The following is a 56,506-nucleotide window of genomic DNA, read 5'->3' on the forward strand; positions in this document are numbered from 1 at the left end:
GCGATGAAGGACGACAGGCTGTCGTAGCCGCAGGCCAGCGCCACGTCGGTGATGCGCTCGCCGCGCTCCAGCAGCGGCAGGGCGTGGACCAGCCGGGCGCGCTGGCGCCATAGGCGGAAACCCAGTCCGGTCTGCTGCAGGAATAGACGCGTCAATGTCTTTTCCGACAGCCCCACCTGGCGCCCGTAGTCCGCCAGGGTAGGGGCGGAGTCGGGTTCGAGATGCAGCTGGCGGCACAGGGGTTGCAGCCGCTCGTCCGATGGCCAGGGCAGGACCAGGCCGGCCTCCGGGCTGACGGCGATCTGGTCGGCCAGCACCCGTGCCAGCCGGCCGTCGGGCCCGTTCGGGTCGTATTCGACGGGAACCGTGCTGAAGCGGCGTATCAGTTCCTGCAACAAGGGGCTGATGACCAGCACGCGGCAGTCGGCCCAGTCCAGCCCCAGCGCGGGGCCGTCGATGTACAGACTGCGGATCACGGTATGCGGCGATTCGTAGACGCGGTGGCGGACTCCCGCCGGGATCCAGACAGCTCGCTGCGACAGCGCGATGAAGCGGGCCTGGGGCGTCCAGACCTGCAGGTGCCCCTGGATGGCGTACGATAGTTGCGCCCAGGCGTGTTCATGCGGCCCGGGGATGATCATATTGGGCTGGCTGTCGATATGGCCGTATAGGGGACGGGGCAGATCCTGCAGGTAGCCCTGCTGGATGGTCGGGATATGTCCGTTCATGATTGTTTCAAAGCCGTTTGTCGCCAAACATGAATGACGGATCAGTTTACTCTCTTCCTCGAGAGCCCCGGACCGCCGGAGCATCCGTGTCCAGAATACCAATCCTGGGGCGGGTGCTTCGGTTGGTCCTTTTTTCGTTCCGCTTTTTTGTCCTGTTTTTTCGTCCTGCTTTTTTTGCCCCTCTTCTGCGCTGGCAGTCTTTGGAACATTGCAGTTTACGGACATAAAAAAACAGGCCGGATCCAATTGAATCCGGCCTGTCCCTAATTCTGGTTGCGGGAATAGGATTTGAACCTATGACCTTCGGGTTATGAGCCCGACGAGCTACCAGACTGCTCCATCCCGCGTCTGAAGAACATAACTATAACATAGTCTGCGAAAATAATGCAAGCAAACCTTCGGAGTTCACGATAAAATGACGGAAACGGAAATCCTGCGGGTGTTGGAAACCGCTTTGTTGTGCGCGGATGCGCCGCTGCCGGTGGCACAATTGCGCAGCCTCTTCGAAGACACGATTTCCGGGGACGACATCCGGCGCCATCTGGCTTCTTTGCAACTGGATTGGCGTGACCGGGGCCTCGAACTGGTGCAGTTGACCAGCGGCTGGCGGTTCCAGAGCCGTCCCGACATGCAGCATTACCTGGGGCGTCTGAACCCCGAAAAGCCGCCTCGATATTCTCGCGCCGTGCTGGAAACCCTTGCAATCATTGCTTGGCGACAGCCTGTGACGCGTGGCGATATCGAAGACATTCGCGGCGTCACCGTGTCGGCACAGATTGTTCGCACCCTCGAAGACCGGGGCTGGATCGAAGTGCTGGGCTATCGGGATGCGCCCGGGCGCCCCGCCTTGCTGGGCACCACGCGACGCTTTCTCGAAGACCTGGGCTTGCGGGCGCTGGACGAACTGCCGGCGCTGGATGCAGACGATTCCGTGCAGGTACTGGAAACCCTGGCGCTGACCGCGCCGGATGCCGCAGATGCTGACGACCCGACAGAGTCGGCGCCGGAACTTGATTCCGAGCCGGACCGGACACCGCAGGCACCGGCTGCCCCATCATCATGATCAGAATTTTGTGTAGGAGTCACCGAACCCCATGACAGCAGACATCGAAACGACATCGCATGCTTCGGCCCAGGCGCCGACAGAGCCCTCGGCTTCCGGCCAGGAAGGCAAGAGCGCCCCTGGCCGTTCGCGTGGGGGCCGAAAACTGCGCACGCCGTTTCGCCGCCGTCGCGGGGATGCGCAGGCCGGAACGCCTGCGGACCAGGCGCCTGTCGTGGATGCCGGGTCGGCCGAAGAAGCCGATCACGCCTTGTCGTACCTGGAAGACCATCAGACCCGACAGCGCCTGGATCGCTATCTGAACAGCGACGCCCTGATGCCCAAGCTGCACAAGGTCCTGGCCGAAGCCGGCATCGGGTCGCGCCGCGACATGGAAGACCTGATCGTTGCCGGGCGCGTGTCCGTCAATGGCGAGCCCGCCCATGTGGGCCAGCGTGTGGGTCCCAATGATAAGGTCCGCGTCAATGGCCGCCTTGTGTCGCGCCCCAAGGCCGGCAAGCTGCCCAGAGTGGTGCTCTACCATAAGCCGGCCGGCGAGATCGTCAGCCATGACGATCCTGAAGGCCGTGCCACCGTCTTTGCGCGGCTGCCGCGCATCCGCAGCGGGAAATGGCTGTCGATCGGGCGTCTGGATCTGAACACCGAAGGCCTGCTGATCCTGACGACGTCGGGCGAGCTGGCCAATCGCCTGTCCCATCCCCGCTATGAGGCCGAGCGCGAATATGCGGTGCGTGTGCTGGGCGAACTCAGCGATGAAAAGCAAGCCGAACTGACGACTGGCATCCAGCTTGAAGACGGTCAGGCACAGTTCAATTCCCTGGACTACATCGGTGGCGAAGGCAGCAATCGCTGGTATCGGGTCACGCTGTCCGAGGGCCGCAACCGCGAAGTCCGACGCATGTTCCAGGCTGCCGGGGTCACGGTCAGCCGCTTGATCCGTACGCGCTTTGGCGATGTCATCCTGCCCAGCAATTTGCGGCGCGGTCGCTGGGACGAACTGGACGAGCAACTGGTGGGTGCCCTGATGGTGCAGCTCGGGCTGATTCGGGCTGTGGATGACGACGCCGACGGCCAGGTGGAACGCCAGCCGCTGTCACACGCCAGCGCCTTGCCGCCGGGCTTCGGTACGCCGGGCCAGAACGGCCAGCACGGCGCACGCCTGAATCGGCGTGGCCGGGTGTCTGGCGGGCGCAAAGCCACCATCGATCCCTTCACGACGGGCCTGCTGATCAGCGGCGGACTGGCCAACGGTCATCCGGACGGCGGCAAGCAGGCTGCGTCGCCCAAGCCTCATCACAAATCCAGGTCGGCCAAGGCTGGCAGTCCTGCGGCACGACAAGGGCAGGGGAAGGCCGGCAAGCCGTCCAGGCCGCAGCAGCCCGACGGCCAGCAGCGCGCTCGAGAACCCAAGGGCCGTGCGCGGCCCGTCGGCGACGCCGGTCAGCCCAGGCCGCCGAAGTCTGCCAATAAGCCCGCCGCGCAGAAACAAAATCGCCGTTCGGCCAAACCCCGCTCTCGGGATGGGGCAGAGCGCCAGCCCCAGGGCGCGCATGCGCACGAATCCCAGTTGGCACGCGTCGGGCGTGGCCGCTGAGAAACAGGGCCTGAAAAACCTTATATAAACGACGAAATGCTGTTATAATCTAAGGCTTTACAGCGCTTTGGTGCTGTGTCCACCGAATACCTGCCTTGTCTGGATTGTGCATTTTCCAGTGCGCATCCAGTTGCCCGGGCGGGTGTTCGGCGGTTCCTGAATACACCCTGCGGTGCGTTTCGCGGGGCCAACAGAGGGCTGCGGGACAGCCCCTTTTTTTTTGGAATTTATGGCAGATATCTTTGCGGTCACCCAGCAGGCCTTGCTGGGTTTCGATGTGGAACTGGTCGATGTCGAGCGCGCGCCCCTGGGGGTCTTGCGCGTGGTGATCGATCGCCCCGACGGGGTGCGCATCGAAGACTGCGAACAGGTCTCGCGCCAGCTGTCCCACGCGTTCGAAGTCGACAATATCGACTACAAACGCCTGGAAGTCAGCTCTCCCGGGGTGGATCGGCCGTTGCGTCGCCTGGCGGACTATGTCCGCTTTGCCGACCAGCGCATCGAACTGCGCCTGCGCGAGGCCGTCGAGTCCCGCAAGGTCTTTACCGGCGTGCTGCGCGTCGCGGGCGACACGTCGCCCGCCCTCAGCCTGGAATACGAAGACCAGGCGGGCCAGCTGCAGACGCTGCCGTTTTCTTTTGACGATGTGGACCGGGCACACCTGGATCCTGTTCTCGATTTCAAGGGTAAGAAGCGATGAGTCGCGAAATTCTTCTATTGGTCGACGCCCTGGCGCGTGAAAAAAACGTTGAACGCGATGTGGTGTTCGGCGCCCTCGAAAGCGCTCTGGCCTCTGCCATGAAAAAGCGCTTCAAGGAAGACGTGGACATTCGCGTGGCCATCGATCGCCAGACTGGCGAGCACGAGGGGTTCCGTCGCTGGCTGGTCGTGCCCGACGAGGCCGGCTTGCAAGAACCCGATGCCCAGGAACTCTATACGGATGCCCAGGATATCGTGCCGGGCATCGAAGTCGGCGAATACATCGAAGAACCTCTCGAACCCATCGAGTTCGGCCGGATCGGTGCGCAGGCGGCCAAGCAGGCCATTCTGCAGAAGATCCGCGACGCCGAGCGCGAACAGGTGCTCAACGATTTCCTGGATCGCGGTGAAAACATCGTCTCCGGCACGGTGAAACGCCTCGATAAGGGCGATGCCATCATTGAAATCGGCAAGGTCGAGGCCCGCCTGCCGCGTTCCGAGATGATCCCGAAGGAAAACATCCGTTCCGGCGATCGTGTACGGGCCTGGGTCCTCAAGGTCGATCACACGGCGCGTGGTCAACAGGTCATCCTGTCGCGCACCTCGCCCGATTTCATCCGTGAGTTGTTCGACAACGAAGTCCCTGAAATCGAACAGGGTCTGCTCGAAATCAAGGCAGCGGCCCGTGACCCGGGCGTGCGTGCCAAAATCGCAGTCGTGGCGTACGATAAGCGAATCGATCCGATCGGCACCTGCGTCGGCATGCGTGGTTCCCGCGTCACTGCCGTGCGCAATGAACTGGGTGGCGAACAGGTCGACATCGTGTTGTGGGCCGACGATCCAGCCGAATTCGTCATTGGCGCCCTGGCGCCAGCGCACGTCGAATCCATTCTGGTGGACGAAGACAAGCACGCCATGGACGTCGTCGTGGACGAGGAAAATCTGCCCAAGGCCATCGGCGCTCGCGGTCAGAACGTGCGTCTGGCATCCGAGCTGACCGGTTGGCAGATCAACATCATGACGCCGGAAGAAAGCCAGAATCGCCAGGACGAGGAACGCACGACCTTGCGTCATGCCTTCATCACGAAACTGGACGTGGACGAAGAAGTCGCCGACATCCTGATCGACGAAGGCTTCACGGGCCTGGAAGAAGTCGCCTACGTGCCCTTGCAGGAACTGCTGGACATCGAGGCCTTCGACGAGGAAACCGTCAATGAATTGCGCACCCGGGCGCGCAATGCACTGCTGACCGAGGCCATTGCCCAGGAAGAACGCGTGCAGACCGCCCAGGACCTGCTGGAAATTCAAGGTATGGATGCTCCGCTGGTAGCCAAGCTGGCCGAAAACAACATCACCACACTGGATGATCTGGCCGAACTGGCGGCCGACGAACTGGCCGAACTGACCGGCCTGTCGGAAGAAGCCGCCAGCGATATGATCATGCAGGCACGGGCCCACTGGTTCGAGGACGACCAAGCCTGAAGGCTGTCGCATCCCACCGCACCGAGCCCCTTAACGTAGTCAAAGAGAGAGTCGAATGCCGAGTAACACCGTCGCCCAATTCGCCGAAGAACTGAACATGCCCGCCAACGTCCTGCTGGATCATTTCCGCTCGGCTGGCGTCCAGCTCGACTCGGTGAATGCTGACGTGACCGAGGCGGACAAGAGCGCCTTGCTGGAATCACTGCGGCGCTCCCATGGCTCGGACTCGGGCAAAAAGGTCGTGCTGACCCGTCGCAAGACATCCGAGATCCATCAGGCCGACGGTTCGGGGCGTTCGCGCACCATCCAGGTCGAGGTCCGCAAGAAACGCGTGCTGGTGAAGCGTGACCGATCCGAACTCCTGGAAGCCGCCCGCGCAGAATCCGCCGGCGCACAGGCGGCTCCGGAAGCCGATCCGGTTATCGAAGCAGCACCGGCTGCGGCCGAACCTGTAGCGACCCCGGTCGCACCTGTCGTGGAAACGCCGGCAGTTGTGCCGCAGGCGGCCGAGTCCGTCGCGCCGGCTGCGACCCAGGAAGCCCCGGCAGAGCCCGAAACGCCCGCCCCGGCGCCCGATGCCGTGGCAGCAGATACCCCCGAGGCCGCCGCCCCAGAAGCACCTTCTACTGAATCCAAGCAGGAAATCGTGAGCGAAACCCCTGTCGTCGAGCCGCAGGCTGCGCCTGCCGAGACGTCCGTTGACTCTCCCTCCACTCAGTCATCCCATGCGCGCGCCGAAGCCGGCGCAGCGCAGCCGGCGGCCCCCCGCCCGGAGGCCTCCACGGCACCCGTGGCCGCGCCTGCCGCGACGCCGGGCAAGGCTCGCAGAGCTCCGGCCGATTCCGACCGCGAAAGCGCCCGCAAGGCCGCCGAGGCCGAAGCTGCCGCGCTGCGCGAGATGATGCGCCAGCCGCGCAAGGTCCTGCGCGCAGCGGAACCGGACGAAGCCGCCACCAAGACCCTGCACAAGCCTGCTGGCAAGGGCGTGGCAAAGAAAGAAACCGAAGGCAAGAAAGTCATCAAGACCGCCGACGTGTCTTCCACCTGGTCCAACGATGGGCGCAAGAAGCCGTCCAAGGCCGATACGCTGTCCGCCGGTTCCGGCAAGGAAGCCTGGCGCGCCGGCAGCAAGAGCCGTGGCGGGAAGACCGGGCGCGGCAAGGGTCGCCGCCAGGCCGATCATCAGGAACCGCAACAGGCAGAATTCATTGCCCGCGAGGTCCATGTCCCGGAAACCATTTCCGTGGCCGATCTGGCGCACAAGATGTCCGTCAAGGCCGCCGAGGTCATCAAGCAGTTGATGAAGCTGGGCCAGATGGTGACGATCAACCAGATCCTGGATCAGGAAACCGCCATGATCGTGGTCGAGGAACTCGGCCACCAGGCGATTGCGGCGAAACTGGACGACCCGGAAGCCTTCCTGGCCGACACCGAAACCGCCGACGAGGTCGAAGCCCAGCCGCGCGCGCCGGTCGTGACTGTCATGGGTCACGTCGACCACGGCAAGACATCTTTGCTGGACTACATCCGCCGCACCAAGGTCGCCACCGGCGAAGCCGGCGGCATCACCCAGCATATCGGCGCCTACAGCGTCAAGACCGACCGTGGCGTGGTGGCCTTCCTGGACACCCCGGGCCACGAGGCCTTCACGGCCATGCGGGCGCGCGGCGCCCAGGCCACCGACATCGTGATTCTGGTGGTGGCGGCCGATGACGGAGTCATGCCGCAGACGCGCGAAGCCATCCACCACGCCAAGGCGGCCAATGTGCCGCTGGTCGTCGCCATCAACAAGATCGACAAGCCCGAAGCCAACCCCGAACGCGTCAAGCAGGAACTGGTGGCCGAAGAAGTCGTGCCGGAAGAATACGGCGGCGACGTGCCCTTCATCTCCGTATCGGCGAAAACCGGCCAGGGCATCGACGACCTGCTGGAAAACGTCTTGCTGCAGGCCGAGATCCTGGAACTGAAGGCGCCGATCGACGCGCCGGCCAAGGGCATCGTCATCGAGGCCCGTCTCGACAAAGGGCGCGGTCCGGTGGCGACGATTCTGGTGCAAAGCGGTACGCTGCATCGCGGCGACGCCGTGCTGGCCGGCGTGGCCTTCGGCAAGGTTCGCGCCATGCTGAACGACACTGGCAAGCCCACCGCCGAAGCCGGCCCCTCGACGCCGGTCGAAATTCAAGGCCTGGCCGAAGTTCCCGCTGCCGGCGACGAGGTCCTGGTGCTGGCCGACGAGCGCAAGGCGCGTGAAATCGCGCTGTTCCGCCAAGGCAAGTTCCGCGATGTCAAACTCGCCCGTCAGCAGGCCGCAAAGCTGGAATCCATGTTCGACAATCTGGGCGAAGGCGTGCGTACGCTGCCATTGATCGTCAAGACCGATGTGCAGGGGTCCCAGGAAGCCCTGGTCCAGTCGCTGCTGAAACTGTCCACCGACGAAGTCCGCGTGCAGGTTGTGCATGCGGCCGTGGGCGGCATTTCGGAAAGCGACGTCAACCTGGCCATTGCGTCCGGCGCCGTCGTCATCGGCTTCAACGTGCGTGCCGACCAGCCCGCGAAGAAGCTTGCCGAAACCAACGAAATCGATCTGCGCTACTACAACATCATCTATGATGCCATCGATGATGTGAAGAACGCGCTTTCGGGCATGCTGGCGCCGGAAAAGCGCGAAGAAGTCATCGGCATGGTCGAGATCCGCGAAATCTTCACGGTGTCCAAGATCGGCAACATCGCCGGTTGCATGGTGCTCGAAGGCCTGGTCAAGCGCGATTCCCAGGTACGCCTGCTGCGCAATCACGTGGTGCACTGGACCGGCACGCTGGAATCGCTGCGTCGCTTCAAGGACGACGTCAAGGAAGTCAAATCCGGCTTCGATTGCGGGATCACGCTCAAGAACAACAACGACATCCAGGTCGGTGACCAGCTCGAAGTCTTTGAAATCAAGGAAATTGCCCGCTCGCTGTGATGGCGCGGCTTGTGAATCATGGGTCGTCATAAATCCAAACCGAATCCCGGCCGCAACACGCGCCTGGCCGACCAGATCCAGCAGGATCTGGCGGCGCTGGTGCAGCGCGAGATCGATGTGTCGCGGGCCGGACTGATCACCCTGACCGGGGTCGATCTGTCGACGGATTACGCCCATGCGAAAGTCTATTTCACCGTGCTGGGCGCCGAACCCGGCACGGCGGCGCAGGCCCTGAACGACAAGGCCGGCTGGTTGCATTCGCAGCTTTTCAAGCTGCTGCATATTCACACGGTCCCCACGCTGCGTTTCGTGCACGATGTGCAGCTGGCGCGGGGTATCGAACTGACCCAACTGATCGATCGGGCCAATCGTCCCCAGGCGGGCGCATCGGAAATTCCCGAGCTCGAAGACCCGGACGGCCAGCCCTGACAGGGCGGTCGTCACTCATCTGAACGGATTGAACGATGGCTTCCCGACGCGGGCAGATGCTCGACGGTGTCCTTTTGCTGGACAAACCTGAGGGCCTCTCCAGTAATCATGCGCTGCAGCGCGCCAAACGCACGGTCGATGCCCGCAAGGCGGGGCATACCGGCACCCTGGACCCTTTCGCCACAGGCCTGTTGATCTGCTGCTTTGGCCGTGCCACAAAAATTTCCTCCGCCATGCTCGAGGCCGACAAGGTCTACGAAGCCACGGTTGCCTTCGGCGAGGAAACCGACAGCGGGGACCTGACGGGCCACATCGTGGCGCGGGCAGACGAGATTCCCGCCGTCTCGGCAGAGACGCTGGAATCCGTGCTGGCCGGATTCCGGGGCGAGATCGAACAGATCCCCCCCATGGTGTCGGCGCTCAAGCGCGACGGCAAGCCCTTGTACGAATATGCGCGCCAGGGCATCGAGCTGGAACGCCCGCCTCGCCAGATCACGATTCATGCGTTGGACCTGCTGGCCTGCGACGGCGTATCCGCCCGGCTGCGGGTGCATTGCAGCAAAGGCACCTATGTGCGCACCCTGGCCCAGGATATCGGCCGCAGCCTGGGGTGCCTGGGGCATCTGTCGGCCTTGCGGCGCACGGCCGTCGGCCCCTTCAAGATCGAGCAGGCCATCGGGCTGGAAGCCCTGCAGGCCATGGCCGCGCCGCAGTCGGCGCTCATCCCTTTACACGCCTTGCCGGACGGACTGCGCCCGGCGAGTGTATCTACCGAGGAAATCACCTTATGAAGCGAGCTTTGCGCAACGTGGCCATCATTGCCCACGTGGACCATGGCAAGACCACTCTCGTTGACCAGCTGCTGCGGCAGTCCGGCACCTTCCGCGACAACCAGCAGGTGTCCGAACGGGTGATGGATTCCGGCGACATCGAGCGCGAGCGCGGCATCACCATTCTGGCCAAGAACTGCGCCGTCGAATACGAAGGCACGCACATCAACATCATCGACACCCCGGGACACGCCGACTTCGGCGGCGAGGTCGAACGTGTGCTGTCCATGGTCGATGGCGTGTTGCTGCTGGTCGATGCGGTCGAAGGCCCCATGCCGCAGACCCGCTTTGTAACGCGCAAGGCTCTGGCCCTGGGCCTGAAGCCCATCGTCGTGGTCAACAAGGTCGACCGCCCGGGCGCGCGCCCGGACTTCGTGGTCAACGCCACCTTCGATCTGTTCGACAAGCTGGGCGCGACGGAAGAGCAGCTGGATTTTCCGGTGATCTACGCATCGGGCCTGTCCGGTTATGCTGGCCTGACTGACGATGTGCGCTCGGGCACGATGCGCCCGCTGTTCGATGCCATTTTGCAATACGTGCCGCAGCGCGAGGACGATGCCGAAGGGCCGTTGCAGCTGCAGGTCATTTCCCTGGACTACAGCAGCTATGTGGGCAAGATCGGCGTGGGCCGCATCAATCGCGGCCGCCTGCATGCCGGCCAGGACGTGGCTGTGAAGTTCGGCCCCGAAGGCGAAGCCATCAAGGGTCGCGTGAACCAGGTGCTGAAGTTCCAGGGCCTGGACCGCGTGCTGGTGGATTCTGCCGAGGCAGGCGATATCGTGTTGATCAACGGCATCGAGGACATCGGCATCGGCTGCACGCTGATGGATCCGGCGACGCCGGAAGCCCTGCCCATGCTGCGCATCGACGAGCCCACCCTGACCATGAACTTCATGGTGAACACCTCGCCCCTGGCCGGGCGCGAGGGCAAGTTCGTCACCAGCCGCCAGCTGCGCGACCGCCTGGACCGCGAACTGAAGTCCAACGTCGCCCTGCGCGTGAACGACACCGACGACGACACCGTGTTCGAAGTCTGCGGCCGGGGCGAACTGCACCTGACCATCCTGCTGGAAAACATGCGTCGGGAAGGCTACGAGCTGGCCGTATCGCGGCCCCGCGTCATGTTCAAGGAACTGGATGGCGTGAAATGCGAGCCCTACGAACTGCTGACGGTGGACGTGGAAGATTCGCATCAGGGCGGCGTCATGGAAGAGCTGGGCCGCCGCAAGGGCGACCTGCAGGACATGTCCCCTGATGGTCGTGGCCGCACCCGCCTGGAATATCGGATCCCGGCGCGTGGCCTGATCGGCTTCCAGAGCGAGTTCATGACGCTGACGCGCGGCACCGGCCTGATGAGCCATATTTTCGACGACTATGCTCCGGTGCGCGAGGGCGGTGTGGGCGAACGTCGCAATGGCGTGCTGATCAGCCAGGACGACGGTACGGCCGTGGCCTATGCCTTGTGGAAGCTGCAGGAACGCGGCCGCATGTTCGTGTCTCCCCAGGATCCGGTCTATGAAGGCATGATCATCGGCATCCATTCCCGCGACAATGATCTGGTGGTCAACCCGATCAAGGAAAAGAAGCTGACCAACGTGCGTGCCTCGGGCAAGGACGAACACATCGACCTGGTGCCGCCCATCGCGCTGAACCTGGAATACGCAGTGGAATTCATCGCGGATGACGAGCTGGTCGAAGTCACGCCCAAGTCGATCCGCCTGCGCAAGCGCTACCTGCAGGAACACGAGCGTCGCCGCAGCATGCGCGAATCGGCCTGATCCGGGTACCTTGATCCGATGATCCGGACGACCCCGCCCTTCGTGGCGGGGTTTTTCGTTCCGGCATGCGGCGCGGCCCGCTGCTCTTACAATGGGGCGAGGCTCCGTCGCGCGCCCGCAGGCGCCCGGAATGCCATTCTCTGCCTGGACATCATGATTCTCTATCTGCACGGATTCCGCTCCTCTCCCGATTCCTTCAAGGCACGCGTGATGGCGGCGGCGCTGGCCGCACGCGGGCTGGCCGCAGATTGGCGCTGCCCCCAGCTGCCTGCCAGTCCCGCAGAGGCGATGCGGCTGGCCTTGAGCCTGGCCGAGGAGCTTCTGGCCCAAGGCACCGCACCCGGCGGTGAAGGCCGGGATCGGGCGGCAGGCGGCGCGGTCGATCGCCTGACGGTGGTCGGCTCTTCACTGGGCGGTTTCTACGCCACATGGCTGGCCGAACGCCTGGGCTGCCGTGCCGTGCTGCTCAACCCGGTCGTGCATGCGGCCCGGGATCTGGGCACGCAGGTCGGGTCCCACCGCACGTTTCATGGCGACGAGCCATTCGAATTTCTACCCGAGCATGTGGACGAGCTGGCTCGGGCCGAGGCCGACATCCGCGTCCTGACGCGCCCCGAGCGCTATTTCCTGCTGGCCGCCACCGGCGACGAGGTACTGGACTGGCGCGACATGCAGGCGCGTTTTGCCGGCGGCCGCCAACGCATCATCGAAGGCAGCGACCATGGGCTGTCGGATTTCAGGCACTGGCTGCCGGAAGTCCTGGATTTCGCGCTGGCCGCATCTCCGGGCACAGCCACCCATGTCTGCCGCGTCGTGACGGGAGACTGGGATACGTTGGGACCCGAGGCCTCGCGCATCCGGCTGGAAGTCTTCGTCCAGGAACAGCAGGTGCCGCTGGAAGAAGAACTGGACCCCAAGGACGCCCAGTGCCTGCATGCGATCGCCTACGATACGGCAGGGCAGGCAGTGGGCACCGGTCGTCTGCTGCCAGACGGGCATGTCGGCCGGATGGCCGTGCGCCGTTCCTGGCGGGGTTCAGGGGTTGGTTCCTTGCTGCTGAACGCCCTGGTGGACGCCGCGCGCCGGCGCGGCGATGCCGAAGTCGTCCTGGCCGCGCAGATGCAGGCCCGGCCCTTCTATACCCGCCACGGTTTCGTGGAAGAAGGTGATACCTTCATGGACGCCGGGATCGAGCACCGGCTGATGCGGCTGCGCTTCTGACGGCTTATCCTGCATTCAGATGAGAGGGCACCGGTTCGTCCGCCGGGGTCATGGATGTCCGGCGGCCAGGGGCAGGCGCGCAAGACACAGGCGCGTTTCCTGGTTGGCGGCTTCCTGGGGGCTCTGTTCCTCGGTGGCGTCGCTGTTGCAGGCTGCGCGGGCGGAATAGAGCAGTGTTTCGCCGTCGGCCGATAGGGTGATCAGCCGGGCTTTGGAGGGTGTGCCGCGCGTGCCATCCAGGCGTCGTGTTGCGCCCGTGCCGGGATCGGCGACCATGATGCCATTTTCGCTGCTGTAGAACAGACGTTTGCCTTCGGGGTCGAGGAGGAAGTCCGCCAATTCCCAGCCACCGGTGGCGATGATGCGTGGCGCGCCGTCGTCGGGTCGCGCCGTGCGCAGTTCGAATGACCCATGCCCTTTGTCCTGGGCCCAGGCCGTGATGGCGCCCCCTCGCTGCTCGTTGCGGCTGTCGTCGTCCAGGCCGGGCAGGGACTGGTTTCGGGGTGCAGCGCTGTCGCCCGGCATGAGCGCGCTGGCCGAGTCGTCGCCGGCCAATTGCCGGGCAATGTCGGGTGGCGGCGCGCTCTGTTCGGCATAGCCCTCCATGTCGGCGCCAAACAGGCTGTCCTTGCCATATGGGCGGCGGGCCTGGACATAGAGGAGACCGTCCTGCCCCCAGACCCACGGGGCGAAGGCGCCGATGTCCTCGGGCGCCTTGGGCGTGCCAGGGGGGATGAGCGGGGATGCGACGGCCATGCGTTCGTCTGCGATTCGATAGAGCCAGATCTGTATCACGTAGCCCGCATCGTCCTCGACGCCCAGCGCGATCAGGGTCTTGTCCGGGGAGAACCCGGCCTGGTAGCCGAGTTGTCGCCAGGTGTCCGGGTAGGCGGCTTTCAGCGGCGTGATCGGCAGGTTCTGGATCTCCTGCGGCATCAGCGCGGGCGCGGCGAGATTCACGAGCCTGGCGATCTGCGGCGGATACAGGGTCTGCAGGCACAGGCGCTGGCCGAGTTCCTGGGGGCTGAGGGTGCTGCGTTTTTTTGCGGCCAGGGGCTGCACGTTTGCCAGAGAACATCGCTGGTCGCGTTCCGCCAGCCAGGCCCGCTGCTGCGCGCGGGCCGCCATGAGGGCGGCTGCGTTCGGCTGCGAGATCATGGCAGCCTGGTAGGCAGCTGCCATCCGGCCGTCCAGCATGCCCACATCGCCCCAGGCGCAGATCGCCCGGTCGATCTGGCGCGTGGCCTTGTTGCAGTCGAAACTTGGCCCGAAGGCCAGCGCAGGCGTCGGGAGGGCCAGGGCTGCGGCGGATAATGCAGCTGCCAGGATCACGAGGTGCAGCCCCGTGGTTCGTCGCAGGTCTTTCATGGCCGCCGCTCCGGGGCCGGCAGGTGCGCCAGGCAGAACTGTTCGGGTGCATTCTCGTCCTGCGCCGCCAGGTATTCGTCGCCGCAGGCGTTGCGCGTGGACCAGACCAGAAGGCTTTGATCTGTGGAAAGTGCGTACGGGTGGTCGCCACGCGAGGTACCTGCGATGCGCCGTTCGCTGCGGGTGGCCAGGTCCAGCAGGGTGATTCCCGTGTCGGCCGCATACACGATCTGCGAGCGGCGGGTATCGAAGAGGTACGACTCGAGTTCCCACGAACCCCGGGCGGCCCGGTAGACCGGCGCTGCGGCGCCGCGCCTGCGTGTCCTGAGTTCGATGGTGCCGCGCCCCAGATCTGCGGTCCAGACAAGGAAGTCGCGGTTGCCCCGGAGGACGCCGAGGGCGTCACGGTCGCTTTCCAGCGCTTTGTCCGGTTCGACGGTGTCGGATCCGGCCGCCTCGTCGAGCAAGGCCTGGATCGCGTCCGGGACGTGGTCCAGCCGCCGGTGGCTGTCCAGGGTCGCGGCATAGACCGCGTTTGTGCCGTGTTCCGGGTCGTCGCCTGCTCCCCAGAGCGCGACGCGCGCATGCAGCGTGCCGTCCCGCCAGGCCAGTGCCTGGATTGCCATCGGCGCGTCGTCGGAATGGGGCTGATTCTGGTCCGGAGGCGGCGTGGCTTCGGCCAGCTTGCCATCGGCGATCCGGTAAAGCCAGACCTGATCGGGTCTGTCGATTTCCTGGCTGGGCAGCAGGATCGCCAGCAGGGCGCCGTCGGGCGAGGCCTGGATGCCGGCGATGAGCAGGTCGGATCCGTTCCGGGCATCCGGGCGCGCCGCCGCGATCGGCGACAGGTCGATGGGTGCGATGCGCGTGGGCGCCAGTGGCGCAGCGCCCCTGTCCTGCAGAACCTGGCGGCGGCCCAGATAGACGGTGTCCAGGCAGTCATAGGCCAGTGCCTGCAATGGCTTGTCGGTATCCGACAACTCTTTGAATGACCGATCGGCGATGCAGCGGCGGTCGCGTTCGCGTACCCACTCGCGCTGGCTGTGCACGAGTTCGTCGCGGGCCGGGCCCGCAACCGCTGCCTTGGCCGCCGCGTAGCTGCGGGACAGAGCCAGGTCCTGCCAGCGCAGTGCCGCGTGCGCGCAGATGAAGCGGTCGACTGGCCGTTCAGCCCGAGCGCAGTCGAAGCCGGCAGGGATGCTTTGCGCTTGCGGGGGTGGTGGTGCCTTGCATGCGGCCAGCAGTCGGGCTGCGGGTTCGGCCGCGCGGGCCAGGGGGTAGCGTTCGGTATGCTGCCTGATCGTGATGTCCAGGCTGGTGCTGGCGCGCAGCAGACGCTGCAAGGCATCGTCCAGGGGCAGTTCGGCGCTGAAATCCGTGCCCCCCGAGTCCTGGTTTTCCAGGCCCGGAGCAGAGAATTCAAGGCGTTGGCCGGCTGCCTGCAGGCGGATGGCCGTTTGCTCGCCTGCCTTGGCGCCGCTGTGCTCGTCCTGGAGATAGATCTTCATCATGCCGGTACCCGGACTGCATCCGAAATAAAGAGCGACGTCGTCGCTGTCCGGGGTGCCGTAGGCAAGGATCGTCATATCGTCGTAGTGTTCGTTGAACCAGCGGGCCTGATCGTCGTCCTGTGCAGCGGCGGGCCAGGTCGCCGCCAGTGCGATCAGTGGAATTGCCAGCAGGATCCGGAGAAGATTCGCTCGGGCGGGGGCGGTGCGTGTCGATCGTGTCATGGAGATCCTCGCGGATGTCTGGGTGGGTGTCGCGCCTATCCGGTCAGCCACTTCAGGGGGAGAGTCACGCATTTGAACGTCCAGCCGTTCTCGGTGATCAGTTTCAGCAGGGGATCGCGCATTTCCCGGATGTCGAACCTGTAGGTGTAGCTGAGTTTGGCCACGGGTCGGCCGTTCTCGATCTGGATGCCATAGAGGGTTTCCTGACGGGCCTCGTAGAACGTGATGGCGCCCCACTGCTGGTAGAACGACAGGCCCAGGCCGCCCGTGCCAGCCGATGCGTTGAACTGGGATTGGGTCTCGCGCACCCGCGCCGTGTGGTCGGTCTCGTCGAGACGGATCGTGAGCCGGGTGAGTGCCGAGATCTTGTGCACCCGGAGCAGATCCAGCCAGACCGCGTCGGCGTACTTCCAGTCGATGATCACTTCGTCCGGGCGCTTTCCGGAGGTGACGGTGAAGGGGAATTCAGCGCCGTCATTGATGGCCTGCAGGCGCTGCCGCAGGTCCTGCATGCTGATCGCACTGGAGCCCGGGGCGGGCTCGAAAGTCATGGACCAGCTCGTCAGGCGGATGAAGGCCAGGGCCGCCAGGGCGATGTAGGGCAGCAGGAACAGCAGCGGCGAAGGCATGCCCGGTGCGTCGAGGTCGTAGGTGTTGAGGCGGAACCCGGTGTACGCCCGGGCGAACAGAAAGACCGTGCCGGGCAGTGTGAGCAGGATGAAGAAGGTCAGGAAGAAGACGATGGGCCGTCGATTGCCTGGCAGTCCGAAGAACAGGAACACCATGGCCAGCACCGCTGCCAGCAGGACGATGCCCAGCACGGCTCCCAGCATGTGATCGTGGATATCGGTGCGTTTCCAGGCGATGTGGATCAGCATCAGCGCCAGCACGATCGTGATGCCCATGATTCCCAATGCCGGGCCGGTGCCCTTGCCTTCCATGCCGCCCCCTTGTCGTTCTTGGAAGCAGTCTATCAAGCAGCCCGCGAAAGCGATTCATTCAAATGAATGAATCGGGCGGGTTTTGACCGGGAAGCCGGGGTGGCGGCCTTACTTCAGGTTGCCCGACAGGAATTGCCGCAGGCGGGGGCTTTGCGGATTGTCGAAGATGTCGGCGGGTGCGCCGGTTTCTTCTGCCACGCCCTGGTGCAGGAACATGACCTGCGAGGCCAGGTTGCGGGCGAAGCCCATTTCGTGGGTTACGACCAGCATGGTACGGCCTTCCTCGGCCAGTTTCTGCATGACCTTGAGGACTTCACCCACCAGTTCCGGGTCCAGCGCGGATGTCGGTTCGTCGAACAGCATGACCTCCGGTTCCATGGCCAGGGCGCGGGCGATGGCCACGCGCTGTTGCTGGCCGCCCGACAGGGACGACGGGTACTGGGTTTCGACCTTGGGGTCCAGGCCGACCTTGGCCAGGTAGTGCCGGGCGCGTTCCGTGGCTTCGGCGCGGCTGAGCTTCAGGACCTGGATGGGGGCTTCGATCACGTTGCCCAGGACGTTCATGTGCGCCCACAGGTTGAAGTGCTGGAACACCATGGCCAGCTTGGAGCGCAGGCGGCGCAGCTGATCCAGATCGACGGCATGCGGTTCGCCGTGCTTGTCGTGGGTGATCTTCAACAGTTCGCCGTTCAGCGACACGGATCCCTGGTTGGGTTTTTCCAGGAAGTTGATGCAGCGCAAGAACGTGGATTTGCCCGAGCCGCTGGAGCCCAGGATGCAGATCACGTCGCCGGCGTTGGCCTGCAGGGAGACGCCCTTGAGGACCTCGTTGTCACCGTAGCGCTTGTGGATGTTGAGTACGTCGAGTTTGGACATGGGTGTTATCGGTGATGGCCCAGATAGGCCAGTGTACGGCGTTCGTACCAGCGGAACAGTCCGATCAGGGTAAATGACAGCCCCAGGTAGAGCAGGGCGGCGATTCCGTAGGACGCAAAGGTCTGGTAAGTGGCGGAGTTGGCATCGCGCGCGACCTTCAGGATGTCTGGGACCGTGGCGGTGAAGGCCAGCGACGTGGCGTGCAGCATCAGGATGACCTCGTTGCTGTAGGCGGGCAGTGCCCGGCGCAGCGCCGAGGGCAGGATCACCCGGCGGTACAGGGCAAAGCGCGTCATGCCGTAGGCGCGAGCCGCCTCGATTTCGCCGGCGCTGGTGGCGCGGATGGCGCCTGCAAAGATTTCCGTCGTGTAGGCCACCGTATTGAGTGTCAGGGCCACGACCATGCAATTGAAGCCGTTCTGGAAGAAGTCCGCCAGGCTGGGCGTGCCCTTGACGACGTCCAGGCTGTAGATGCCGGCGTAGATGAACAGGATCTGCACGTACAGCGGCGTGCCCCGGAAGACGTAGCTGAAGGCCCACAAGGGAATCGACAGCCAGCGGCGCGACGACACCCGGCCCACGGCCAGGAAGATGGACATGAAAAAGCCCATCGACACCGACAGCACCAGCAGCCACAGGGTAATCACCATGCCCGACAGGCTGCCGTTGCTGGAATACAGGTAGGCCCGCCAGAATTGGTCCAGCACGTCGATCATAGGGAGACCTCACGCACGCCCACGCTGTAGCGCTTGTCCAGCCAGTACAGCACGCCGTTGGACACGGTGGTCAGCGCCAGGTAGATCAGGCCCGTGAGGCTGATGAACAGGAACACCCGGAACGTGACGTTGCCGGCGTCCTGGGCGACCTTGACCAGGTCGGACAGACCGATCAGGGACACCAGGGCCGTGGATTTCAGCAGCACCTGCCAGTTGTTGCCGATGCCCGGCAGGGCGTGGCGCATCATCTGCGGGAAGAGCACCCGGCGAAACACCTGGAATTCACGCATGCCGTAGGCGGTGGCGGCTTCCAGCTGGCCCTGCGGCACCGCCATGAAGGCGCCGCGAAAGGTCTCGGCGAAATAGGCGCCGTAGATGAAGCCCAGCGTCAGCACGCCGGCGCCGAACGGATCGATGTCGATGGGATCCAGGCCCAGCAGGTCGGTGAAGTTGTTCAGGTAGATCTGCAGGCTGAAGAAGATCAACAGCATCAGCACCAGGTCCGGGACTCCCCGGATCAGCGTCGTGTAGGCCGTCGCCAGCAGGCGTGCGCCCCAGGCGTCGGACAGTTTTGCCCAGGCGCCCAGCAGCCCCAGGCCCAGGGCGACCAGCAGGGATAGCAGGGCAAGCTGGATGGTGACCCAGGTCCCCGCCAGCAAGAGGGGGCCGTAGCCGTTCAGAAACATGGAAGACGATCAGGAATGAAGACCGCCCGGTCATGCAGGGCCGTTGAGGCCATCCGGGCGGTCAGGGCGTGCGGCATGCCGCAGACCCGATTATTGAGCGGGGAACTGGATCAGGCCTTCGGCGAAGTATTTTTTCGCGAAACCCTGGATGGTGCCATCGGCCAGCATGGCCTTCAGGACCTTGTCCACGTCGGTCTTCAGTTTGTTGCCTTTGCGCAGACCCATGGCGATGGGGTCGTTCAGGATGGGATCGTCCAGCGTCATCTGGGCCAGTTCGTAGTCCGCGCCTTCGGGTTTGCTCAGGAAACCTTCAACCGCGCTCTGGGCTTCCTGGAAGGTGGCATCCAGGCGCCCGGCGGTCACGTCTACGTAGGCGTTGGTGTAGCTGGGGTAGGACACCACGGTCACGCCTTTGGGCGCCCAGTATTTACGGGCGTAGGTTTCCATGGTGGTGCCTTGCTGCACGCCCACGCGCTTGCCCTTCAGGGATTCGGCGGTGGGTTCGAGGCCGCTGCCTTTTTTGACCATGAGCTTGACCGGCACGATGTACATCGGCGTGGAGAAGTCGATGACTTTCTTGCGAGCCTCGGTGGCGGTCATGGTGGAGTTGGCCAGGTCGAATTTGCGGGCCTGCAGGCCTGGGATCAAGCCGTCGAAGGACTGATCGATCCAGACGCATTTGCGCTGCAGCCGTTTGCACAGTTCGTTGCCGATGTCGATGTCGAAGCCTTCGAGCTGACCGTTCGGATTGCGGTATTCAAACGGGGGGTAGCCGGCTTCGGTGGCGATCTTGAGTTCCTGGGCATCGGCGGCGGAACTGGCCGCGGGGATCAGCCCGGCTGCGATCAGCAGCGCGGCGCCAAGCAAAGTCGTTTTCATCGGATGGTTCTCCTGTGGGGCCGGAATCGGGGTAGTCGCCCGGCGGTAACAAGGCGTGATGTTAACTCAGGACGCAGCGCAGCCGCATCAAGCATTACCCGTAGATACGGCTTATTCAGGCAGGGCAGGCTCGCGGCTGGGTTCGATCTGAACGGCGTCCTGGATCTGGCGGATGACCTCGTCCAGGTCGTCGGTGACGGTGATCAGGTCGATGTCGAAGGGGCTGACCGTGCCGTTGGGAACCAGCTGGTCGCGGATCCAGTCGATCAGGCCGGACCAGAATTCGGTGCCCACCAGGATGATGGGTGCGGGGGGTTGTTTCAGCGTCTGCACCAGCGTGATGGCCTCGAACAGCTCGTCCAGGGTGCCAAAGCCGCCCGGCAGTACCACGTAGGCCAGGCTGTGCATGAAGAACGAGGCCTTGCGCGAATTGAAGTATTCGAAGTGCAGGCTGTCGGTCTGGTAGGAATTGTCGGTGTTCTCCCGAGGCAGGCGGATGTTCAGTCCGACGCTGCGTCCGCCGGCTTCGAAGGCGCCCCGGTTGGCGGCTTCCATCAGGCCCGGCCCGCCGCCGGCGATGACCGGCACGCCCAGTTGTGCGATGCGAGCGCCCAGTTCCTGGCCCAGTTCGTAGAAGGGGTGGCCGCGCGGAATGCGGGCGCTGCCGAAAATGCTGACGCCCAGGCCGATTTTCTGGAAAGCCGTGGCGGCTTTGCTCATCTCTGCAATAATCGTGGGAATCTGTTGTTCCGCCGAAAGCCGTTTTGTCTTGTTGTCTGTCATGAAAAAAACCTTGTTGCTTGTCGATGGGTCCAGCTACCTGTACCGCGCTTATCATGCGATGCCTGATTTGCGTAATGCACAGGGCGAACCCACGGGGGCCTTGTACGGTGTCATCTCCATGTTACGGAGGCTGGTGTCTGATTACAAGGACACGGCGCAGTTTGGCGCCTGCGTGTTCGATGCGCCTGGCGGGTCGTTCAGGGAACAGATGTATCCGCAATACAAGGCCAATCGGCCGTCCATGCCCGAGGACCTGCGCGCCCAGATTCCCGCCATCCATGAGGCAGCGGCGGCATTGGGCTGGACCGTGATCGCGACACCCGGCGTCGAGGCCGACGATGTGATCGGCACGTTGGCGGTGCAGGCGGCCAAAAGTGACTTTTATACCATCATTTCGACTGGCGACAAGGATCTGGCCCAGTTGGTGAACGATCAGGTGGAACTGATCAACACCATGTCGGGCGATCGCCAGGATCGCGAGGGCGTGATCCGCAAGTTCGGCGTGCCGCCCGAACGCATCATCGACTATCTGATGCTGACCGGTGACACGGTGGACAATGTGCCCGGCGTGGACAAGGTCGGCCCCAAGACAGCCGCGAAATGGCTGAATGAATACGGCAGCATCGAGGCCCTGGTGGCGCAGGCCGGACAGATCAAGGGTGTTGCGGGGGCCAATCTGCGCCAGGCGGTCGATCATTTTCCGCTGACCCGCGACTTGCTGACGATCAAGCTGGATTGCGATCTGCCGCCTGAATACGCGGTGGCGGCCATGCCCTTGCGGGATCCCGATCAGGCGACTCTGATCCGCCTGTACGAACGATACGGGTTCCGGTCCTGGCTGCGCGAGGCAACCGGCGACCCCGATCGGTTGCCCCAGCAGGACGCCCGCGTGGCGCAGCCCCAGGCCGTGCCGTCGGCGCCTGATCAACTGCGTTACGAGACCATTCTGGACCAGGACCATTTCGCACAGTGGCTGGAACGACTGCGCGCGGCGCCCCTGGTCGCACTGGATACTGAAACCACCAGCCTGGACCCCATGGCGGCCCGCCTGGTTGGCCTGTCGATGGCGGTCGAGCCGGGCCATGCGGCCTACATCCCGGTCGGTCATCGCGCGCCCGGCACGCCCGACCAACTGGATCGCGCCTGGGTGCTGGACCAGTTGCGACCCTGGATCGAGGATCCTGCCGCCCCCAAATTGCTGCATCACGCCAAATACGACGCCCACGTGTTCGCCAACGAAGGCCTTGCCCTGCGCGGCGTGCGCCACGACACGATGCTGCAGGCCTATGTGCTGCAGTCGCATCGACGTGTCAATCTGCAGGATCTGTGCATCCAGTGGCTGGGGGTCACGGGGACTACCTACGAGGACCTGTGCGGCAAGGGCGCCCGCCAGATCGGCTTTGACGAGGTCGACCTGGAACGCGCCGCGCACTATGCCGCCGAGGATGCCGATTTCACTTTGCGCCTGCACCAGGTGCTGCTGCCGCAGGTGCAGGCGCACCCTGGCCTGCTGAGCACCTACGAACTGGAAATCCGTACCTCGGACGTCCTGGTTCGCATCGAGAGCAACGGTGTGGCCATCGACGCCGATGTGCTGGCCCGGCAAAGCCACGAACTGGGGCAGCAGATGATCGACCTGGAGGCCCAGGCGCATACCCTGGCGGGCCAGCCCTTCAATCTGAATTCGCCCAAGCAGCTCGGCGAGATCCTGTTCACCCAGATGCAGCTGCCCGTGCTGCGCAAGACCGCTGGCGGGGCGCCGTCCACCGACGAAGACGTCCTGACTCGTCTGGCAGCCGACTATCCCTTGCCCCGCCTGCTGCTGGATTACCGGGGCATCGCGAAACTGAAATCCACCTATACCGACAAACTGCCGCGCATGATCGATGCGCGCACGGGCCGGGTGCACACGCGGTACGCCCAGGCAGCAGTCATCACCGGGCGTCTGGCCTCATCGGATCCCAATCTGCAGAATATTCCGGTGCGCACGGCCGAGGGTCGGCGGGTGCGTTCGGCCTTTGTGTCCAGCCTGGGCAGTATTGTCTCGGCCGACTATTCCCAGATCGAATTGCGGGTCATGGCGCATGTGTCGGGAGACGCCAATCTGCGCCGTGCCTTTGCCGAAGGCCAGGACATCCACCGCGCCACGGCTGCCGAGGTCTTCGGCGTAGCCCCCGACCAGGTCGATGCCGAGCACCGACGGGCCGCCAAGGCCATCAATTTCGGCCTGATCTACGGTATGGGTGAATTCGGCCTGGCGTCCAATCTGGGCATCACCCGCGCGGCGGCCAAATCCTATATCGATCGGTACTTCATGCGGTATCCGGGCGTGGCGGAATACATGGACCGCATTCGCCGTCAGGCGCGGGAACAGGGCTATGTCGAAACCGTCTTTGGCCGGCGCCTGTATTTTCCCGATCTGGCTGGCGCCAAGGGGCCCCGCGCAGCCGCAGCCGAACGCGCCGCCATCAACGCCCCGATGCAGGGGACGGCAGCCGATCTGATCAAGATGGCCATGGTTGCCGTGCAGGACTGGATGTCTGCGGACGGGCTGCGCAGCCTGATGGTCATGCAGGTGCATGACGAACTGGTGTTCGATGCGGCACCCGACGAAGTCGACGTGCTGCGCCAGCGGGTGCCTGAGTTGATGGCGGGGGTGGCCGAATTGGCGGTGCCGCTGGTGGCCGAAGTCGGGGTTGGGCGTGACTGGGGCGAGGCCCACTGATTGCGTTTCGTGCCCGGCGCGAGGCCGGGCGGTTCAGTCTGCCTCGCGCAGCCGGTTGGGCCGCAGTTCGCCATGGCGGGCCAGGATCGGGTAGGCGGCAGCGTTGACCAGGTAGGCATTGACGCCGCCCGCGTCGCGCAGGATCTCCAGATAAAAGGCGCCGACCTCGGCGACGTCGATCCGGCCGGTCTTGATACGGTCCAGGTGACGGTCGGCGGCCTTGGTTTCCAGCGTGCGAAAATATTCCTTTTCGAATGCCAGGGTGCGAGCCACCTGGCGGTCGCCGGACACGAACAGGGACGCGGCCTGGCGCAGGTTGTTTTGCAGGCGCTCCAGTGTGTCGGCGAGTTCGGCCTGCTGTTCGGCGCTCAGCGCCCAGTGTTTTTTGTGCAGGCGGCTGGCATGGCCCAGCAGCCCCATGCCTGAGACGCTGGCCGCATGGGCCATGTTCATCGAAAAGGTCAGGATGGCCTTCAGATACTGTTCATCCTCGGGGCTGAGGCTTTCCTGGTCCAGGGTCGCCAGGTAGGTGGTGACCGACTGATCCAGTTCGCCGATGACCCCGTTCAGGTAGCGGGCGCGGCCGGTGGCGGGGTTGTCGTCCCGCAGCAGGGCGCGTTGGGTCAGCTGCAGGGATTCGCGCAGCAGGTCCGTCAGGCGCAGGGCTTCGCGGGCCGCCTGGCCCAGGGCCACGGCGGGGACTTCGCGGGCGGACTCGTCCAGGTAGCGGGGGCGGGCCGGGTCGTCGGGGTTGCTGCGTTGCGGCATCAGGCGCTGCAGCAGCCGGGCGTAGGGCCGCAGCATCGGCATGAAGCAGGCGGCCACGACCAGGTTGAAGATCAGATGGAAATTGGCGACCCCGTGGGCCGGATCCCCGCCCAGGGCCTGCATGATGTCGGGCGCCCAGGGCAGCAGGGCCATGCCCAGCAGGCAGCCGATGACCCGGGTGCCCAGGTTGCCCACTGGCAGGCGGCGGGACGCCGGATTGTCGTCATGGCCGCCTTCCAGAACCGGGTTGATGGCGGTGCCCAGATTGGCTCCCAGCACCAGGGTGTAGGCCAGCGCGGGGTCGGCCAGGCCGTGATGCGCCAGCGACATGATCAGCACCACGACCGCCACGCTGGAATGGGATGCCCAGGTCAGCGCGGTGCTGGCCAGCAGCGCCAGCAGCGGTGCCTCGCCCAGAGCGTCGAGCGCCGTGCCCAGCATGGGCGCGCTTTTCAGCGGCTCGAACATCGTCACGAGTTCCTGCAGGGCCAGCAGCAGCAGGCCCAGGCCGACGAAGGCGCGCCCCAGGTCGCGGGCGCGCCCGGGAGCGTAGTGTCGGAACATCCAGACGCCGATCAGGATCAGCCCCGGCGCCAGCATGGTCGGATTGAAGGACAAGGCTTGCACGATCAGGGTCGTGCCGACGTTGGCGCCCAGCATGGCGGCCAGGCCTGGCACCAGGGAAACCAGCCCGTCCATCGCAAAACCGGCGATCATCAGCCCGGTGGCGGTGCTGCTCTGGATGGCGGCCGTGACCAGCAGGCCGGTGCCGAAGGCGCGAGGCAGGGACCCCATGGCCCGTCCCATCCACAGCCCGAGGCTCTTGCCGAAGGCCCGCTGTACTCCGGTTTGCACCATGTGGACGCCCCACAGCAGCAGGGCGATGAATCCACTGAAGGCGACGATGACCTGGAGTTCTCGCATGGCGGGCCCTGGCTCAGGTCTGTTGGCGGCGCAGGGCCTCGATGCGCTGTTCGATGGGCGGGTGCGAGGCGAACAGGGCGCCCAGGGCGCCGCCGGTGATGCCCGCAGCCTGGAAGGACTTTGGCAGTTCGCCGGCTTCGACGCCGCCCAGGCGCGCCAGGGCGTGGATCATGGGTTCGCGGGAACCCAGCAGGTGGGCAGAGCCTGCGTCCGCCCGGTATTCGCGCTGGCGGGAAAACCATGCCACGATGATCGAGGCGATCACGCCGAACAGGATTTCGCAGATGAGCACGCTGGCGTAGTAGCCCATGCCCACGCCGCGTTCGTTCTTCAGGATGGCGCGATCGATGAAATAGCCCACCAGGCGCGAGAGGAAGATGACGAAGGTGTTGACCACGCCCTGGATCAGGGTCAGCGTGATCATGTCGCCGTTGGCGACGTGGGCGACCTCGTGCCCCAGAACGGCGGTGACTTCTTCTTCGGTCATCGACGACAGCAGGCCGGTGGACACTGCTACCAGGGATTCATTGCGAAAGGCGCCCGTGGCGAAGGCATTGGGCGCGCCTTCGTAGATGGCGACTTCGGGGCGGCCGATGCCGGCGCGGTCGGCCAGCTGGTGCACGGTGTCCACCAGCCAGGCCTCGCGCTGATTGCGCGGTGCCTGGGGATCGATGACGTGGGCGCCCGTGCTGGTCTTGGCCATCCATTTGCTCATCAGCAGCGAAATGAAGGACCCGCCAAAACCGATGACGGCCGCAAAGACCAGCAGCTGGGTCGGGTTGATGCCGTTGGCCGTCAGATAACGGCCAACACCCAGCAGGTTCATGGTGATGCTGAGCACCAGCATGACGGCCATATTGGTGGCGAGAAACAGGATGATGCGCTTCATGTGAGGGACGGCTCCGCGAGTCGGTTTTGATGTGCCCAAAGTGTATAGTATCGGCTTTGCGAACTGTATCCCGTTGTGGTGACAAACATGCAGTCCTTGTGGATGCTGCTGGCCTGTGCGATGTTCGCCATGATGGGGGCCTTCGTCAAGGTCGCCGCCGACCTGGGCGCCACTTTGCCCGAAATCGTGCTCTTCCGGGGCATTCCATCGGTCCTGCTGCTGTTTTTCTGGGCTCGGTCCACGCGCCGCACCATCCGCCCCTCCAGCTGGCGTCTGCACATCTGGCGCAATATCAGCGGGATCGCCTCGATGTGGCTGGGGTTCTTCGCCTTGTCGCAACTGGCCCTGCCGACTGCCATCAGCCTGAATTACACTGCACCGCTGTTCATTGCCGGCTGGCTGATGTTCTTCGGCGGTGCCCAGCGCGATCCCGTTCGCGTGCTGGCGGTGCTGGCCGGTTTTCTGGGTGTGCTGGGCATTCTGCGGCCCAGCGTCGAACACGATCAATGGATGGCTGCCCTGATGGGTCTGGGGGCAGGGGGGCTGGCCGCCATCGCCATGATGCAGATCCGTCAGCTGGGACAGATCGGCGAACCTGAATGGCGCACCGTGCTGCTGTTTTCCATCGGTGTGTGCATCAGCGGCGTGGTCGGCATCGGTGTGCAGGGCTGGCGCACGTCCGACCCCCTGGCATTGCTGGCCCTGACCGGACTGGGCCTGGCCGGCCTGGTGGGGCAGCTCACCATGACGCGCGCATTCGGCTTGGGGTCTACCCTGTTGACGGCCGCCCTTCAGTACACCACCATCATCTTTGCCGCGCTGATCGGCATCCTGTTCTGGGGTGATCGACCGGCTCCGCTGGCCTGGGCAGGCATGGCGCTGATCATCGGTTCGGGCTTGTTGTCGGTATGGCGTACGCATATGGAATCCCGCACCCTGCGCAGCCGACCGCTCGCAGGGGCACAGCAGACCAAGGAGGTAAACCCATCATGATGACCGACTTACTGATTCAGGCAGAGGCATTGCGCGACCGCTTGAGCCGTCCGGGCTGCTTGGTGTTCGACGTGCGCCACGATCTGGCCGATCACCAGGCGGGTCGCCGCGCCTACGAGGCCGGCCACATTCCGGGCGCCCTGTACCTGGATCATGAGACCCAGCTGTGCGCGCCGCGCACGGGGCGCAATGGCCGCCACCCGCTGCCGGACAGGGCCGATTTCGCCGCCCTGCTGCGGGCGCAGGGCCTGACGGCGCGATCCGATGTGGTCGTCTACGATGCGGGCAACAGCATGTTCGCCGCCCACCTGTGGTGGATGCTGCGCTGGCTGGGGCATGAATCCGTGGCCGTGCTCGACGGTGGCTGGGCTGCCTGGCAGGCCCTGGGCGGAGCGGTCGACACCGGCCCCCGCACGGCTTCCGTCAGCGAGGCCCAGGCCTTGCAGGGCCTCGTGCTGACCGGGCCGCCGTCCATGCCGGCGGTCGACGCGCGGGCAGTGCTGTCCAATCTGGACGAGCCTCGTTTCACGGTGCTGGACGCCCGGGCGCCCGAGCGTTTCAGCGGCGAAGTCGAGCCCATGGATCCGGTCGGCGGGCACATCCCCGGGGCGCTGAACCGGCCCTTTGTGCAGAACGTGGAATCGGACGGCCGCTTCAAGCCCGCAGCCCGCCTGCGCCAGGAATTCGAAACCCTGCTGGGCGGCCGGCTGGATCACGGCATCGTGCATCAATGCGGCTCGGGCATCACGGCCTGCCACAACCTCTTTGCCATGGAACTGGCCGGTCTGCGGGGCTCGGCTCTGTATCCCGGATCCTGGAGCGAATGGTGCAGCGATCCCGAACGGCCAGTGGCGCGCGGGCGCTGATGCCCGATCTTGTATCACCCGGGCCCCGGCGGCAACGCGCGGGGCCTTTGTCTTCGGGATGTCAGGCCATCAGGCGCCGGTACCAGGCGTGGAAATGCGCCATCCCGTCTTCCAGCGGGCTCTGGTAGGGGCCGCATTCGCTGGTGCCGCGCTGCATCAGAGCGCGGCGTCCAGCATCCATGCGTTCGCCGATTTCATCGTCTTCCACGGCAGTTTCCATGTAGGCGGCTCGCTGTGCCTCGATGAATTCGCGCTCGAAGGCGACGATTTCCTCGGGGTAGTAGAACTCGATGACGTTGACGGTTTCCTGGGGACTGACCGGGTGCAGGGTCGAGAGCACCAGCACGTGCGGGTAGAGTTCGATCATGTGGGTGGGGAAATACGTCACCCAGATCGCTCCGAAATCCGGCGTCGACCCGGACCGGTACTGCAGCAGGCGGTCGTGCCATTGGCGGTAGACGTCCGTGCCCGGCTGCCCCAGCGCCTGGTGTACGCCGACCTTCTGCATGCTGTGGAAGTCGCCGAACTCCCAGTTCAGGTCGTCGCAGGTCACGAACTGCCCCAATCCCGGATGGAAGGGGCCGACGTGGTAGTCCTCCAGATAGACTTCGATGAAGGTTTTCCAGTTGTAGCGGCAGGTGTGGATTTCGACGTGATCCAGCTGGTAGTCGCTGAAGGCGAATTCCGGGCGGGCGAACAGGCCGTCCAGGTCTTGTGCGGGGTGGCGTTCGCCCTCGAAGAGCAGGCCGTGGTAGCGATGCAGCGGGAAATCGGCCAATCGGGCATCCGGCTGTTCCGGGAACAGGGGCGCGTCCAGCAGCTTGCCCTGGGTGTCGTAGCTCCAGTGGTGCACCGGACACAGGATGCGCCCGCCCGTCTGGCACAGGTTTCCGGATGCGCAGGCCGCGTTGCGGCCGTCCTGGCTGCCCAGCATCAGCGCCTGGCGGTGGCGGCATACGTTGGACAGCAGGCGCACTTCGTGGCGGTCGCGCAGCAGCACGCGCCCGCCGCCTTCGTGGGTCAGGGTGCGCCAGTCGCCGGGTTCCGGCACCATCTGTTCGTGGCCGACGTAGCGTGCGCTGTGGGCGAATATCTGCTGTCGTTCTCGCGCCAGGATGGCGGGATCGAAATAATGATGGACGGGCAACTGGCTGGCCAGGTCCGCGCCGGAAGGGATGGTTGGATAGCTCATGATTCCCCCCGCCAAGAATGATGCCGGCCGATGAGGCCGGTGCGAAGAAAATGCCCGCCGGGGACGGGACAGGGGCAAAAATTGTACCCCAGCCGGGCAGGGCCGATTTCCGGGGCCGCTCCGCAGGGTCCGGAGCCGGCATTTTCCCCCGGCCCCGGGGTTCTCGTACAATCCAGTCTGGACGTCAATGATGAAACCCCATGGTCAAGGAAAAAACCGCGCCGCGCCCAGATGCTTCGCAGGCGCCAGAGGCATTGCCCGCTGATTTCGAATCGGCGCTGGCTGAACTCGAATCGCTGGCGGCCCGCATGGGCGATGGCAATCTGGGCCTGGAAGAATCCATCGCGCTTTATCAGCGCGGGGTGGCGTTGGCGCGCGTCTGCCAGCAGCGCCTGGATGCTGCCGAACAGCAGGTGCAGGTGCTCCAGGGGCAACTGCTGGAACCCTTCCAGGACCCCCAGGGGCGGGATGCGTCATGACCGTGGTGGCCGGTAGTTTCGATCAGTGGCTGCAGGACGCCGTAGCCCATGTCGGCGCAGTGCTCGACGAGGTTCTGCCGTCCCGGGAAGACGACGGCCCGGCGCGCCTGCACGAGGCCATGCGCTATGCCGTGCTGGGGCCGGGCAAACGCATCCGCGCAGCCCTGGTGCTGGCGGCGGGCGAGGCCAGCTGCACGCCTGGGGTGGCGGCTGCCGCCCAGGACCTGGCTCTGGACGGCGCAGCCGCTGCCGTGGAACTGATCCATGCCTATTCCCTGATTCACGACGATCTGCCCTGCATGGACGACGACGACCTGCGGCGCGGCCGGCCGACCGTGCACCGTCAGTTCGACGACGAGGCCTTGGCCATGCTGGCGGGCGATGCCTTGCAGCCGCTGGCCTTCGATTGCCTGGTGCAGATGCCGATCGCACCGGCCCTGATCGTCCAGGCCGTGCAGTTGCTGGCGCGCGCCGCCGGCAGCGATGGCATGGTGGGGGGACAGGCCATCGATTGCGCCAGCGTCGGGCAGGCCCTGTCCATCGAGTCCCTGCAACGCATGCATCGCATGAAGACCGGCGCCCTGCTCGAAGCCAGCGTGCTGCTGGGCGGCGTGGTGGCCGGTGCCAGTTCCACGGTGCGTACCGGCCTGGAATCCTATGCGGCCGCCATGGGGCTGGCATTTCAGGTCGTCGATGATATTCTGGACGTCACAGCAGACTCCGCGACCCTGGGCAAGACCGCCGGCAAGGACGCCGCGCAGGGCAAGCCCACCTATGTATCCATCCTGGGGCTGGACGCATCGCGCGAACTGCTGCTGAATTTGCGCGAACAGGCCCATCAGGCCCTGCTGCCGCTGGGGCCTTCGGCCTGCCGGCTGCGTGAACTGGCCGATTACATCATTGGCCGGACCCATTGAATCCAGGGGCCGGGCCGACATGAAGAAGACAAGATGACAACTCTACTGGAAGGGATCGCCTCGCCGGCCGATCTGCGCCGCCTGGATCGGCGGGAACTGAAAGACCTGGCTGCTGAACTGCGGGCCTTCGTGCTGGATTCCGTGGCCCGCACCGGAGGGCATCTGTCCTCGAACCTGGGCACGGTCGAACTGACGCTGGCGCTGCATTACGCCTTCAATACGCCCGATGACCGTCTGATCTGGGATGTCGGGCATCAGTCCTATCCGCACAAGATCCTGACCAACCGCCGCGAAGCCATGGCCGGCCTGCGGCAGCAGGGCGGGATTTCCGGTTTTCCGAAACGCAGCGAATCCCCCTACGACGCCTTCGGAACCGCGCATTCGTCGACCTCGATCTCGGCGGCGCTGGGCATGGCGGTGGCTGCCCGCAACGCCGGCCTCGACCGCCAGCACATCGCCGTGATCGGCGATGGCGCCATGACGGCGGGCATGGCCTTCGAGGCTCTGAACAACGCCGGCGTGACGCCGGACGTCAATCTGCTGGTGGTCCTGAACGACAACGACATGTCGATCTCGCCGCCGGTCGGCGCCCTGAACTATTATTTCGCCCGGTTGCTGTCGGGGCAGTTCTATGCCCGCGCGAAGATGATGGGGCGTGCCGTGCTGCAGCACGTGCCGCCGGCCCTGGCCCTGGCGCGCAAGCTCGAAGGCCATGCCAAGGGCATGCTCTCGCCGGCCACCTTGTTCGAGGAACTGGGCTTCAACTACATGGGCCCCATCGACGGCCATGACCTGGAAGCCCTGATCCCGACGCTGGAAAACATTCGCGCCCTCAAGGGCCTGCAGTTCCTGCATGTCGTCACCCGCAAGGGGCAGGGTTACAAGCTGGCCGAGGCAGACCCCGTGCTGTATCACGGGCCGGGGAAATTCGATCCTTCGGTCGGCATCCAGAAGCCCGCCCAGCCGGCCCGCCGCACCTTCACCCAGGTCTTTGGCCGCTGGTTGTGCGACATGGCTGCCAGCGATAGCCGGCTGATCGGCATCACGCCGGCCATGCGCGAGGGCAGCGGGTTGGTTGAATTCGAACGCCAGTTTCCGCAACGTTATTTCGACGTCGGCATCGCGGAGCAGCACGCCGTCACCTTTGCCGCAGGCCTGGCCTGCGAGGGCTGCAAGCCGGTCGTCGCCATTTATTCGACCTTCCTGCAGCGCGGCTACGATCAGCTGATCCACGATGTGGCCCTGCAGAATCTGGACGTGACCTTCGCCCTGGATCGTGCCGGCATCGTGGGCGCCGATGGGGCTACCCATGCGGGAAATTACGACATCGCCTATCTGCGCTGCGTCCCGAACATGGTGGTGGCCACGCCCTCGGATGAGCACGAGGCCCGCCTGTTGCTCAATGCCTGCTATCACCATCCCGGGCCGGCCTCGGTGCGCTATCCGCGCGGGGCAGGGACAGGGGCTGAGCCCGGCGACGGCCTGGATCCTGTGGACATTGGCCGCGCCGTGGTGCGCCGCGAGGGCAGGGATGTCGCCGTGCTGGTCTTTGGCACCCTGCTGTCGCAGGCCGCCCAGGCCGCCGAGGCGCTGGACGCCACGTTGGTGGACATGCGCTTCGTCAAGCCGCTGGACGAGGCCCTGCTGGCACGGCTGGCGGATACGCATACGCTGTTCGTCACGGTCGAAGAGGCCGCCATCATGGGTGGCGCCGGCAGCGCAGTGACGGAATACTTCCATCGGGAGGCGATCGTGCGCCCGGTCCTGCAGTTGGGGCTGCCGGATGAATTCATCGATCACGGGGACCAGAAGGCCATCCTCGCCGGACTCGGCCTGGATGCCCAAGGGATCGAGGCGTCGATACGCCTGCGTTTGGAAAGGACACGTTCATGAACACCTTGCTGGAGCCGGCAGCCGTCGCCATGCCGGACGTGCAAAGCAGCGCCGATACCCGGCATATCGCCATTCAGCGGGTTGGCGTGCGCGGGGTGCGCCACCCCTTGCTGGTGGCCACGGCCGGCCAGCCGCAGGCCACCATCGCCGACTGGGAGATGACCGTCGCCCTGCCGCCGGAAGAAAAAGGCACCCATATGTCGCGCTTCATCGCGCTGCTGGAATCACACCGCAGCCAGCCGATGACGCCAGCCGCCTTGTGCGCCATGACCCAGTCCATGCTGGATCGGCTGCAGGCCCAGGCGGGCGACGTCACGGCCAGTTTTCCTTATTTCGTCGACAAGACGGCCCCCGTGTCCGGGGTGCGCAGCCTGATGGACTATCAGGTCGGCTGGACGGTCCGGGCCCGCCAGGGCCAGGATCCGGCCTTCGCCTTGCGGGTGCTGGTGCCGGTCACCAGCCTGTGTCCGTGTTCCAAGGCCATTTCCGAATACGGCGCCCATAATCAGCGGTCCCATGTCACCGTGCGCCTCGAATGCGCACCCGACCGGGCCCCTGCGCTGGATGATCTGATCGCGCGTATCGAGGCCCAGGCCTCGTCCGAACTCTGGGGGCTGTTGAAGCGCGCCGACGAGAAATTCGTGACCGAACGCGCTTACGAGAACCCGAAGTTCGTCGAGGATCTGGTGCGCGACGTGGCCGTCATGCTGCAGGGGCTGCCTGGCGTTACCGCCTACGAGGTCGAAGCCGAAAACTTTGAATCCATCCACAATCATTCGGCATATGCGGTGGTGAGCAGCCGTTGACGGCCTGGCGGCTGGGTCGTCTTCCTGAAGAAACGGGGGACACCAAGCCCATTGCTATGTTAGAATTGCGGGTTACTTGCTCGACCGTTCCTGGATTGCTTCCCATCAAAACGGGCCAACACCAGTGCCGGCGGGCTGTCTGTCAACATCGCAGATATCCACAAGGAGTCATTCATGCGTCACTACGAAGTAGTGTTTATTGTGCATCCCGATCAAAGCGAGCAAGTGCCCGCCATGATCGAGCGCTACCAGACCATGGTCACGAGCAACGGCGGCCAGATCCACCGTCTCGAAGACTGGGGCCGTCGCCAGTTGGCCTACCCGATCCAGAAACTCGTCAAGGCGCACTACGTGTGCTTCAACATCGAGTGTGGTCAGGCCGCCCTGGACGAACTGGAACACTCGTTCCGCTACAACGACGCCATCCTGCGTCACCTGTTCATCAAGACCAAGCATGCTCACACCGAGCCGTCGATCATGATGAAATCGGTCGAACGCGAAGAGGCCCGCAAGGCTTCCACCGCCGAGACGTCGAACTCCTGATCCGGCACTCGCGCGATCCGTGAACCGAGTCGAGCTGGCTGCGACATTGATCGAGATTCCGCCTTTGCGCCACACACCGGCAGGACTGCCCGTGTTGCGGTTGCAGATGGCCCATGAATCCCAGGTCCTCGAAGCCGGCCTTCCCCGCCAGATTTCCATGGAATTCAAGGCGGTGGCTCTGGGAGACGTCGCTCTGATCCTGGCCAAGACCCCCGTGGGCAGCCAGGTGCAGATCATCGGATTCCTGGCGCCGCAACGACAAGGATCGGATCGGCTGGTATTGCATATCCAGCAGCTTGTGCAGGCACATTGAATGAACCCTCCGGGCGCGTCCCGGAACCAGACAAAGGCAAACATCATGGCTTACTTCAAGAAGTCGAAAGAAAAACGCAAATTCGGGCAACAGAATCCGCTGTTCAAGCGCCGCAAATTCTGCCGTTTCACGGTCGCCAAGGTCGAGGAAATCGACTACAAGGACCTGGACACGCTGCGTGATTTCATCCAGGAAAACGGCAAGATCATCCCGGCCCGCCTGACCGGCACCAAGGCTCACTATCAGCGCCAGTTGGATACCGCCATCAAGCGTGCCCGCTTTCTGGCCCTGTTGCCGTACACCGACAACCATAACTAAACCGAGGTCCCCGTCATGCAAGTCATTCTGCTTGAAAAAGTCGTCAATCTCGGGAACCTGGGTGATGTGGTGCGTGTGCGCGATGGCTACGCCCGCAACTACCTGATTCCCCAGAAGATCGCCCGCCGCGCGACCGAAACCGCCCTGAAGGAATTCGAGGCCCGCCGCGCCGAACTGGAAAAGCACCAGGCTGAAAAGCTGGCTGCCGCCCAGGCCATGTCCGAAAAACTGCACGGCTTCGCCTTCGTCATCAGCCAGAAGGCTGGGGTCGATGGCCGTCTGTTCGGTTCCGTCACCAACATGGACGTCGCTGCTGCCTTGCAACAGGCCGGCTTCTCCGACGTGCACAAGGGCCAGGTCCGCATGCCGGACGGCGCCATCAAGGCCGTGGGCGAGTTCCCGCTGCAGGTGGCCCTGCACGCCGACGTGGTGGCCGACATCACCCTGACCGTTCAGGGCGAAATGGCGTAATCGCACAGGTGTGCCGTGCTACATTCCTCCCAGTGAGGAATGGCAGGGCAGCTTGAAAAAAGGCCGGCGCCATGCCGGCCTTTTTTTTGCAGCATTGCATGGATTCTAGGGACTGACGGTGGAAATCGAAAACGATACCCAACTGGACTATCTGCGGGTGCCACCGCATTCCATCGAGGCCGAACAATCGGTCCTGGGCGGGCTGCTGCTGGATAATGCGGCGTTCGATCGCGTCGCAGACGTTCTGGTCGAAGACGATTTCTACCGTTTCGATCACCGCCTGATCTGGCAGCACATCACCCGGCTGGTGGCGCTGGCCCGTCCGGCCGACGTGATCACGGTGCATGAATCCCTGACGAATGCCGGCAAGGCCGATGACACGGGTGGCCTGCCGTATCTGAATGCGCTGGCGCACAACACGCCTTCGGCGGCCAATATCCGCCGCTATGCCGAGATCGTGCGTGAACGATCCATGCTGCGCAAGCTGGTATCGATTTCGGACGAGATTTCCTCCGCCGCCTTCAACCCGCAGGGCAAGGAAGCCCGCCAGATCCTGGACGAAGCCGAATCGCGGGTATTCCAGATCGCCCAGGAAGGCGCGAGGGGCATGGCGGGGTTCCAGGAAATCCGCCCCCTGCTGGCCCAGGTGGTGGAACGCATCGATGAACTCTATCATCGCGAGGGCGATTCCGATGTCACCGGGGTGCCCACGGGCTTTGACGACCTGGATCGCATGACCTCGGGCCTGCAACCGGGCGATCTGGTCATCGTGGCGGGGCGCCCGTCCATGGGCAAGACCTCGTTTTCCATGAACATCGGCGAACACGTGGCCATCGAGCAGGGCCTGCCGGTGGCAGTGTTTTCCATGGAAATGGGCGCCGTGCAACTGGCCATGCGCATGATCGGTTCCGTGGGCATGCTGGACCAGCACCGCATGCGTACCGGCAAGCTGAACCAGGACGATTGGCCGCGCCTGACCCATGCCGTGCAAAAGGTCGAACAGGCGCAGATCTACATCGATGAAACCCCCGCGTTGACGGCCATGGAAGTGCGCGCGCGCGCGCGGCGCCTGTCGCGCCAGTGCGGCCAGTTGGGGATGATCATCATCGACTACATCCAGCTGATGTCCGGTAGCGGCGGGGAAAATCGCGCCACGGAAATCTCCGAGATCAGCCGTTCCCTGAAGAGCCTGGCCAAGGAACTGAACTGCCCGCTGGTCGCGCTGTCGCAGCTGAACCGCAGCCTGGAACAGCGCCCCAACAAACGTCCCGTCATGAGCGACCTGCGTGAATCCGGCGCTATCGAACAGGACGCCGACGTGATCATCTTCATCTACCGCGACGAGGTCTATAACCCCGATTCGCCGGACAAGGGCACGGCGGAAATCATCATCGGCAAGCAGCGTAACGGCCCCATCGGGACCGTGCGCCTGACCTTCCAGGGCGCCAGCACGCGCTTCCTGAACTTCTCGGCGGCTCCCGGGTTCTGATTGCGTCGGCGGCCAGCCTTTTGGGCGGTCGCATCAGCAGCGGCCGAGCGGGGCAGGGCTTGGCCTGGTGCGCTGCTTAGAGTTCGTGGGCCGTCATGCGCAAGGCCATGCGCATCGCTGCACGCAGGGAGGCGGGATCAGCGATCCCTTGGCCCGCAATGTCGAAGGCCGTGCCGTGGTCCACGCTGGTGCGCACGAAGGGCAGGCCGACCGTCACGTTTACGCCTTCGTCCAGACCCAGGTATTTCACGGGGATCAATCCCTGATCGTGGTACTGGGCCACGACGATATCGAATTCGCCCTGGCGGGCTCGCATGAAGATCGTATCCCCGGGCCAGGGGCCCGAGACGTCCAGGCCTTCGGCTCGGGCCTGCGCGATGGCGGGTGCAATGTGCAGCGTTTCTTCATTGCCGAAGGCTCCGCCTTCGCCGGCATGGGGGTTGAGCCCCGCCACCGCGATCCGGGGGTGGGCGATACCGGCCTGCCGGCAAGCACGCTGCGCCAGGCGGATGGCGCGGATTTCCGCTGCCTGGCTGAGCGCTGCGGGCACGTCCGCCAGGGCGATGTGGATCGTCACCAGCAGCACCCGCAGTTCTTCGTTGGCCAGCATCATGGCGTAGTCCGCCGTGTCGGTGCGTGCCGCCAGGATTTCGGTATGGCCGGGGAAGTCGATGCCGCCGGCATGCATGGCGCCCTTGTGCAACGGGGCCGTCACCAAGGCCCGCAGGCGCCCCGCCTGGGCGTCGTCGATGGCGTGGCACAGGTATTCGTAGGCGCCGCGCCCCGCGCGGGCGTCCAGGCGGCCCGCAGGCAGATCGGCCGGCAGCGCCTGCCAGCGGTTCAGGACCCCGATGGTATCGCCCGTGGTGCCGGCTTCGGGCTGCGCCAGCGGCTGGATCTGCAACCGTCCGTCCAGCCCCAGGGCCTGGCAGGCGCGCTCCAGCGCGCCGGAATCGCCGTAAACCACCGCCGGATGGGGCAGGCCTTCGGCGAACAGGCGCACGATCAGTTCCGGACCGATGCCCGCCGCGTCCCCCAGGGTGAAGGCCAGGGGCAGGGCGGCGCGGGGGCTACAGGGCGTCGCTGGCATAGTCGGCCAGGCGCGAGCGTTCACCGCGCTGCAAGGTGATGTGCCCGGCGTGCAGCCAGCCCTTGAATCGGTCCACCACGTAGGTCAGGCCCGAACTGCCTTCGGTGAGATAGGGCGTATCGATCTGCGCGATGTTGCCCAGGCAGACGATCTTGGTGCCCGGGCCGGCCCGCGTGATCAGCGTTTTCATCTGCTTGGGCGTCAGGTTCTGGGCCTCGTCGATGATCAGGAATTTGTTCAGGAAGGTACGGCCACGCATGAAGTTCAGGGACTTGACCTTGATGCGCGAGCGGATCAGGTCCATGGCCGGGGTCTTGTTCCAGTCCTGGCCGTTGCCGCTGGAGCTGATTGCGCCGCCCGACCCCTGGTGCAGGACTTCCAGATTGTCTTCCAGGGCGCCCATCCAGGGCAGCATCTTTTCTTCCTCGGTGCCGGGTAGAAAACCGATGTCGTCGCCCACCGGCACCGTGGCGCGGGTGATGATGATTTCCGTGTAGCGTTTCGTCTCCAGGGTCTGGGCCAGCGCGCTGGCCAGCGTCAGCAGGGTCTTGCCCGTGCCGGCCTGTCCCAGCAGCGACACGAAGTCGATGTCCGGGTTCATCAGCAGGTTCAGGGCGAAATTCTGCTCGCGGTTGCGCGCCGTGATGCCCCAGACGCTGTTCTTTGCGTGGCTGAAGTCGCGCAGCGTGGCCAGCACGGCGCTCTTGCCGGTGACCTCGCGCACCTGAGCGGACAGCGGCATGTCGCCGTCGTAGTAGACGAATTCGTTGACGCTGAACTGGCTGCACAGGGGGCCGCGCACGCGGTACCAGGTCAGGCCGCCCTGCTGCCAGGATTCGATGTCTTTGCCGTGCTTGATCCAGAAGTTGTCCGGCAGCGGCGTGATGCCGTCGTACAGCAGATCCGAATCGTCCAGCACGTGGTCGTTCAGGTAGTCTTCGGCAGGCAGGTTCAGGGCACGCGCCTTCAGGCGCATGTTGATGTCCTTGGACACCAGCACGATCTCGCGTTTGGGCGATTCCTGACGCAGGCCGTGGACGATGCTGAGGATGACGTTGTCAGCCTTGCCCATGGGCAGTTCGATCGGCAGGTGGGTATCCGTGGGCCGGGTCTGGAAATACAGCGAGCCCAGGGCGTCCTTGTTGCCGGAGGTATCCAGCGGGATGCCCTTGTTGAGATCGCCCGTGGTGATGAGTTCGTCCAGCGAGCGGCTGACCTGGCGGGCGTTGCGGGCGACTTCGGACATGCCTTTCTTCTGATGATCGAGCTCTTCGAGCACGATCATGGGCAGGAACACGTCGTGTTCGGCGAAGCGGAACAGCGAGGACGGATCGTGCAGCAGCACGTTGGTGTCCAGTACGAACAATTTGCGCTGGGCGGTGGGCAGGCGCTTGGATTTGGCCTTGGCGGGTGCAGGAGCCTTGGCGGCCTTGGCCGCTTCGGACTGCGTGATCAGGCGGGATGTATCCGTCTGGACCGTGTCGCGTTTGCCTGGCGCCGCTGTTCTGGCAGCTGGCGCGGTGCTTGCCGGGGCGGCGGGCGCGGCCTTGGCGGCAGGGGCGGCTTGGGCTGCTGGAGCGATCTTGGCACCGGGAACTGCCTGGCTTGCGGGTGCGGCCTTGGTGGCGGGGACCGCCTGGACGGCAGGCGCAGCAGGCGCAGCAGGCGCGGGCTTGGTTGTCAGGATCGCCGCCAGTGGCCGCTTGGGCCGGGATGCGGTTGCGGGCGCCGCGACGGCAGACGCCGCTGCGACGGGTGCCGGGGCCGGTGCCTCGGGGATGGCCTGCCGGCTGGCGGCAGGGGTAGGGTCCACGATGTCGCCGAGACGGGCCGGCGCTTTGGGAAGGGGCATGAAGGCTCCTGTGGTGGGCTTAGGCTGCCAGATTTCGGGCGGCTTGAAGGACTTCCGCCGCATGGCCAGGGACGCGAACGCCGCGCCATTCCTGGACCAGGATGCCGCTCCGGTCGATCAGGAAGGTGCTGCGGTCGATGCCGCGTACCTGCTTGCCGTACATGTTCTTCAGCTTCATGACGTCGAACAGGCCGCAGAGGGCTTCGTCCGGGTCGGAGATCAGCGGGAAAGGCAGGCTTTGCTTGTCCGTGAAGTTTTCGTGGGATTTCAGCGAGTCGCGGGAAATGCCGTAGACGTGGCAGCCGAGAGCCTGGAACTGGTCGTGCAGATCGCGGAAGTCCTGGGATTCGGTCGTGCAGCCCGGCGTGTTGTCCTTGGGGTAGAAATAGAGGACGAACGGCGTGCCCCGCAGAGCAGAGGAATCGACGGGGCCGTGGGTGGAGTCGGCCTGGAAGGCGGGCAGGGCCTGGCCAATGGCAACGGATGTCATGCGCGGGGATCTCCGGGTAGTAACAGGGCCAGGACGCGGCGCTCTTCGGACATGAGAATGTTGTAGGTGCGAGCGGCGGCCTGGGTGGTCATGGTCTCTACGCCGATGCCCAGTTGCAGCAAGGGGCGCGTGACCTCGGGGGATAGAAACGTCTGTCGCGTTCCGGTGCCGATCAGCAGCACTTCGGGGGCGCCTTCGGGCAGCGCGGCGGGCGCGTCGTCCAGGAAGTCCATGGGGTTCTGGCGGGCGGCATCCAGGCCGATCAGGGCCTTCAGGAAGACTGCGTCAATGTCGGTCGCCGTCAGCAGTTCGACCTGTCGCACGGGGCCTTCGGGCCCGAAGCACACGGCGGTCTCGAATCGGACCCGGTTGATCTCCAGGTGGTGTTCCCCGTAGGCCGTGACGGTGTTCAGGGCAGGGTTGAAATCTTTTTGCAATAACACGGAACGCTCCAGAGTTCCTGTGATGATAGCGCAATAGCGTTGCCGCGCCGTGGCGCGCTTGGCGCAATTTCTTTCCGCGATTTCATGGGGGCTGGATTTGCGAGTCACCGGTGCATGCGCTAGATTATCGGATTTGCTGCACTGCAATCATTCGCTGCCGATTTCTTCCCTGCCCAGTCCGAGGACCATCATGACGACCTTCCCGCGCATCGAGCGCCTGCCCCCCTATGTGTTCAACATCACCGGGGAACTGAAGATGGCTGCCCGGCGGCGCGGCGAGGACATCATCGACATGTCGATGGGCAATCCCGACGGCCCGACCCCCAGGCACATCGTCGAAAAGCTGGTCGAGGTCGCCGAACGCGAGGACACCCACGGCTATTCGGTGTCCAAGGGCATCCCACGCCTGCGCCGGGCGATCACCGGCTGGTATCAGCGCCGCTATGGGGTGGACTTCGATCCGGATAGCGAGGCCATCGTCACCATCGGCTCGAAAGAAGGCCTGGCGCATCTGATGCTGGCGACCCTGGACCGGGGCGACACCGTGCTGGTGCCCAATCCCAGCTACCCCATCCATATCTACGGGGCCGTGATTGCCGGCGCCAATATCCGGTCCGTGCCCATGACGCCCGGCCTGGATTTCTTTGAGGAAATCGAGCGCGCCGTGCGCGAGGCCATCCCCAAGCCCAAGATGATGATCCTGGGTTTTCCCAGCAACCCGACGGCGCAGTGCGTTGAATTGTCATTCTTCGAGCGCATCGTCGAACTGGCGCGGGAACACGGTATCCTGGTCGTGCACGACCTGGCCTATGCCGACATCACCTTCGACGGCTATGTGGCGCCCTCCATCATGCAGGTGCCCGGCGCGCGTGACGTGGCGGTGGAATTTTTCACCATGAGCAAGAGCTACAACATGGCGGGGTGGCGGATCGGCTTCATGGTGGGCAACCGCGAACTGGTCAATGCCCTGGCCCGCATCAAGAGCTACCACGACTACGGCACCTTCACGCCCATCCAGGTTGCGGCCATCGCCGCCCTGGAAGGCCCGCAGGACTGTGTGGCGGAAGTCGTCGAACAGTACCGCCGCCGCCGCGACGTGCTGGCCAAGGGCTTGCACGAAGCCGGCTGGATGGTGGACGTGCCCAAGGCGTCCATGTACATCTGGGCGCACATTCCCGAGCCCTACCGGGCGCAGGGCTCGCTGGAATTCTCCAAGCGCCTGCTGGCCGAGGCAAAGGTCGCAGTGTCGCCCGGCGTGGGCTTCGGCGATTACGGAGACGAATACGTGCGCTTCGCGCTGATTGAAAACGAGCAGCGCACCCGCCAGGCGGTGCGCGGCATCAAGGACATGTTTCGTAAGGACGGGCTGTTGAAATGAAACCCATCCGGATCGGTTTGTTGGGTCTGGGCGTCGTCGGTGGCGGCGTCTGGACGGTGTTGGCCCAGAACGGCGGCGAGATCGCGCGTCGGGCGGGGCGGCGCATCGAGGTTGCGGGGATCGCCGTGCGCGACGTCGCCAAGGCCCGCGCCCTGGTGGGGCCAGACGTGCGTGTCGTCACCGACGGAATGGCGTTGGTGCGGGATCCGGACATCGACATCATCGTCGAGCTGATGGGGGGCGACACCATTGCCCGGGACTGCATGCTGGAGGCCATCCGCCAGGGCAAGCACATCGTCACCGCCAACAAGGCGCTGCTGGCGATGCACGGCAATGAGATCTTCGCCGCTGCTCAGGCCCAGGGCGTGATGGTGGCCTTCGAGGCCGCCGTCGCCGGGGGCATTCCCATCATCAAGGCCATCCGCGAGGGCCTGACCGCCAACCGCATCCAGTGGGTGGCGGGCATCATCAACGGCACGACCAATTTCATCCTGTCGGAAATGCGCCAGCGCGGCCTGCCCTTCGATGCCGTGCTGGCCGAAGCCCAGCGCCTGGGCTACGCCGAGGCCGACCCGACCTTCGACATCGAAGGCGTGGATGCCGCGCACAAGCTCACGCTGCTGGCATCGCTGGCCTTCGGCATTCCGGTGCAGTTCGACAAGGCCACCACGGAAGGCATTTCCGGCCTGGCATCCGAAGACATCGTGCATGCCGATCGCCTGGGCTATCGCATCAAGCTGCTGGGCATCACCCGCCGCCGCCATGACGGCATCGAGTTGCGCGTGCATCCCACCTTGGTGCCGGCCGACTGCCTGCTGGCCAACGTCGAAGGCGCCATGAACGCCGTGCTGGTGCGCGGCGATGCCGTGGGACTGTCGATGTACTACGGACAGGGCGCCGGCTCCTTGCCCACGGCTTCGGCCGTCGTGGCCGATCTGGTGGACGTGGCCCGGCTGCAAATGGCCGATCCGGAACATCGCGTGCCCCATCTGGCTTTTCAGCCGGAATCCGTGGTGGACATCCCCGTGCTGCCCATGGCCGAGGTGCGTTCCAGCTTCTATCTGCGCCTGCGGGTCGACGACCGCCCGGGTGTGCTGGCCGATCTGGCCCGCATCCTGTCGGGCGCCGGCATTTCCGTGGGGTCCATGTTCCAGCAGCCGCATGGCGAACATCAGGCCGACATCATTTTCCTGACCCACGAGGCCCGCGAAGGGGACGTGGACGATGCTCTGCGCGTCATGCAGGCTCAGCCCTTTGTCCGTTCAGACGTCACGCGTCTGCGCGTGGAGAACCTGGCGTGAAATATCAGTCCACTCGGGGCGGCATGGCCCCCTTGCCCTTTTGCGACATCCTGCTCGAAGGCCTGGCGCCGGACGGCGGCCTGACCCTGCCCGAAACCCTGCCCCGGCTGGATGCCGATACGCTGGAATCCTGGCGCGGCCTGTCCTATGCGGAACTGGCGGCGCGGGTGCTGGGCCTGTTCATCGACGACGTCCCGGCGCCCGATCTGCTGCGCATGACGCAGGCGGCCTATGCGACGGACGTCTTCCCGCAGATCGCGCCGGTCAAGCCCCTGCGTCCCGGCCTGTCCCTGCTGGGCCTGTCCGAAGGCCCGACCCTGGCATTCAAGGACATGGCCATGCAGTTCCTGGGCCAGATCTTCGAATATGTGCTGGCGCAGCGCGGCCAGACCCTGAACATCCTGGGAGCGACTTCGGGCGATACGGGATCGGCGGCGGAATACGCGCTGCGCGGCAAGCGCGGCGTAGCGGTGTTCATGCTCTCGCCGCACGGCCGCATGAGCGCCTTCCAGCGGGCGCAGATGTATTCCCTGCAGGATGCCAACATCCACAACATCGCCGTGCGCGGCGTGTTCGACGAATGCCAGGACATCGTCAAGGCCCTGGCGGGCAACCTGGAATTCAAGAGCGCTCATCGTCTGGGGGCCGTGAACTCCATCAACTGGGCGCGCATCGCCGCCCAGATCGTGTACTACGTCTGGGGCTGGCTGCGGGCCACCCAGGGGCCCGGGCAGGCCGTGTCCTTTGCCGTCCCTTCGGGAAATTTCGGCAATATCCTGGCCGGCCATCTGGCACGGCAGATGGGGGTGCCGATTCGCCGACTGGTGCTGGCCACCAATGAAAACAACGTGCTGGAGGAGTTCTTCCGCACGGGCGTCTACCGGCCGCGTCCCGCCAGCCAGACCTACGCCACGTCCAGCCCGTCGATGGACATTTCGCGGGCCTCCAATTTCGAGCGCTTCATCTTTGATCTGGTGGGGCAGGACGCGGCTCGGGTGCGTTCGCTGATGGATGAACTGCGTCAGAATGGCGAATTCGACCTGTCGGATCTGAAAGCGCAGTTCACCGAACGCTATGGCTTTGTGGCCGGAGCCAGTTCACATGCCGACCGCCTGGCGACGATCCGGGCCATCCATGCCGAAACCGGCGTGCTGATCGACCCGCATACGGCTGATGGCGTGCATGTCGCGCAGGCGCATCTGGAACCCGGTGTGCCCATGCTGGTGCTGGAAACCGCCTTGCCGGCCAAGTTCGCCGAAACCCTGGTCGAGGCGACCGGCCAGGCCCCGGCCGTGCCGGCCGATCTGCAGGATCTGCAGCAGCGCCCGCAGCGCGTCGAGATCATGGATTGCGACGCCCGGCAGGTGGCCGACTACCTGCACCGATACGCTCTGTAGACGGCAAAAGATCACGCTGCCCGGTACGTCTGCAGGTGCAGGCTGGTTTCCGACTGGCTGATCCCCCGGATCAGTCGTACGCGTTCCAGCACCTGCGACAGTTCCTGCAGGTCTGCCACGCGCAGTTCGGCCAGCAGGTCCCAGCGACCGTTGGTGTCGTGCAGGGCGGCCACCCCCGGTTCTCCCAGCAGGCTGGCGATCACGGTGCGCGCTTCGTTGCCGTCCACCGTGATGCTCATCCAGGCGTGGATCGCCTGCGGCTGCACGTCCGGGCGCAGGCGCACCGTGTACCCCACGATCAGGCCCGCGTCTTCCAGGCGGCGCATGCGCTGCGTCACCGTGCCGCGCGCCACCCCCAGGCGCCGTGCCAGCGTAGCGACGCTGGCACGGGCATTGGCCCGCAGCAGGCGGATCAGATGCTGATCGGTGGAGTCAATGGCGATGTCTTTGGGCATTATGTTCTTCTCGGCTGATCATTTTGATGATTTTATGTCGAAAGTGATGCATTTCTGACGATAGTCATTGGCGGCAGCTTCAGACACACTGGGAACAGGTCAAATATTTCCAGGAGACGAACATGACCGCGACCCGGATCAATCACGCCAGGACCCTGTTTCTGGATACCCCCGACGTTGCTCGCCTGCTGGGGCTGCTGGGCCTGCCTGCGGCGCTGCGCCTGCTGACCGACCGTCTGCGGATGGAGTATCTGCGCTGGCCGGATTTCGACAAGGCTGCCCGGATCGCTACGTATTCCCCGCAGGGGGTGATCGAATTGATGCCGATCACCGATGGCCATGCCTACAGCTTCAAATGCGTCAATGGCCACCCAGGCAACGGCGCGGTGGGCCTGCCGACCGTGATGGCCATGGGGGCCTTGCTGGATTGCGATACCGGCAGGGTGCGCCTGCTCAGCGAATTGACACTGACCACGGCTTTGCGTACGGCGGCGACCTCGGCACTGGCGGCGCAGGCCCTGGCGCGGCCCGGCAGCCGTTCCATGGCCTTGATCGGCAACGGCGCGCAAAGCGATTTCCAGGCCATCGCCTTTCACGCGCTGCTGGGCATCCGCGACCTGCGCCTGTACGACGTGGACCGCTCTGCATCGGTGCGCTTGCAACGCAATCTGGCAGCCAGCGGCCTGGACAGGCTGCAGGTTCGGGTTTGCGATTCTCTGGCCCAGGCAGTACGTGGGGCCGACGTCGTCACGACTGTGACGGCCTGGCAGGGGGCCGCTCGGGTCCTGACGGCCGATTTGCTGGAACCCGGTGTGCATCTGAATGCCGTGGGCGGCGATTCTCCTGGCAAGACCGAGCTGGATCCGGCCATTTTGCCGCGCGCATCCGTCTTCGTGGAATTTCCGCCGCAAACGCGCAAGGAAGGCGAAATCCAGCAGATGGCAGCGGATTTCCCCGTGACCGAGCTGTGGCAGGTGCTGGCGGGGCAGGCGCCTGGCCGCGTGGACGAGCGACAAGTGACGCTGTTCGATTCGGTCGGGTTTGCACTGGAAGACTATTGCGCTCTATCGTTCCTGCAGGCGGCCGCAACACAGCACGGCGTGGGTCGCTGGGTAGAGATCGTTCCCGATCAGGACGATCCGCGCGATTTGTATGGCTGGATGCTGGCGCGCGAGCGCTTCGCATCGGTTCCGGCCTGAATTCGTGGCATAAGGGCGAACATGAAGACGGTGACATTGATCGGCGCGCCGACGGACATCGGGGCCGGCGCCCGGGGCGCCTCGATGGGTCCCCAGGCCCTGCGGGTTGCGGGGATTGATCGGGCCTTGCGCAGACAGGGCTTCGAGGTCATCGACGCAGGAGATCTGTCCGGGCCGGGCAACCCCTGGCAGGCACCCGTGCAGGGCTATCGTCACCTGGAACAGGTGGTGGAGTGGAACGCGCAGGTATTCCAGGCTGTGTCCGCCGAACTCGAACAGGGCCGCCTGCCCATGCTGCTGGGTGGCGATCACTGCCTGGGGCTGGGGTCGGTCGGTGCCGTCGCGCGCCATTGCCGACGTCAGGATCGGCCTGTGCGGGTCTTCTGGCTGGATGCCCATACTGATTTCAACACCGCGCAGCTCAGTCCCAGCGGCAACGTGCATGGCATGCCGGTGGCCTGCCTGTGCGGTTTCGGCCCGCGCGAACTGACGGAGCTGGGCGGGCCGTCCCCTGCGCTGCGAGTGGATGACTTGCGCATGGTCGGCATCCGCAGCGTGGACGCCGGCGAGCGTCGATTCGTGCATGAGCAGGGGCTGGACGTCTACGACATGCGCACCATCGACGAACGGGGCATGCGGGCCGTGATGGAGGCCGCCCTGGACGGCCTTGCGCCGCAGGCGCACATCCACGTGAGTTTCGACGTGGATTTTCTGGACCCGGATTATGCACCGGGGGTGGGCACCACGGTGCGCGGCGGGCCGACCTGGCGTGAGGCTCAGCTCTGCATGGAAATGCTGGCGGATACGGGACAGGTAGGGTCGGTGGACATCGTCGAGCTCAATCCCGCCCTGGACGTGCGCAACGGCACGGCCAAAGTCGCGGTGGAATTGGTTGAAAGCCTGTTTGGCCAATCAACGTTGATCCGGCGCGGGCGCGATTAACGCCTGTTTCGCTGCTTTCAGGCCGCTGCGCACCGCGCCTTCCAGCACCGCCGGGTAGCCTGTGTCCGTCCAGTCGCCAGCCAGCAGCAGGCCAGGCCAGGGGGTAGCAGGGCCGGGCCGCCGCAGGTTCGGGGTGACATCGAAGGTCGCCCGCTTTTCCGTGATCAGGATCTGCGCCTCGATGGGGGGCAGGGGACGGGGCGCCTGGGCGCGGATCTGCGCTATCGTGCCGGCGATGATCCGGTCCGTGCCCTGACCGGCGTAGCGGTCAGCTGCCCCGATGACGATGTGAAGCAAGCAGCGGTCTGCCGGATCCGTGCTGATGGCGCTGTGATCGAACAGCCATTGCCCCCAGGCGTGATGTGCGGGATCGTCCCACAGCAGCGTCATGGCTTGTCCTGATTCCCAGGGCCGGCTCAGCCTCAGGCTGACCGTGCCGATTGCAGCGTGCCGCAGCGTCGGCCAGGCGGCCAGATAGGGTACGGCATCGGGCAAGGAGGCCAGCAGGCGCCAGGCTTCGGGCTGCGGGATGGCCAGGATCACCTGGTCGCAGGGCTCGTCATCCACATGCCAGCCGCCGGCCGGTGCGGGGGTGATGGCGCGCACCCGCTGCCGCCGCAGGTCTTTGCCCAGCAGCTGGCAGGCCTGCTTTGGCCAGAGATCATGCAGCTGTCCCCGAGGGATGATCGTTCGGCTGGCGGCTGCGCCTGCGGCCAGGCTGTCTTGCAGGATGCAGGCCAGCAGGCGGGCGTCGGCCTGGTCCAGCGAAGTGTTCGTTGCCGCCAGGCACAGCGGCCCCCACAGGCGTTCCAGCAAGAGCGGCGGGCAGCCCAACTGCCGCAGCCAGTCGGCGGCTGTCTGCGTCGCGTCGATCGGTTCCGGGTCCAGGGAGCGCAGCACGCGCTCCAGGTGCCGGCGGCCCGGCCAGCCTGACAATCCCCGGCTGCCAAACAGCGCTCCCAGGCGGTGAGCTGGCGCGGGCAGCGGCCAGAATCCCAGGCGCAGGCTGCCGTCGGCCGATTGCAGCTTCAGCGGCTGGATGAGGCAGGCCTCGTCCGGGTCCACGCCCAGGGAACGCATCAGGGCCAGCGTATCGCGGTAGGCGCCCAGCAGGATGTGCTGACCGTTGTCGGTCGTCAGGCCCAGCCCGGGGTGTGTCACCGGCCGGGCTCGGCCGCCCGCCTGCGCGGCGGCCTCGAAAACCTGCACCTGGCATCCGGCGCGACGCAGATGCACGGCGGCTGCCAGACCGGCCCAGCCTGCCCCGATGACGGCGACCTTCATTTCGCCAGGCGGCGTACCAGCCCCTGGCCGCCGCTGACCCAGACCTTCCAGGCCAGCCAGAACTTGCGGATGGGCGTCAGGGCCATGCGCTGGTTCAGCACGTGCCAGCCGTCGCGTTCGATCTCGTCCAGCAGCGTGTGGTAGATGGCGGCCATCATCAGGCCCGGGCGCTGGGCGCGGCGGTCGGCGTCGGGCAGCAGGCGCATGGCGTCCCGGTACAGGTCGCGGGCACGCTGAGTCTGCTGGCGCATCAGCGCGGTAAAGCCGTCCGTATGGCGTCCGTCCAGCACATCGTCGACCGTGACGCCGTGCTGCGCCATGTCGTCGGCCGGCAGGTAGATGCGGCCGCGTCGGGCGTCGTCACCCACGTCGCGGATGATGTTGGTCATCTGGAAGGCCAGGCCCAGGGTCTCGGCATATTCCAGCGTGCGCGGATCGGTGTAGCCGAAGATGCTGGCCGACAGGTCCCCCACCACCCCGGCGGCCCGCCAGCAGTACTGGCGCAGGGCTTCCCAGTCGGCATAGCGGAACTGGTCCAGGTCCATTTCCATGCCTTCGATGATGGCGTAGAACGGGTCCGGGCGCAGGCGGCAGGACTCCAGGTGGGGCTGCAGGGCGATGGCTACCGGATGATCCGGGGCGCCGTTGAACATCTGATCCACCTGGCCGCGCCACCAGGCCAGTTTCATGCGGGCGACGGATGCCTCGCTGACCTCGTCGACGATGTCGTCGACCTCGCGACAGAAGGCGTACAGGGCCGTGATGGCCCGCCGTCGATCGGGGGGCAGGAACAGAAAGGAATAATAGAAGCTTGAACCGCTTTGGGCGGCCTTGTGCTGGCAGTATTCGTCAGGACTCATGATGAAGGGGCAGGGCGGTGGCCGGGCGTGGGCGGGGCCGGCAGAATGCGCGCCAGCATAGCAGGAAGCCGTCGCGCCGGGTCAGGATGGGCCGGTTGGCATAAGGGTTGTCGCCGCCGCTTTCGAGCTTTTCCAGGATGCGCAGGCCGCCGTGGACGACCAGGCGCAGTTCCCAGCCGAAGCGCCCGGGCAGGCGCCAGGCCAGGGGGCTGCCGGCCATCAGCAGGCGGCGCGCCTGTTCAATCTGTTCCTGTGCGACGGCCCGCCAGGCGGCTGGCGCCTGGGACGGCCGTGATCGGCACAGGTCGGCCAGGGCGGGCAGCGTGACTTCGTGGCGGGCCAGGCAGTCCAGGGGGATGTAGCAGCGGCCCTTGGTCTGGTCCACGGCCACATCCTGGCAGAAATTCACGCGCTGCAGGCCGGTGCAGATGGCGTCGGATTGTTCCAGGTCTTGCGCGGTGGTGGCGCCGAACAGATGCAGCATCAGCCGGCCCACCGGGTTGGCCGAGCGGCGGCAGTAGTCCATCAGGGCCCGTTCGTCCGCATACGTGGTGACGGTCAGGTCCTGCAGGAAGGCCGACAGAAGGTCCAGGAACGGCTGGATGGGCAACTGGTGCTCGGTGATGGTTTGCCCCAGCCGCTCGAACAGGATCCTGTCGGGTGTGGACAGCGGAGTGCGGATGGCGCGATGGGCGCCCAGGTCCCGGATGGCGGATCGCCAGGACTCCAGCGCGGCCTGACGGGCGGCGGGTTCGGCGTCGCCTTCGTCAGCCAGATCGTCGGCGCCCCGCGCGAAGGCGTACAGGTTGCGCACCGCCGGCCGCAAGCGCGCCGGCAGCAGAATCGAGGCGACAGGGAAGTTCTCGTAGTGATCGACAGCCATGATCCGGCAGTATACTGAGCCTCGGCCGGAAACCGGCCTGAACGGGCGATCAGCCCAGGGAACCTCTGCACAAGCCTCACGGTAAGCGGGCGCTGCGGCGTGAGGCTTGTGCAGAGGTTCCCTAAGTCAGCGAGGCTCGGATGCCCCGCTTTTTCTGTTTCTTGAGGATCCCATGCCGCGTCCAATTCTGGCGACCATCGATACGAATGTACTTGCGCACAACCTGCACGTGGTGGCGCAACGCCTGGCCCGGGATGCGGCCGGGGCTTCTGCATCGATCTGGGCCGTCATGAAGTCGCACGGCTACGGCCATGGGATCGCTGCGGCGGTGCGCGGGTTCGCCCAGGCCGACGGCCTGGCAATGCTGGATCTGGACGAGGCCGTGCGTTGCCGCGAGTTGGGCTGGACGGGGCCGATTCTGCTGCTCGAGGGTTTTTTCGAGCCTGCCGATCTGGACATCCTGTCCCATTATCGCATCAGCACCGCGATCCATTGCGCGGAACAGCTCGACATGCTGGAAGCAGGCCTGGTCCGCGCGCCGATCGATGCTTTCGTGAAACTGAATACAGGCATGCATCGCCTGGGTTTCCAGCCGGATGAATATGCGGATGCCTATGCTCGCGCCCGGGCGCTGCAGACGCTGGGCGTGCTGGGCTCGGTTGGCAAAATGACTCATTTCGCGCGGGCGGACGACGACGCGGCCGTCACGCAGGCGCAGCTGGATTGTTTCCGGACGGTGACACGAGGCTTGCCGGGCGCGGTCAGTGTCTGCAATTCGGCCGCGACCCTGACTCCCGGGTTCTCGGCCGGCGTGGCGGATGGCGAACAATGGGTGCGGCCGGGCATCTGCCTGTACGGTGCGTCGCCCTTTGCCGACCAGCCGGCCGATACCTTCGGCCTGCAGCCAGCCATGACCCTCAGCGCGCGGCTGATCAGCGTGCATACCGTGCCAGAGGGCGGGGCAGTCGGGTACGGGCAGGTTTTCCGCGCCCCGCGAGCCATGCGCGTCGGCATCGTGGCCTGCGGATATGCCGACGGCTATCCGCGTCATGCGGCCACGGGTACGCCGGTCACGGTGGCTGGGGTGCGCACCCGGCTGGTGGGCCGGGTATCCATGGACATGCTGGCCGTGGATCTGGAGCCCGTCCCCGCTGCCGGGGTTGGGGCGCCCGTCGTCCTGTGGGGCCAGGGCGGGCCATCGGTAGACGAGGTCGCGCTGTCCTGCGGTACCATCGGCTACGAACTTCTGTGTGCGGTGGCACCGCGGGTGCCGCGCCGCGAACTGTGAAGTCCCTTTCAAGGACCCTCCATGAAAAATAGCTGTGTGCTCGTCACGGGCGCGACCAAAGGCATCGGCTGGGCCGTCAGCCAGAGGCTGGCTGATCAGGGCTGCCACGTGGTGGGCATGGCCCGTCACACGGCGGACATCGACTTCCCGGGTTACCTCTATGCCTGCGACCTGGCGAGCGCGGGCGAAACCGAAGAACTGCTGCGGGTGATCCGTGAAAAATATCCCGTCGATGCGGTGGTGAACTGCGTGGGGCCGGTCATGCCGGAACCCCTGGGCGAGGTTGATCTGGCATCGCTCTACCAGTCCTTCGACCTGAACGTGCGCGTGGCCGTCCAGGCCGTCCAGGCCTTCGTGCCGGGCATGAAGGCCCGCAAGGCTGGCCGCATCGTCAATCTCTGCAGCCGGGCCGTCTACGGTTCGGTGGGGCACACCAGCTACTCGGCCGCGAAAAGCGCGCTGCTGGGCTGCACCCGCACCTGGGCCCTGGAACTGGCCCCCTACGGCGTCACGGTCAATGCGGTGTCCCCGGGGCCGGTGGAAACAGGGTCCTTCCGGGTCGAATGCCCGGTCGGCAGCGAGGCCGAACGCGCCGTGTTGTCCACCATTCCCCTGGGCCGCCTGGCCCAGGCCGATGAAGTTGCCGCCGCCGTAGTGTTTCTGTTGAGCGACGAGGCCGCCTTCATCACGGGACAGGAACTGGGCGTGGACGGTGGCGGCAGCCTGGCGGGCCGCTGATGGCCAAGGCCCGGACCCTGTTCCTCTGCACGGATTGTGGTGGCACGACGGCCAAATGGGAAGGCCGCTGCCCCCACTGCGGGGCCTGGAACACGCTGCAGGAATCCCGTGAACCGGCCGCATCCGCCACGCACCGCTTTGCGCCTCTGGCGGCATCCGCGCCGGTGCGTCGCCTGGCCGACATCGAGGCCCGGGAGCAGGCCCGCAATCCCACCGGGATCGAAGAATTCGACCGCGTGCTGGGCGGCGGCCTGGTGGCGGGCGCCGTCGTACTGATCGGCGGCGATCCGGGGATCGGCAAGTCGACGTTGCTGCTGCAGGCCTTGGCCAGCCTGTCGGAACGTGGCTCGGTGCTGTACGTCACGGGCGAGGAATCCGCCGAACAGGTGGCCTTGCGCGCCCAGCGCCTGGGTGTGTCGGGCGATGCCGTCGACCTGTTGGCGGAAATCCGCCTGGAACAGATCACGGGGGCCCTGATCGAACGCCGGCCTGGAGTCGCGGTGATCGACTCGATCCAGACGCTGTATTCCGGCGACCTGACGGCCGCGCCCGGTTCGGTGTCTCAGGTGCGCGAATGCGCCGCCCAGTTGACCCGAGTGGCCAAACAGACCGGCGTGACGCTCATCCTGATCGGTCATGTGACCAAGGACGGCGCGCTGGCCGGCCCCCGCGTGCTGGAACACATCGTCGACACCGTGCTGTATTTCGAAGGCGACACCCATTCCTCGTTCCGCTTAGTGCGCGCCATCAAGAACCGCTTTGGCGCCGTCAACGAACTGGGCGTGTTCGCCATGACCGACCGGGGCCTGCGCGGGGTCAGCAACCCGTCGGCGCTGTTTCTGGCCGGCCATGCGCGCCAGGTGGCCGGGTCTTGCGTGATGGCCACCCAGGAAGGCACGCGCCCGCTGCTGGTCGAAGTCCAGGCCCTGGTGGACACGGCGCATGTGCCCAACCCCCGGCGCCTGTCGGTGGGCCTGGAAAGCAGCCGCCTGGCGATGCTGCTGGCCGTGCTGCACCGCCATGCCGGGGTGGCGACCTTCGACCAGGACGTGTTCGTCAACGCCGTAGGCGGGGTGCGCATCATGGAACCCGCCGCTGATCTGGCCGTAGCCTTGGCCATTCTGTCGTCGATGCGGGATCAGCCCTTGCCGGAAGGCCTGCTGGCTTTCGGCGAAGTCGGCCTGGCCGGGGAAATCCGCCCGGCGCCACGCGGTCAGGAACGCCTGCGCGAGGCAGCCAAACTGGGGTTCGGTCGCGCCATCGTGCCCAGAGCCAACCTCCCGCGTCAGCCTATCGAAGGGCTGGAGATCCAGGCGGTGGATCGTGTCGAAGACGTGCTCAGCGTGTTGCGTTGAAAGGTTGTTTGGATGTCTGAAAGTTTGTGGTTGATCCCGGCGTGCCTGGCAGTCGGCGGCGTCATCGGGTTTTCCGGCGGAGTGTTGGGAATCGGTGGCGGGCTGTTCGCCATTCCTCTGCTGGGCCTGATCCTGGGGTACGAGCAGCAGGCTGCCCAGGGCACGGCCCTGATCATGGTGCTGCCGGCCGTGCTGCTGACCGTGCGCAAATACCACCAGCGGTCCCCCATCGACCTGCGTTCGGCGGGGGCGGGGGCGGCGGGGTCCATCGTCTTCACCTGGATCGGCGCGCAGATCGCCCTGGGCATCGATCCCTGGCTGCTGCGCCGCATCTATGCCGGCTTTGTCTTCCTGATCGCCCTGTTCTATTTTCGCGAAAGCCTGGGCCGCAAGGCCCGTACGAGGCCGGCCAGTCATTTCCACGAGGTCGGCGAGGTGCGCCGCTTGTGGTATTTCGGGGTGGGTATTTTCGCGGGCCTGACCGGAGGGGTCTTCGGTGTGGGGGGCTCGGTCCTGGCCGTGCCCCTGATGACGACGCTGTTCCATCTACGCCAGACCTCGGCGCAGGCCCTGGCCCTGACCATGATCGTGCCGGGAACGGTGGTAGCCCTGGCCACCTACGCGTGGCACGGACAGGCCCACGGCCTGGTGGGGATTCCGCTGGCCCTGGGCAGCCTGCTGTGCGTGCCATACGGCGTGCGCCTGGCCTATGCCTTGCCCGAGGCGCGGCTCAAGCTCATCTTTGCCTGCATGCTGCTGCTCATCATGGCGCTGCTGCTGGCTCGGGGGCCGGCATGACGGCGCTGCCCGCCGGTTGGACGCGTCGTCCGCTGCCAGGCGGCGCGCTGTGCGTGCCCGAGCGCCTGGCGGGCGCAGCCAGGGCTGACTGGTTCGACCCGCAGCGCCCCGGCGCCGTTGCCGTGGGCGAGGGCGGTCGGCAGGCAGCCTGGTTCGTCGAGGGCGATCACGGCGCTGCGGTCTTGCGGCATTACCGTCGCGGCGGATTGCGTGCGCGCCTGGGGCGCGACACGTATTTCTGGCTGGGGGAAGCCCAGGTGCGTGCCTGGGCGGAGGTCCGTGCGCTGGCCCACCTGAGGTCGGCCGGTCTGCGGGTGCCCGAACCCCTGGCAGCTGCCTACTGGCGCACCGGCTTGCATTACCGCAACGCCATTCTGATCGCCCGGATCCCGGGCGCACGGGCGCTGGCCGGCGTGCTGGACCAGGCAGATCCGCATGGCGTGGCGCGGGCGATCCACGCCATGCATGCGGCAGGGGTCTGGCATGCCGACCTGAATGCCTACAACATTCTGTTCGATGATCAGGGCCGGGTCTGGCTGATTGATTTCGATCGCGCCCGCCTGGGTGTAGTGTCCGGGAGACAGCGGAGCAAAAACCTGTTGCGTCTGCGACGGTCTTTGGTTAAGGTAGCCGGCGCGCGCGGAGCGCAGTGGTGGGATGCACTGGACGGGGCTTATCAGCAATTGTCTGCCTGAAAGCAGCGTGATCCGGGCCTGGTGATCCCCTTATATGACCTTTCTATGGGGACCTTGCCATGAAAATCGGCACCGTTCATACCCTGTTGGCCGCCGCCGCGCTGATTGCAGCCGTGCCGGCGCACGCCCAGGATCGCGTCGTCAACGTCTACAACTGGGCCGAATACACAGCGCCCGATACGCTGTCCGGTTTTGAAAAGACCACCGGCATCAAGATCCGCTACGACGTCTACGATACCAACGACACCCTGCAGGCCAAACTGCTGACCGGCAAGTCCGGCTACGACGTGGTCGTGCCGTCCACGCACTATGCGGCCCGTCAGGTCCAGGGTGGTCTATTCCAGAAACTGGATCGCTCGAAGATCCCGAACTGGCAGTATCTGGACCCCGACCTGATGGCGCTGGTCGCCACGGTCGATCCCGGCAACCAGTACCTGGTGCCCTGGGGCTATGGCACCAATGGCCTGGGCTACAACGTGACCCAGGTGCGCGAGGTCATGGGCGACGATGCGCCCCTGAATTCCTGGGACATGCTCTTCAAGCCCGAAAACGCGGCCAAACTCCAGTCCTGCGGCATTTCCATGCTGGACGAGGCAGCCCAGGTCTTTCCGGCTGTGCTGCATTATCTGGGCAAGGATCCCAACAGCAGCGACCCCAAGGACTACGAGGCCGCGCTGGCGCTGCTGAAGACCATCCGCCCCTATATCCGCCAGTTCAGCTCCTCCGGCTATATCGATGAACTCGCCTCGGGCGGCCTGTGCATGGTGTATGGCTTTTCGGGCGACGTGATGATCGCTTCGGCGCGCGCTCGCGAGGCGAAGAAATCCTACGCTATCGACTATTACATTCCCGATGGCGGCGCGCCGGTCTGGTTCGACACCATGGCCATCCCCAAGAGCGCCGAACACGTGGACGAGGCCCACGCCTTCATCAACTACATCGAGACCCCGCAGGTGCACGCGGCTATTACCAACACCATGTTCTATCCGAATGCCAACAAAGAGGCCCGGAAGTACGTGGTCAAGGAAGTCGCCGACAACCCCATGATCTATCCCCCGGCGGACGTGTCCCGCACGCTGTTCGTCATCAAGCCCCAGCCCATGAACATCCTGCGCCTGCAGACGCAGATGTGGGCCCAGCTGAAGACCGGACGCTGATGACCATGCAGGACCCGCGCGGCATGCCTCGCCAGGGCGAGGCCGACGACTTCGTGCGCATGGAGGAAGTCGTCAAGATCTTCGGCGATACGGTGGCGGTGCAGTCCGTCAGCCTGTCCGTGCGCCGCCACGAGATCTTCGCCCTGCTGGGCAGTTCGGGCTGCGGCAAATCGACGCTGCTGCGCATGCTGGCGGGTTTCGAGGAACCCACGTCCGGGCGCATCATCCTGGACGACGAGGACATCACCGGCCTGCCGCCGCATCGGCGGCCGGTGAACATGATGTTCCAGTCCTACGCCCTGTTTCCGCACATGACGGTCGAGGCCAACGTCGCCTTCGGCCTGAAACAGGAAGGCGTGCCGCGTTCCGAGATCCACGAGCGTGTCTTCGAGGCCCTGGATCTGGTGCAGATGGCCGGCTACGCGCGGCGCAAGCCGCACCAGCTGTCCGGCGGCCAGCAGCAGCGCGTCGCCCTGGCCCGCAGCCTGGTGAAACGCCCCAAATTGCTGCTGCTCGACGAACCCATGTCCGCCCTGGACAAGCAGAT

The 56,506-nt window shown here is 65.2% G+C and carries 52 protein-coding genes, 1 tRNA gene and 2 pseudogenes (1 of these 55 cut by a window edge); 34 read left to right on the forward strand and 21 right to left on the reverse strand.

Annotated elements, in window-relative coordinates:
- Together VDP74_RS10010 and VDP74_RS10015 are read right to left on the reverse strand one after the other, a co-directional pair.
- On the reverse strand, nt 1–728 hold a 728-nt coding region (locus VDP74_RS10010), incomplete at its 3' end, for a helix-turn-helix transcriptional regulator (protein WP_322999486.1).
- A 270-nt stretch (nt 729–998) separates the two neighbouring features.
- Nucleotides 999–1,075, reverse strand: a tRNA-Met gene (locus VDP74_RS10015).
- Nucleotides 1,076–1,143: 68 nt separating this feature from the next.
- On the opposite strand from VDP74_RS10015, the pseudogene scpB reads away from it, so the two are divergent.
- The 10 genes and pseudogenes from scpB to VDP74_RS10065 form a co-directional block, all read left to right on the forward strand.
- Nucleotides 1,144–1,731 (forward strand): annotated as a pseudogene (scpB, locus tag VDP74_RS10020) (SMC-Scp complex subunit ScpB); the annotation flags it as partial.
- Between the two features lie 91 nt (nt 1,732–1,822).
- Nucleotides 1,823–3,385, forward strand: coding sequence for a 23S rRNA pseudouridine(2605) synthase RluB (gene rluB, locus VDP74_RS10025; RefSeq protein WP_322999488.1), 1,563 nt, complete (start codon nt 1,823–1,825; stop codon nt 3,383–3,385).
- Nucleotides 3,386–3,614: 229 nt separating this feature from the next.
- Entirely contained in the window at nt 3,615–4,085 is a 471-nt protein-coding gene (rimP, locus tag VDP74_RS10030; RefSeq protein WP_322999489.1) for a ribosome maturation factor RimP, read from the forward strand.
- Entirely contained in the window at nt 4,082–5,566 is a 1,485-nt protein-coding gene (nusA, locus tag VDP74_RS10035; protein ID WP_322999490.1) for a transcription termination factor NusA, read from the forward strand. Before rimP ends, nusA begins: the two co-directional genes overlap by 4 nt.
- A 55-nt stretch (nt 5,567–5,621) precedes the next feature.
- Nucleotides 5,622–8,528 (forward strand): translation initiation factor IF-2, encoded by a 2,907-nt coding sequence (infB, locus tag VDP74_RS10040; protein WP_322999491.1) that lies wholly within the window; start codon nt 5,622–5,624, stop codon nt 8,526–8,528.
- Between the two features lie 18 nt (nt 8,529–8,546).
- On the forward strand, nt 8,547–8,957 hold the full coding sequence (rbfA, locus tag VDP74_RS10045; protein WP_322999492.1) for a 30S ribosome-binding factor RbfA: 411 nt from the start codon (nt 8,547–8,549) through the stop codon (nt 8,955–8,957).
- 35 nt (nt 8,958–8,992) lie between these two features.
- Complete coding sequence (gene truB / locus VDP74_RS10050; RefSeq protein ID WP_322999493.1) at nt 8,993–9,748, forward strand: tRNA pseudouridine(55) synthase TruB; 756 nt, start codon at nt 8,993–8,995, stop codon at nt 9,746–9,748.
- Entirely contained in the window at nt 9,745–11,565 is a 1,821-nt protein-coding gene (gene typA, locus VDP74_RS10055) for a translational GTPase TypA (protein WP_322999494.1), read from the forward strand. The genes truB and typA overlap by 4 nt, the downstream gene beginning before the upstream one ends.
- Nucleotides 11,566–11,718: 153 nt before the next feature.
- Nucleotides 11,719–12,345: pseudogene (locus VDP74_RS10060) on the forward strand (YqiA/YcfP family alpha/beta fold hydrolase); the annotation flags it as partial.
- A gap of 108 nt (nt 12,346–12,453) precedes the next feature.
- A complete protein-coding gene (locus VDP74_RS10065; protein ID WP_416232970.1) occupies nt 12,454–12,786 on the forward strand; it encodes a GNAT family N-acetyltransferase in 333 nt (110 codons plus the stop codon).
- Between the two features lie 48 nt (nt 12,787–12,834).
- Here VDP74_RS10065 and VDP74_RS10070 read toward each other — a convergent pair whose 3' ends face one another.
- The 8 genes from VDP74_RS10070 to VDP74_RS10105 all read right to left on the reverse strand — a co-directional run bounded on the left by VDP74_RS10070 (nt 12,835) and on the right by VDP74_RS10105 (nt 20,714).
- Nucleotides 12,835–14,154: a lysozyme inhibitor LprI family protein gene (locus VDP74_RS10070; RefSeq protein WP_322999495.1), complete on the reverse strand. Its 1,320-nt coding sequence runs from the start codon at nt 14,152–14,154 to the stop codon at nt 12,835–12,837.
- Nucleotides 14,151–15,887: a lysozyme inhibitor LprI family protein gene (locus tag VDP74_RS10075; protein ID WP_322999496.1), complete on the reverse strand. Its 1,737-nt coding sequence runs from the start codon at nt 15,885–15,887 to the stop codon at nt 14,151–14,153. Before VDP74_RS10075 ends, VDP74_RS10070 begins: the two co-directional genes overlap by 4 nt.
- Nucleotides 15,888–15,922: 35 nt before the next feature.
- Nucleotides 15,923–16,828, reverse strand: coding sequence for a hypothetical protein (locus VDP74_RS10080; protein ID WP_322999497.1), 906 nt, complete (start codon nt 16,826–16,828; stop codon nt 15,923–15,925).
- Between the two features lie 108 nt (nt 16,829–16,936).
- The gene (locus tag VDP74_RS10085) at nt 16,937–17,704 is read right to left on the reverse strand and encodes an ABC transporter ATP-binding protein (RefSeq protein ID WP_322999498.1); all 768 of its coding nucleotides are present in this window, start codon (nt 17,702–17,704) and stop codon (nt 16,937–16,939) included.
- A 5-nt stretch (nt 17,705–17,709) separates the two neighbouring features.
- Nucleotides 17,710–18,420: a histidine ABC transporter permease HisM gene (gene hisM, locus VDP74_RS10090; protein WP_322999499.1), complete on the reverse strand. Its 711-nt coding sequence runs from the start codon at nt 18,418–18,420 to the stop codon at nt 17,710–17,712.
- Entirely contained in the window at nt 18,417–19,106 is a 690-nt protein-coding gene (locus tag VDP74_RS10095) for an ABC transporter permease (RefSeq protein WP_322999500.1), read from the reverse strand. Before VDP74_RS10095 ends, hisM begins: the two co-directional genes overlap by 4 nt.
- A 90-nt stretch (nt 19,107–19,196) precedes the next feature.
- Nucleotides 19,197–19,985: a transporter substrate-binding domain-containing protein gene (locus VDP74_RS10100; protein ID WP_322999501.1), complete on the reverse strand. Its 789-nt coding sequence runs from the start codon at nt 19,983–19,985 to the stop codon at nt 19,197–19,199.
- 111 nt (nt 19,986–20,096) lie between these two features.
- Entirely contained in the window at nt 20,097–20,714 is a 618-nt protein-coding gene (locus tag VDP74_RS10105) for a TIGR00730 family Rossman fold protein (protein WP_416232971.1), read from the reverse strand.
- Between the two features lie 52 nt (nt 20,715–20,766).
- Here VDP74_RS10105 and polA point away from each other — a divergent pair, with 52 nt between their 5' ends.
- Nucleotides 20,767–23,493, forward strand: coding sequence for a DNA polymerase I (gene polA / locus VDP74_RS10110; RefSeq protein WP_322999503.1), 2,727 nt, complete (start codon nt 20,767–20,769; stop codon nt 23,491–23,493).
- Between the two features lie 33 nt (nt 23,494–23,526).
- Here the strand turns inward: polA and VDP74_RS10115 are convergent, their stop codons facing one another.
- The gene (locus VDP74_RS10115) at nt 23,527–25,185 is read right to left on the reverse strand and encodes a Na/Pi cotransporter family protein (RefSeq protein ID WP_322999504.1); all 1,659 of its coding nucleotides are present in this window, start codon (nt 25,183–25,185) and stop codon (nt 23,527–23,529) included.
- 13 nt (nt 25,186–25,198) lie between these two features.
- Nucleotides 25,199–26,074: a protease HtpX gene (htpX, locus tag VDP74_RS10120; protein WP_322999505.1), complete on the reverse strand. Its 876-nt coding sequence runs from the start codon at nt 26,072–26,074 to the stop codon at nt 25,199–25,201.
- A gap of 87 nt (nt 26,075–26,161) precedes the next feature.
- On the opposite strand from htpX, the gene VDP74_RS10125 reads away from it, so the two are divergent.
- Nucleotides 26,162–27,067 carry a DMT family transporter gene (locus VDP74_RS10125; RefSeq protein WP_322999506.1) on the forward strand — a complete coding sequence of 302 codons (906 nt, stop codon included), beginning with the start codon at nt 26,162–26,164 and terminating at the stop codon, nt 27,065–27,067.
- Entirely contained in the window at nt 27,067–27,933 is an 867-nt protein-coding gene (locus VDP74_RS10130; RefSeq protein WP_322999546.1) for a sulfurtransferase, read from the forward strand. Before VDP74_RS10125 ends, VDP74_RS10130 begins: the two co-directional genes overlap by 1 nt.
- 61 nt (nt 27,934–27,994) lie before the next feature.
- Here the strand turns inward: VDP74_RS10130 and VDP74_RS10135 are convergent, their stop codons facing one another.
- Entirely contained in the window at nt 27,995–29,125 is a 1,131-nt protein-coding gene (locus VDP74_RS10135; protein ID WP_322999507.1) for an aromatic ring-hydroxylating dioxygenase subunit alpha, read from the reverse strand.
- Nucleotides 29,126–29,325: 200 nt separating this feature from the next.
- Between VDP74_RS10135 and VDP74_RS10140 the strand changes: the two genes are divergently transcribed.
- From VDP74_RS10140 to VDP74_RS10180, 9 genes are all read left to right on the forward strand, one after another.
- Nucleotides 29,326–29,604: an exodeoxyribonuclease VII small subunit gene (locus VDP74_RS10140; protein WP_322999508.1), complete on the forward strand. Its 279-nt coding sequence runs from the start codon at nt 29,326–29,328 to the stop codon at nt 29,602–29,604.
- On the forward strand, nt 29,601–30,521 hold the full coding sequence (locus VDP74_RS10145; RefSeq protein WP_322999509.1) for a farnesyl diphosphate synthase: 921 nt from the start codon (nt 29,601–29,603) through the stop codon (nt 30,519–30,521). The genes VDP74_RS10140 and VDP74_RS10145 overlap by 4 nt, the downstream gene beginning before the upstream one ends.
- 33 nt (nt 30,522–30,554) lie before the next feature.
- Nucleotides 30,555–32,414, forward strand: coding sequence for a 1-deoxy-D-xylulose-5-phosphate synthase (gene dxs / locus VDP74_RS10150; protein ID WP_322999510.1), 1,860 nt, complete (start codon nt 30,555–30,557; stop codon nt 32,412–32,414).
- Nucleotides 32,411–33,220: a GTP cyclohydrolase FolE2 gene (gene folE2, locus VDP74_RS10155; RefSeq protein WP_322999511.1), complete on the forward strand. Its 810-nt coding sequence runs from the start codon at nt 32,411–32,413 to the stop codon at nt 33,218–33,220. The genes dxs and folE2 overlap by 4 nt, the downstream gene beginning before the upstream one ends.
- 174 nt (nt 33,221–33,394) lie before the next feature.
- The gene (gene rpsF / locus VDP74_RS10160; protein WP_322999512.1) at nt 33,395–33,763 is read left to right on the forward strand and encodes a 30S ribosomal protein S6; all 369 of its coding nucleotides are present in this window, start codon (nt 33,395–33,397) and stop codon (nt 33,761–33,763) included.
- Between the two features lie 19 nt (nt 33,764–33,782).
- Nucleotides 33,783–34,076: a primosomal replication protein N gene (gene priB, locus VDP74_RS10165; RefSeq protein WP_322999513.1), complete on the forward strand. Its 294-nt coding sequence runs from the start codon at nt 33,783–33,785 to the stop codon at nt 34,074–34,076.
- Nucleotides 34,077–34,121: 45 nt separating this feature from the next.
- Nucleotides 34,122–34,394 carry a 30S ribosomal protein S18 gene (gene rpsR, locus VDP74_RS10170; protein ID WP_066456389.1) on the forward strand — a complete coding sequence of 91 codons (273 nt, stop codon included), beginning with the start codon at nt 34,122–34,124 and terminating at the stop codon, nt 34,392–34,394.
- A 15-nt stretch (nt 34,395–34,409) separates the two neighbouring features.
- A complete protein-coding gene (gene rplI / locus VDP74_RS10175; RefSeq protein ID WP_322999514.1) occupies nt 34,410–34,865 on the forward strand; it encodes a 50S ribosomal protein L9 in 456 nt (151 codons plus the stop codon).
- Nucleotides 34,866–34,983: 118 nt separating this feature from the next.
- Complete coding sequence (locus VDP74_RS10180; protein ID WP_322999515.1) at nt 34,984–36,354, forward strand: replicative DNA helicase; 1,371 nt, start codon at nt 34,984–34,986, stop codon at nt 36,352–36,354.
- 76 nt (nt 36,355–36,430) lie between these two features.
- Here VDP74_RS10180 and pdxA read toward each other — a convergent pair whose 3' ends face one another.
- From pdxA to VDP74_RS10200, 4 genes are read right to left on the reverse strand one after another with little or no spacing between them, the layout of a single operon-like run.
- Nucleotides 36,431–37,444 (reverse strand): 4-hydroxythreonine-4-phosphate dehydrogenase PdxA, encoded by a 1,014-nt coding sequence (gene pdxA / locus VDP74_RS10185; RefSeq protein ID WP_322999516.1) that lies wholly within the window; start codon nt 37,442–37,444, stop codon nt 36,431–36,433.
- Nucleotides 37,425–39,296 carry a PhoH family protein gene (locus tag VDP74_RS10190; protein WP_322999517.1) on the reverse strand — a complete coding sequence of 624 codons (1,872 nt, stop codon included), beginning with the start codon at nt 39,294–39,296 and terminating at the stop codon, nt 37,425–37,427. Before VDP74_RS10190 ends, pdxA begins: the two co-directional genes overlap by 20 nt.
- A gap of 19 nt (nt 39,297–39,315) precedes the next feature.
- Nucleotides 39,316–39,786, reverse strand: coding sequence for a peroxiredoxin (locus VDP74_RS10195; RefSeq protein WP_322999518.1), 471 nt, complete (start codon nt 39,784–39,786; stop codon nt 39,316–39,318).
- Nucleotides 39,783–40,229, reverse strand: coding sequence for an Mth938-like domain-containing protein (locus VDP74_RS10200; RefSeq protein WP_322999519.1), 447 nt, complete (start codon nt 40,227–40,229; stop codon nt 39,783–39,785). Before VDP74_RS10200 ends, VDP74_RS10195 begins: the two co-directional genes overlap by 4 nt.
- 190 nt (nt 40,230–40,419) lie before the next feature.
- Between VDP74_RS10200 and alaC the strand changes: the two genes are divergently transcribed.
- Genes alaC through thrC form a run of 3 tightly spaced genes read left to right on the forward strand, consistent with a single transcriptional unit; the run spans nt 40,420 to nt 44,305 of the window.
- Nucleotides 40,420–41,607, forward strand: coding sequence for an alanine transaminase (alaC, locus tag VDP74_RS10205; RefSeq protein ID WP_322999520.1), 1,188 nt, complete (start codon nt 40,420–40,422; stop codon nt 41,605–41,607).
- Nucleotides 41,604–42,908 carry a homoserine dehydrogenase gene (locus tag VDP74_RS10210; RefSeq protein WP_322999521.1) on the forward strand — a complete coding sequence of 435 codons (1,305 nt, stop codon included), beginning with the start codon at nt 41,604–41,606 and terminating at the stop codon, nt 42,906–42,908. The genes alaC and VDP74_RS10210 overlap by 4 nt, the downstream gene beginning before the upstream one ends.
- Nucleotides 42,905–44,305, forward strand: a complete 1,401-nt coding sequence (thrC, locus tag VDP74_RS10215) for a threonine synthase (RefSeq protein ID WP_322999522.1) — start codon at nt 42,905–42,907, stop codon at nt 44,303–44,305. The genes VDP74_RS10210 and thrC overlap by 4 nt, the downstream gene beginning before the upstream one ends.
- A gap of 11 nt (nt 44,306–44,316) precedes the next feature.
- Here thrC and VDP74_RS10220 read toward each other — a convergent pair whose 3' ends face one another.
- Nucleotides 44,317–44,742 carry an Lrp/AsnC family transcriptional regulator gene (locus tag VDP74_RS10220; RefSeq protein WP_322999547.1) on the reverse strand — a complete coding sequence of 142 codons (426 nt, stop codon included), beginning with the start codon at nt 44,740–44,742 and terminating at the stop codon, nt 44,317–44,319.
- 140 nt (nt 44,743–44,882) lie between these two features.
- Here VDP74_RS10220 and VDP74_RS10225 point away from each other — a divergent pair, with 140 nt between their 5' ends.
- The gene (locus VDP74_RS10225) at nt 44,883–45,959 is read left to right on the forward strand and encodes an ornithine cyclodeaminase (protein WP_322999523.1); all 1,077 of its coding nucleotides are present in this window, start codon (nt 44,883–44,885) and stop codon (nt 45,957–45,959) included.
- A 21-nt stretch (nt 45,960–45,980) separates the two neighbouring features.
- Nucleotides 45,981–46,901 carry an arginase gene (gene rocF, locus VDP74_RS10230; RefSeq protein WP_322999524.1) on the forward strand — a complete coding sequence of 307 codons (921 nt, stop codon included), beginning with the start codon at nt 45,981–45,983 and terminating at the stop codon, nt 46,899–46,901.
- Here the strand turns inward: rocF and hpnE are convergent.
- From hpnE to hpnC, 3 genes are read right to left on the reverse strand one after another with little or no spacing between them, the layout of a single operon-like run.
- Nucleotides 46,872–48,185, reverse strand: coding sequence for a hydroxysqualene dehydroxylase HpnE (hpnE, locus tag VDP74_RS10235; protein ID WP_322999525.1), 1,314 nt, complete (start codon nt 48,183–48,185; stop codon nt 46,872–46,874). The genes rocF and hpnE overlap by 30 nt on opposite strands.
- Nucleotides 48,182–49,045 (reverse strand): presqualene diphosphate synthase HpnD, encoded by an 864-nt coding sequence (hpnD, locus tag VDP74_RS10240; protein ID WP_322999526.1) that lies wholly within the window; start codon nt 49,043–49,045, stop codon nt 48,182–48,184. Before hpnD ends, hpnE begins: the two co-directional genes overlap by 4 nt.
- Nucleotides 49,035–49,928: a squalene synthase HpnC gene (hpnC, locus tag VDP74_RS10245; RefSeq protein ID WP_322999527.1), complete on the reverse strand. Its 894-nt coding sequence runs from the start codon at nt 49,926–49,928 to the stop codon at nt 49,035–49,037. Before hpnC ends, hpnD begins: the two co-directional genes overlap by 11 nt.
- A gap of 172 nt (nt 49,929–50,100) precedes the next feature.
- On the opposite strand from hpnC, the gene alr reads away from it, so the two are divergent.
- The 7 genes in view from alr to VDP74_RS10280 are tightly spaced (at most 59 nt apart) and all read left to right on the forward strand, a layout consistent with a single transcriptional unit that may run on beyond the window.
- Nucleotides 50,101–51,216 carry an alanine racemase gene (gene alr / locus VDP74_RS10250; RefSeq protein ID WP_322999528.1) on the forward strand — a complete coding sequence of 372 codons (1,116 nt, stop codon included), beginning with the start codon at nt 50,101–50,103 and terminating at the stop codon, nt 51,214–51,216.
- A gap of 21 nt (nt 51,217–51,237) precedes the next feature.
- Entirely contained in the window at nt 51,238–51,954 is a 717-nt protein-coding gene (locus VDP74_RS10255) for an SDR family oxidoreductase (RefSeq protein ID WP_322999529.1), read from the forward strand.
- The gene (gene radA / locus VDP74_RS10260) at nt 51,954–53,309 is read left to right on the forward strand and encodes a DNA repair protein RadA (protein WP_322999530.1); all 1,356 of its coding nucleotides are present in this window, start codon (nt 51,954–51,956) and stop codon (nt 53,307–53,309) included. Before VDP74_RS10255 ends, radA begins: the two co-directional genes overlap by 1 nt.
- A 12-nt stretch (nt 53,310–53,321) precedes the next feature.
- On the forward strand, nt 53,322–54,107 hold the full coding sequence (locus VDP74_RS10265) for a sulfite exporter TauE/SafE family protein (protein ID WP_322999531.1): 786 nt from the start codon (nt 53,322–53,324) through the stop codon (nt 54,105–54,107).
- Complete coding sequence (locus VDP74_RS10270; protein ID WP_322999532.1) at nt 54,104–54,802, forward strand: 3-deoxy-D-manno-octulosonic acid kinase; 699 nt, start codon at nt 54,104–54,106, stop codon at nt 54,800–54,802. The genes VDP74_RS10265 and VDP74_RS10270 overlap by 4 nt, the downstream gene beginning before the upstream one ends.
- A 59-nt stretch (nt 54,803–54,861) precedes the next feature.
- A complete protein-coding gene (locus tag VDP74_RS10275) occupies nt 54,862–55,959 on the forward strand; it encodes a polyamine ABC transporter substrate-binding protein (protein ID WP_322999533.1) in 1,098 nt (365 codons plus the stop codon).
- 5 nt (nt 55,960–55,964) lie between these two features.
- Nucleotides 55,965–56,506 carry the 5' end (the start) of an ABC transporter ATP-binding protein gene (locus VDP74_RS10280; RefSeq protein WP_322999548.1) on the forward strand. Its footprint extends 583 nt past the window's final position, so 542 of the gene's 1,125 nt are visible here — the first part of the coding sequence; the start codon lies at nt 55,965–55,967; its stop codon lies off the right edge, out of view.

The organism is Castellaniella sp., assembly GCF_034674885.1.
In the GTDB taxonomy this organism is placed as follows: Bacteria; Pseudomonadota; Gammaproteobacteria; order Burkholderiales; family Burkholderiaceae_B; genus Castellaniella.

What these genes read in the sequence shown, in the direction of transcription:
- rluB (WP_322999488.1), top strand. Translation starts at nt 1,823, where the DNA reads ATGACAGCAGACATCGAAACGACATCGCATGCTTCGGCCCAGGCGCCG.
- rimP (WP_322999489.1), top strand. Translation starts at nt 3,615, where the DNA reads ATGGCAGATATCTTTGCGGTCACCCAGCAGGCCTTGCTGGGTTTCGAT.
- nusA (WP_322999490.1), top strand. Translation starts at nt 4,082, where the DNA reads ATGAGTCGCGAAATTCTTCTATTGGTCGACGCCCTGGCGCGTGAAAAA.
- infB (WP_322999491.1), top strand. Translation starts at nt 5,622, where the DNA reads ATGCCGAGTAACACCGTCGCCCAATTCGCCGAAGAACTGAACATGCCC.
- rbfA (WP_322999492.1), top strand. Translation starts at nt 8,547, where the DNA reads ATGGGTCGTCATAAATCCAAACCGAATCCCGGCCGCAACACGCGCCTG.
- truB (WP_322999493.1), top strand. Translation starts at nt 8,993, where the DNA reads ATGGCTTCCCGACGCGGGCAGATGCTCGACGGTGTCCTTTTGCTGGAC.
- typA (WP_322999494.1), top strand. Translation starts at nt 9,745, where the DNA reads ATGAAGCGAGCTTTGCGCAACGTGGCCATCATTGCCCACGTGGACCAT.
- VDP74_RS10070 (WP_322999495.1), bottom strand. Translation starts at nt 14,154, where the DNA reads ATGAAAGACCTGCGACGAACCACGGGGCTGCACCTCGTGATCCTGGCA.
- VDP74_RS10075 (WP_322999496.1), bottom strand. Translation starts at nt 15,887, where the DNA reads ATGACACGATCGACACGCACCGCCCCCGCCCGAGCGAATCTTCTCCGG.
- VDP74_RS10080 (WP_322999497.1), bottom strand. Translation starts at nt 16,828, where the DNA reads ATGGAAGGCAAGGGCACCGGCCCGGCATTGGGAATCATGGGCATCACG.
- VDP74_RS10085 (WP_322999498.1), bottom strand. Translation starts at nt 17,704, where the DNA reads ATGTCCAAACTCGACGTACTCAACATCCACAAGCGCTACGGTGACAAC.
- hisM (WP_322999499.1), bottom strand. Translation starts at nt 18,420, where the DNA reads ATGATCGACGTGCTGGACCAATTCTGGCGGGCCTACCTGTATTCCAGC.
- VDP74_RS10095 (WP_322999500.1), bottom strand. Translation starts at nt 19,106, where the DNA reads ATGTTTCTGAACGGCTACGGCCCCCTCTTGCTGGCGGGGACCTGGGTC.
- VDP74_RS10100 (WP_322999501.1), bottom strand. Translation starts at nt 19,985, where the DNA reads ATGAAAACGACTTTGCTTGGCGCCGCGCTGCTGATCGCAGCCGGGCTG.
- polA (WP_322999503.1), top strand. Translation starts at nt 20,767, where the DNA reads ATGAAAAAAACCTTGTTGCTTGTCGATGGGTCCAGCTACCTGTACCGC.
- VDP74_RS10115 (WP_322999504.1), bottom strand. Translation starts at nt 25,185, where the DNA reads ATGCGAGAACTCCAGGTCATCGTCGCCTTCAGTGGATTCATCGCCCTG.
- htpX (WP_322999505.1), bottom strand. Translation starts at nt 26,074, where the DNA reads ATGAAGCGCATCATCCTGTTTCTCGCCACCAATATGGCCGTCATGCTG.
- VDP74_RS10125 (WP_322999506.1), top strand. Translation starts at nt 26,162, where the DNA reads ATGCAGTCCTTGTGGATGCTGCTGGCCTGTGCGATGTTCGCCATGATG.
- VDP74_RS10130 (WP_322999546.1), top strand. Translation starts at nt 27,067, where the DNA reads ATGACCGACTTACTGATTCAGGCAGAGGCATTGCGCGACCGCTTGAGC.
- VDP74_RS10135 (WP_322999507.1), bottom strand. Translation starts at nt 29,125, where the DNA reads ATGAGCTATCCAACCATCCCTTCCGGCGCGGACCTGGCCAGCCAGTTG.
- VDP74_RS10140 (WP_322999508.1), top strand. Translation starts at nt 29,326, where the DNA reads ATGGTCAAGGAAAAAACCGCGCCGCGCCCAGATGCTTCGCAGGCGCCA.
- VDP74_RS10145 (WP_322999509.1), top strand. Translation starts at nt 29,601, where the DNA reads ATGACCGTGGTGGCCGGTAGTTTCGATCAGTGGCTGCAGGACGCCGTA.
- dxs (WP_322999510.1), top strand. Translation starts at nt 30,555, where the DNA reads ATGACAACTCTACTGGAAGGGATCGCCTCGCCGGCCGATCTGCGCCGC.
- folE2 (WP_322999511.1), top strand. Translation starts at nt 32,411, where the DNA reads ATGAACACCTTGCTGGAGCCGGCAGCCGTCGCCATGCCGGACGTGCAA.
- rpsF (WP_322999512.1), top strand. Translation starts at nt 33,395, where the DNA reads ATGCGTCACTACGAAGTAGTGTTTATTGTGCATCCCGATCAAAGCGAG.
- rpsR (WP_066456389.1), top strand. Translation starts at nt 34,122, where the DNA reads ATGGCTTACTTCAAGAAGTCGAAAGAAAAACGCAAATTCGGGCAACAG.
- rplI (WP_322999514.1), top strand. Translation starts at nt 34,410, where the DNA reads ATGCAAGTCATTCTGCTTGAAAAAGTCGTCAATCTCGGGAACCTGGGT.
- pdxA (WP_322999516.1), bottom strand. Translation starts at nt 37,444, where the DNA reads ATGCCAGCGACGCCCTGTAGCCCCCGCGCCGCCCTGCCCCTGGCCTTC.
- VDP74_RS10190 (WP_322999517.1), bottom strand. Translation starts at nt 39,296, where the DNA reads ATGCCCCTTCCCAAAGCGCCGGCCCGTCTCGGCGACATCGTGGACCCT.
- VDP74_RS10195 (WP_322999518.1), bottom strand. Translation starts at nt 39,786, where the DNA reads ATGACATCCGTTGCCATTGGCCAGGCCCTGCCCGCCTTCCAGGCCGAC.
- alaC (WP_322999520.1), top strand. Translation starts at nt 40,420, where the DNA reads ATGACGACCTTCCCGCGCATCGAGCGCCTGCCCCCCTATGTGTTCAAC.
- VDP74_RS10210 (WP_322999521.1), top strand. Translation starts at nt 41,604, where the DNA reads ATGAAACCCATCCGGATCGGTTTGTTGGGTCTGGGCGTCGTCGGTGGC.
- VDP74_RS10225 (WP_322999523.1), top strand. Translation starts at nt 44,883, where the DNA reads ATGACCGCGACCCGGATCAATCACGCCAGGACCCTGTTTCTGGATACC.
- rocF (WP_322999524.1), top strand. Translation starts at nt 45,981, where the DNA reads ATGAAGACGGTGACATTGATCGGCGCGCCGACGGACATCGGGGCCGGC.
- hpnE (WP_322999525.1), bottom strand. Translation starts at nt 48,185, where the DNA reads ATGAAGGTCGCCGTCATCGGGGCAGGCTGGGCCGGTCTGGCAGCCGCC.
- hpnD (WP_322999526.1), bottom strand. Translation starts at nt 49,045, where the DNA reads ATGAGTCCTGACGAATACTGCCAGCACAAGGCCGCCCAAAGCGGTTCA.
- hpnC (WP_322999527.1), bottom strand. Translation starts at nt 49,928, where the DNA reads ATGGCTGTCGATCACTACGAGAACTTCCCTGTCGCCTCGATTCTGCTG.
- alr (WP_322999528.1), top strand. Translation starts at nt 50,101, where the DNA reads ATGCCGCGTCCAATTCTGGCGACCATCGATACGAATGTACTTGCGCAC.
- VDP74_RS10255 (WP_322999529.1), top strand. Translation starts at nt 51,238, where the DNA reads ATGAAAAATAGCTGTGTGCTCGTCACGGGCGCGACCAAAGGCATCGGC.
- radA (WP_322999530.1), top strand. Translation starts at nt 51,954, where the DNA reads ATGGCCAAGGCCCGGACCCTGTTCCTCTGCACGGATTGTGGTGGCACG.
- VDP74_RS10265 (WP_322999531.1), top strand. Translation starts at nt 53,322, where the DNA reads ATGTCTGAAAGTTTGTGGTTGATCCCGGCGTGCCTGGCAGTCGGCGGC.
- VDP74_RS10270 (WP_322999532.1), top strand. Translation starts at nt 54,104, where the DNA reads ATGACGGCGCTGCCCGCCGGTTGGACGCGTCGTCCGCTGCCAGGCGGC.
- VDP74_RS10275 (WP_322999533.1), top strand. Translation starts at nt 54,862, where the DNA reads ATGAAAATCGGCACCGTTCATACCCTGTTGGCCGCCGCCGCGCTGATT.